General features: G+C 32.9%; 43 protein-coding genes (1 of these 43 only partly in view). 14 read left to right on the top strand and 29 right to left on the bottom strand.

Annotation, left to right across the window (positions count from 1 at the left end; genetic code table 11):
- Nucleotides 1–128: 128 nt before the first annotated feature.
- The 17 genes from QHG34_RS07900 to mfd form a co-directional block, all read right to left on the bottom strand.
- Nucleotides 129–614 (bottom strand): hypothetical protein, encoded by a 486-nt coding sequence (locus QHG34_RS07900; RefSeq protein ID WP_282629662.1) that lies wholly within the window; start codon nt 612–614, stop codon nt 129–131.
- A complete protein-coding gene (locus QHG34_RS15850) occupies nt 580–888 on the bottom strand; it encodes an alpha/beta hydrolase-fold protein (RefSeq protein ID WP_407080905.1) in 309 nt (102 codons plus the stop codon). Before QHG34_RS15850 ends, QHG34_RS07900 begins: the two co-directional genes overlap by 35 nt.
- Before the next feature lie 99 nt (nt 889–987).
- Complete coding sequence (locus QHG34_RS07895) at nt 988–2376, bottom strand: NADH-quinone oxidoreductase subunit N (protein ID WP_282629661.1); 1389 nt, start codon at nt 2374–2376, stop codon at nt 988–990.
- A 20-nt stretch (nt 2377–2396) separates the two neighbouring features.
- A complete protein-coding gene (locus QHG34_RS07890; protein ID WP_282629660.1) occupies nt 2397–3815 on the bottom strand; it encodes a complex I subunit 4 family protein in 1419 nt (472 codons plus the stop codon).
- A gap of 7 nt (nt 3816–3822) precedes the next feature.
- A complete protein-coding gene (nuoL, locus tag QHG34_RS07885; protein WP_282629659.1) occupies nt 3823–5715 on the bottom strand; it encodes an NADH-quinone oxidoreductase subunit L in 1893 nt (630 codons plus the stop codon).
- A gap of 2 nt (nt 5716–5717) precedes the next feature.
- Complete coding sequence (nuoK, locus tag QHG34_RS07880; protein WP_026357457.1) at nt 5718–6044, bottom strand: NADH-quinone oxidoreductase subunit NuoK; 327 nt, start codon at nt 6042–6044, stop codon at nt 5718–5720.
- 16 nt (nt 6045–6060) lie between these two features.
- Nucleotides 6061–6579 carry an NADH-quinone oxidoreductase subunit J family protein gene (locus tag QHG34_RS07875; RefSeq protein WP_282629658.1) on the bottom strand — a complete coding sequence of 173 codons (519 nt, stop codon included), beginning with the start codon at nt 6577–6579 and terminating at the stop codon, nt 6061–6063.
- Complete coding sequence (gene nuoI, locus QHG34_RS07870; RefSeq protein ID WP_038333352.1) at nt 6579–7079, bottom strand: NADH-quinone oxidoreductase subunit NuoI; 501 nt, start codon at nt 7077–7079, stop codon at nt 6579–6581. The genes QHG34_RS07875 and nuoI overlap by 1 nt, the downstream gene beginning before the upstream one ends.
- Before the next feature lie 22 nt (nt 7080–7101).
- Complete coding sequence (nuoH, locus tag QHG34_RS07865; protein ID WP_282629657.1) at nt 7102–8151, bottom strand: NADH-quinone oxidoreductase subunit NuoH; 1050 nt, start codon at nt 8149–8151, stop codon at nt 7102–7104.
- Nucleotides 8152–8175: 24 nt separating this feature from the next.
- Complete coding sequence (locus QHG34_RS07860; protein WP_038333449.1) at nt 8176–9258, bottom strand: 2Fe-2S iron-sulfur cluster-binding protein; 1083 nt, start codon at nt 9256–9258, stop codon at nt 8176–8178.
- A gap of 7 nt (nt 9259–9265) precedes the next feature.
- Nucleotides 9266–10624, bottom strand: a complete 1359-nt coding sequence (gene nuoF, locus QHG34_RS07855) for an NADH-quinone oxidoreductase subunit NuoF (RefSeq protein ID WP_038333361.1) — start codon at nt 10622–10624, stop codon at nt 9266–9268.
- Entirely contained in the window at nt 10624–11115 is a 492-nt protein-coding gene (locus QHG34_RS07850) for an NADH-quinone oxidoreductase subunit NuoE family protein (protein ID WP_038333366.1), read from the bottom strand. The genes nuoF and QHG34_RS07850 overlap by 1 nt, the downstream gene beginning before the upstream one ends.
- A 15-nt stretch (nt 11116–11130) precedes the next feature.
- Nucleotides 11131–12372 (bottom strand): NADH-quinone oxidoreductase subunit D, encoded by a 1242-nt coding sequence (locus QHG34_RS07845; protein WP_282629656.1) that lies wholly within the window; start codon nt 12370–12372, stop codon nt 11131–11133.
- Nucleotides 12373–12374: 2 nt separating this feature from the next.
- The gene (locus tag QHG34_RS07840; RefSeq protein ID WP_282629655.1) at nt 12375–12914 is read right to left on the bottom strand and encodes an NADH-quinone oxidoreductase subunit C; all 540 of its coding nucleotides are present in this window, start codon (nt 12912–12914) and stop codon (nt 12375–12377) included.
- A gap of 9 nt (nt 12915–12923) precedes the next feature.
- Complete coding sequence (locus QHG34_RS07835; protein WP_038333376.1) at nt 12924–13496, bottom strand: NADH-quinone oxidoreductase subunit B; 573 nt, start codon at nt 13494–13496, stop codon at nt 12924–12926.
- 29 nt (nt 13497–13525) lie between these two features.
- Nucleotides 13526–13891, bottom strand: coding sequence for an NADH-quinone oxidoreductase subunit A (locus QHG34_RS07830; RefSeq protein ID WP_282629654.1), 366 nt, complete (start codon nt 13889–13891; stop codon nt 13526–13528).
- Nucleotides 13892–14118: 227 nt separating this feature from the next.
- Complete coding sequence (gene mfd / locus QHG34_RS07825) at nt 14119–17487, bottom strand: transcription-repair coupling factor (RefSeq protein ID WP_282629653.1); 3369 nt, start codon at nt 17485–17487, stop codon at nt 14119–14121.
- A gap of 477 nt (nt 17488–17964) precedes the next feature.
- Here mfd and ilvD point away from each other — a divergent pair, with 477 nt between their 5' ends.
- The 5 genes from ilvD to ilvA are packed head-to-tail and all read left to right on the top strand — an operon-like array spanning nt 17965 to nt 24805.
- Nucleotides 17965–19656 (top strand): dihydroxy-acid dehydratase, encoded by a 1692-nt coding sequence (ilvD, locus tag QHG34_RS07820; protein ID WP_282629652.1) that lies wholly within the window; start codon nt 17965–17967, stop codon nt 19654–19656.
- Nucleotides 19589–21349: a biosynthetic-type acetolactate synthase large subunit gene (gene ilvB / locus QHG34_RS07815; RefSeq protein ID WP_282629651.1), complete on the top strand. Its 1761-nt coding sequence runs from the start codon at nt 19589–19591 to the stop codon at nt 21347–21349. Before ilvD ends, ilvB begins: the two co-directional genes overlap by 68 nt.
- Nucleotides 21350–21355: 6 nt before the next feature.
- On the top strand, nt 21356–21949 hold the full coding sequence (gene ilvN / locus QHG34_RS07810; protein ID WP_038333453.1) for an acetolactate synthase small subunit: 594 nt from the start codon (nt 21356–21358) through the stop codon (nt 21947–21949).
- A 39-nt stretch (nt 21950–21988) separates the two neighbouring features.
- Nucleotides 21989–23470: a ketol-acid reductoisomerase gene (gene ilvC, locus QHG34_RS07805; protein WP_282629650.1), complete on the top strand. Its 1482-nt coding sequence runs from the start codon at nt 21989–21991 to the stop codon at nt 23468–23470.
- A 51-nt stretch (nt 23471–23521) separates the two neighbouring features.
- Nucleotides 23522–24805: a threonine ammonia-lyase IlvA gene (gene ilvA / locus QHG34_RS07800; protein WP_282629649.1), complete on the top strand. Its 1284-nt coding sequence runs from the start codon at nt 23522–23524 to the stop codon at nt 24803–24805.
- Between the two features lie 91 nt (nt 24806–24896).
- Here ilvA and QHG34_RS07795 read toward each other — a convergent pair whose 3' ends face one another.
- Both QHG34_RS07795 and QHG34_RS07790 read right to left on the bottom strand, forming a co-directional pair.
- Nucleotides 24897–25337 (bottom strand): hypothetical protein, encoded by a 441-nt coding sequence (locus QHG34_RS07795; RefSeq protein WP_282629648.1) that lies wholly within the window; start codon nt 25335–25337, stop codon nt 24897–24899.
- A 155-nt stretch (nt 25338–25492) separates the two neighbouring features.
- Nucleotides 25493–26284 (bottom strand): DUF2797 domain-containing protein, encoded by a 792-nt coding sequence (locus QHG34_RS07790; RefSeq protein ID WP_282629647.1) that lies wholly within the window; start codon nt 26282–26284, stop codon nt 25493–25495.
- A gap of 53 nt (nt 26285–26337) precedes the next feature.
- Between QHG34_RS07790 and QHG34_RS07785 the strand changes: the two genes are divergently transcribed.
- On the top strand, nt 26338–27849 hold the full coding sequence (locus QHG34_RS07785; protein ID WP_282629646.1) for a GH3 auxin-responsive promoter family protein: 1512 nt from the start codon (nt 26338–26340) through the stop codon (nt 27847–27849).
- 46 nt (nt 27850–27895) lie between these two features.
- Here the strand turns inward: QHG34_RS07785 and QHG34_RS07780 are convergent, their stop codons facing one another.
- Together QHG34_RS07780 and QHG34_RS07775 are read right to left on the bottom strand one after the other, a co-directional pair.
- A complete protein-coding gene (locus QHG34_RS07780; RefSeq protein WP_282629645.1) occupies nt 27896–31507 on the bottom strand; it encodes a hypothetical protein in 3612 nt (1203 codons plus the stop codon).
- 4 nt (nt 31508–31511) lie between these two features.
- Nucleotides 31512–32222, bottom strand: coding sequence for a hypothetical protein (locus tag QHG34_RS07775; protein ID WP_282629644.1), 711 nt, complete (start codon nt 32220–32222; stop codon nt 31512–31514).
- Between the two features lie 225 nt (nt 32223–32447).
- On the opposite strand from QHG34_RS07775, the gene QHG34_RS07770 reads away from it, so the two are divergent.
- Genes QHG34_RS07770 through QHG34_RS07755 form a run of 4 tightly spaced genes read left to right on the top strand, consistent with a single transcriptional unit; the run spans nt 32448 to nt 37107 of the window.
- The gene (locus tag QHG34_RS07770; RefSeq protein ID WP_282629643.1) at nt 32448–34919 is read left to right on the top strand and encodes a phosphoenolpyruvate carboxylase; all 2472 of its coding nucleotides are present in this window, start codon (nt 32448–32450) and stop codon (nt 34917–34919) included.
- Nucleotides 34920–34949: 30 nt separating this feature from the next.
- Nucleotides 34950–35498, top strand: a complete 549-nt coding sequence (ruvC, locus tag QHG34_RS07765; protein ID WP_282629642.1) for a crossover junction endodeoxyribonuclease RuvC — start codon at nt 34950–34952, stop codon at nt 35496–35498.
- A gap of 55 nt (nt 35499–35553) precedes the next feature.
- Nucleotides 35554–36612 carry a glutaminyl-peptide cyclotransferase gene (locus QHG34_RS07760; protein ID WP_282629641.1) on the top strand — a complete coding sequence of 353 codons (1059 nt, stop codon included), beginning with the start codon at nt 35554–35556 and terminating at the stop codon, nt 36610–36612.
- 3 nt (nt 36613–36615) lie between these two features.
- A complete protein-coding gene (locus QHG34_RS07755) occupies nt 36616–37107 on the top strand; it encodes a hypothetical protein (RefSeq protein WP_282629640.1) in 492 nt (163 codons plus the stop codon).
- 88 nt (nt 37108–37195) lie between these two features.
- On the opposite strand, the gene QHG34_RS07750 is transcribed toward QHG34_RS07755, so the two are convergent.
- From QHG34_RS07750 to QHG34_RS07735, 4 genes are all read right to left on the bottom strand, one after another.
- A complete protein-coding gene (locus QHG34_RS07750; protein WP_282629639.1) occupies nt 37196–37693 on the bottom strand; it encodes a hemerythrin domain-containing protein in 498 nt (165 codons plus the stop codon).
- 60 nt (nt 37694–37753) lie between these two features.
- Entirely contained in the window at nt 37754–38188 is a 435-nt protein-coding gene (locus QHG34_RS07745; RefSeq protein WP_282629638.1) for an RrF2 family transcriptional regulator, read from the bottom strand.
- Nucleotides 38189–38331: 143 nt separating this feature from the next.
- A complete protein-coding gene (locus QHG34_RS07740; protein ID WP_282629637.1) occupies nt 38332–38916 on the bottom strand; it encodes a 50S ribosomal protein L25/general stress protein Ctc in 585 nt (194 codons plus the stop codon).
- A gap of 43 nt (nt 38917–38959) precedes the next feature.
- Nucleotides 38960–39895 (bottom strand): ribose-phosphate pyrophosphokinase, encoded by a 936-nt coding sequence (locus QHG34_RS07735; protein WP_282629636.1) that lies wholly within the window; start codon nt 39893–39895, stop codon nt 38960–38962.
- Between the two features lie 225 nt (nt 39896–40120).
- Here QHG34_RS07735 and QHG34_RS07730 point away from each other — a divergent pair, with 225 nt between their 5' ends.
- From QHG34_RS07730 to QHG34_RS07715, 4 genes are all read left to right on the top strand, one after another.
- Entirely contained in the window at nt 40121–41413 is a 1293-nt protein-coding gene (locus QHG34_RS07730) for an OmpA family protein (protein WP_282629635.1), read from the top strand.
- A 181-nt stretch (nt 41414–41594) separates the two neighbouring features.
- Nucleotides 41595–43451 carry a polysaccharide biosynthesis protein gene (locus QHG34_RS07725; protein WP_282629634.1) on the top strand — a complete coding sequence of 619 codons (1857 nt, stop codon included), beginning with the start codon at nt 41595–41597 and terminating at the stop codon, nt 43449–43451.
- Nucleotides 43441–44202 (top strand): polysaccharide biosynthesis/export family protein, encoded by a 762-nt coding sequence (locus QHG34_RS07720; RefSeq protein ID WP_282629633.1) that lies wholly within the window; start codon nt 43441–43443, stop codon nt 44200–44202. Before QHG34_RS07725 ends, QHG34_RS07720 begins: the two co-directional genes overlap by 11 nt.
- A gap of 2 nt (nt 44203–44204) precedes the next feature.
- Nucleotides 44205–46586: a GumC family protein gene (locus tag QHG34_RS07715; protein ID WP_282629632.1), complete on the top strand. Its 2382-nt coding sequence runs from the start codon at nt 44205–44207 to the stop codon at nt 46584–46586.
- Nucleotides 46587–46649: 63 nt separating this feature from the next.
- Here QHG34_RS07715 and QHG34_RS07710 read toward each other — a convergent pair whose 3' ends face one another.
- The 4 genes from QHG34_RS07710 to QHG34_RS07695 form a co-directional block, all read right to left on the bottom strand.
- Complete coding sequence (locus QHG34_RS07710; protein ID WP_282629631.1) at nt 46650–47348, bottom strand: hypothetical protein; 699 nt, start codon at nt 47346–47348, stop codon at nt 46650–46652.
- A 233-nt stretch (nt 47349–47581) separates the two neighbouring features.
- The gene (locus tag QHG34_RS07705) at nt 47582–50779 is read right to left on the bottom strand and encodes a DEAD/DEAH box helicase family protein (protein ID WP_282629630.1); all 3198 of its coding nucleotides are present in this window, start codon (nt 50777–50779) and stop codon (nt 47582–47584) included.
- Nucleotides 50780–50785: 6 nt separating this feature from the next.
- Nucleotides 50786–53752 (bottom strand): site-specific DNA-methyltransferase, encoded by a 2967-nt coding sequence (locus QHG34_RS07700; RefSeq protein ID WP_282629629.1) that lies wholly within the window; start codon nt 53750–53752, stop codon nt 50786–50788.
- 6 nt (nt 53753–53758) lie between these two features.
- Nucleotides 53759–54719, bottom strand: the 3' end of a protein-coding gene (locus tag QHG34_RS07695; protein ID WP_282629628.1) for an SNF2-related protein. It continues 1877 nt past the right edge of the window; the window shows 961 of its 2838 coding nt (coding positions 1878–2838); its start codon lies beyond the right edge, outside the window — the gene reads right to left on this strand; the stop codon is at nt 53759–53761.

The raw sequence follows: 54719 nt of genomic DNA, 5'->3' as shown, positions 1-54719 counted from the left end.
AATTTTTATGTATAATTATTCTCGAAAATAAACTATTTACGTTTCTATATTGCGAAATAAACGGTTACAAATATTTTGGAAAAAGAAATTTTGGAAAATTATAAAGAGAAATGAGAAATTGAAAAAAATTATTGTAAAAACTCTCTCACATCTTTAATAAACTGTTTTAACCAATCTTCTCTTTTATGAGTGCCTGAATAAGCATGAAAAGAATTACTATAATTATTCTTCTTTAAATATTCTGAGAAAAGAATATTGTTTTCAACTAAAACACTATTTTCTTTGTCTCCATAACGAATAACAAAAAAAGGATAATTACTCTTAGTCCATTTATTGTTTTCTATTTTTTCTCCTGCGATTGAATAAACAAAGAATTTATCAAACAGCTTTGGATAACGTTTTGCCATATTCACTCCAAAACCAGCACCATTAGATACACCATAAAAATACTTATATTTCACTTTTAAAGAGATTCTCTTTGAAATACTATCTTGTAATTCATTCACAAAAAATTGAAGATGATTTTGAAATCTATTTGATAAATCAATATCAACTGCTTCAGAAAAATCCTCAACATACTCAACTAAAATAAGTATTTGGTATATCCTTTTCATTAGAATGAGCTCCAATAATCACAAATGGATTAACTGTCTTTATAGTAAAAAGACTATCTAATTTGTTCTGATAATCACTATTTATAAATTGACCATCAGTGCAAAAAATAACGTTGTATTTCTTTTTTGAATTAAAATTTTCGGGAAGGTAAATCGTAACTTTTCTTGATTCATTCAGATATTTACTTCTAAAATCAATTTCTTCCAAAAAAGATTTCTGAGCAAATAAATTAATGCTTGTAAAAAGTATAAATAGTAAGATTTTAAATTTCATATCAAAAACTTAAATATACAAAAAAGCTCGTGTCAAATTGCTTAACACGAGCTTTTTAATAATAAATAATAAAAAACTATATCAACTCATTATATGCAATTACCACATTGGCGTTTGCAAAAATGAAGATAATATTCCTGGAAAAATTCCCATCACAATTAAGATAACCATTCCAATGATTAAAAGGAAATTTGTTAATCCGTCTTGTGTTGTTAATTTATTTTTTCCTTTTTTGAAATACATATAGTTGATGATTTTGAAGTAATAATACATACTCAAAACTGCCATTACCAATGCAATTACAATCAAAAATAGGTTTTTATCGTTTGTTCCTCCAATACTCAATGCCATAAATTTAGCGAAGAAACCTCCTGTTAATGGAATACCTGCTAACGAAATCAATGAAATTGTCATCGCTGCAGCCAAAACTGGATTTGCTTTTCCTAAACCGATGAAACTATCAAATTTTGGATTTTTGAATTGATCAATCGTATAGAAAATAATGAAATTCGCAACCGAATAAGCAATCGTATAGAACATTAAAGCCTCTTTAGAAGCTGAATTGATGTTGAACAAAACAAATAACATGAAACCTGCTTGCGCGATTGATGAATAAGCCATCAAACGTTTAACAGATTTTTGAGAAACTGCTCCGAAGTTTCCGATAAATAACGTCAAAATGATGATTGACGCAAATAATAAACGGTAATATTCGGCATATTCTACATTTGTTGGGAATGATTTTAAGACTAAAATAAATCCTAAAAATGATCCTCCTTTGATGATTGTCGACATAAACGATGTAAACACAGTTGGTGTTCCGTCGTAAACGTCTGGTGTCCATGCGTGGAAAGGAGCTGCAGAAACTTTGAAACAAAATGCGAAGATGATTAAACACCATCCTGCGTAATAAATTGTTTCGAAATCTTTGTTATAGTTCACCAATTGATCAACCATAAAAGTTCCTGTTGCGCCATACAAAAATGTTACACCTAACATCAAAATTCCTGTTGAGAAAGCTCCCATCAAGAAATATTTTACAGAAGCTTCTGTACTTCTAAGACTTTCTTTGTTTGTTCCTGCAATAATGTACATTGGAATTGACATTAATTCGATTCCTAAGAACATAATTACTAAGTTGTGGAATTGTGCTAAAACGGCGATTCCTGTAAAAGAGAAGAAAATTAGGGCATAATATTCTGCCACATGTTTTCCTACTTTTCCAAACGAATCTTTGTTCAACAATAAGTAAAAAATTGCCAATCCCGCCAATGCGATAAAGAACGAAACGCCGTAAAGCGACTGTCCAATCATGTTATCGAATTTTCCTGCGAACATTGAGCAACCTTTCAAATCGAAAATTCCTCCTACAATCATTCCGAAAAACAGAACAACAGAAAGTATATTTAAGGCACGATTATTTTTGATGTAGAATCCACTAAACATCAAAATAATACCTGAAAGTGCTGATAAAATAATCGTATTCATATCTATTTATTCAAAAATGATTAATGTGCTAATAAATTAAAAATTGGTGTTGGATAAACTCCTAAAATAATCACGATGATTGCGATTACTGATAAAACTGCAATTGGTCCAAAACCTCCTTTTTGAGCATCTTTTTGTTTGATGTTTTTCACTTCTCCAAACAATAATGCGCTTGATAATCTCAACGTATAAACGGCAGATAAAATAACACCTAAACAAGCCACAACACATAAAACTGGATTGTGTGTAAACAATGCTGAAAGCATCATAAACTCTCCGATGAATGAACTTGTCAATGGTAATGCTACGTTTGCTAAACCGAATATCATGAATAAGATAGATAATGTTGGATCAACTTTCGCTAAACCACCAATCGATTTGATATCTGTCAAATCATATTTTCTTTCCATTATATCTACACATAACCATAATCCTAAAACAACTAAACCATGTGAAAACATTTGAAAATAAGCTCCTGTTACACCATTTGCTAATTCTGAAAATATTGAAACAAAGATTAAAGCTAAGTGAGCAATCGAGCTATATGCAATAATTTTCTTTACATTTTTTGCACTCAATGCGATTAACGAAGCGTAAACTAATCCGAAAATTGCGATGTACGTAATGTATTTGAACAATTCTGAAATCGTTGGGAACATTCCTAAATACCAAGTAACCACTGCAAATAATCCCATTTTCGCCATCAAAGCTGAAAGTACAACTGTTAATGGAGTTGGAGATGTTTTGTAGATTGTTGGTTGCCATGTGTGAAATGGAAAGATTGGAATTTTAATCACAAAAGCGATTAAGAATAACAATGCCAACGCAGTATTTGTTGAATATTGCGGTCCTGTAACTTGTACAACATCTGTTAATAAAAACGATGCTGGTTGTAAGAAAAATCCGATGTAAATAATTCCTCCTAACATAAACATCGATCCTAAAATCGTATATAAGAAGAATGTCATATTTGCGCGAATTTTGTCTTTTCCAATTCCGAATAATCCGATTAAGAAATAAACTGGAATTAAGACAACTTCCCAGAAGAAATAGAATAAAATTAAATCTTCTGCTAAGAAAACTCCGTTTAATCCTGCTAAAGTGATTAGCAATAATCCGTAGAATGTATTGCTATATTTTTGTTTTGTTGTTGATAAATAAACAAAAAGAGCTAAGTAAGTAAGGTTAGTTAATAAAATCATTAATCCTCCCAAACCTTGAGCATTTAAGGCGAAATAAGTTTTAACGCTGTTGAAATTGAACCATTGTGTTTGAAACGTTAACTCGTTGTTTCCACCTTTGCAAGTGATAAACAAGTACAACGCCAACAACGCTCCACCAACGAATGCTCCTAACCATCTTTGTGGTTTTTGACCTTGCATTAATAGCATAAAAACTCCTACTATTAATGGTAAAATGATAAATAAAGATAAAAGCATTACTAACCTATTTTGAAATTAAATACCCCATAAAAAAGATTGCGATACCTGCCACGATTCCTACAACCATTAGCATAATATAGAATCCTACATTTCCGTTTTGTAGCTGACGTACATTTTTAGATGCGCGACCAGAAACAGTTCCAACTCCTAAAACAAAAGCTGCAATTCCTGCTTTTTCTACATATTTTTTCAAGACATCACCTAACTCGAACAATGGTTTTACAATTGCATTGTCGAATAATTCGTCGATGTACCATTTATCCTCAAAGAATTTTGCAATTCCAGTTGCTTCACCATCTACATGGTTTGTGTATTTTTTGATCGCATAATAAATTGCGCCAAGCACACAAAGTAATAAAGCTCCCATCATCATCCATTCTGTTGCGTGAGAAACGTGATGAGCTTCTCCGATTGATACAACTCCACTTAAGAAAGTTTGAAGTTTGTGTCCGTCTTGCATAAACAATGCTGGTATTCCTACATAACCTGCGAATACAGAAAGAACTGCTAAGATGATTAATGGAATTGTCATTGCTGCTGGACTTTCGTGCGGATGAGCATCTTTATCTCTTAAATCTCCTAAGAAAGTCATCGCATATAAACGGAACATATAAAATGCTGTCATCACAGAAACAATAAATCCGATTCCGTAAACAACTGGATTAGAAACAAACATTCCTAATAACATTTCGTCTTTCGAGAAGAAACCTGATAATCCTGGAATACCAGCGATTGCCAAACATCCAATCAAGAAAGTGATATGAGTAATTTTCATGTATTTCTTCAATCCTCCCATTTTGCGCATATCTTGCTCGTGGTGCATTCCGTGAATAACAGAACCTGCTCCTAAGAATAATAATGCTTTGAAAAATGCGTGTGTCATTACGTGGAAAACTGCTGCGATATACGCTCCAGATCCAATTGCTGCGAACATTAATCCTAATTGAGAAACTGTAGAATAAGCCAATACTTTTTTGATATCATTTTGGCGCATTGCAATAGTTGCAGTAACAAAAGCTGTTGCAATTCCTACGTACTGAATAACTTGTAATGTGATTGGTGCTGCCGAAAATAATTCGTTGCAACGTGTAATCATAAAAATACCAGCTGTTACCATTGTTGCAGCGTGAATAAGTGCTGAAACTGGTGTTGGTCCTGCCATCGCATCTGGTAACCATGTAAATAATGGTAATTGAGCCGATTTTCCTGTAGCTGCTAAGAATAACAATAATGTGATTCCTGTTAATACAAAACCTGTAAATGCAGATGGATCAATTGCTAATTGGCTGAAAACTTTTACATATTCTAACGTTCCAAATTCTTTGAAAATCCAAAACATCGCCAATAAAAATCCAACATCTCCGATACGGTTCATGATGAAAGCTTTCTTTGCTGCTTTGATATATTCCGGATTTGTAAACCAAAAACCAATTAATAAGAATGAACAAAGTCCAACTCCTTCCCATCCAATAAACATCATTACGAAGTTGTTTCCCATAACAAGAATCAACATGAAGAAGATGAATAAATTTAGATATGAAAAGAATTTTGCAAATCCTTTGTCTTCGCTCATGTAAGCCGAGCTGTACACGTGAATTAAAAATCCAACTCCTGTAATAATTAACAAAAACAAACTCGTTAATGCATCAATTTGAAATGCAAAAGGAACTTGTAAAGTTGGAATATTGATAATATCAAATGCCTTAAAAATTAATGGTTGTGCATCTGCTCCTGATGGAACTGACATAAAAACCATGATTGATAAAATGAAACTTGCCAAAACTGCTCCACTTCCAATGAAAGTCACTAAGCTTTTAGAAAGTACATTTCGTCCTAAACCGTTAATCAAAAATCCGATGAATGGAATCAAAGGAATTAACCATATATACTGCTCCATTCTTAACCTTTTAAACGATTTAACACATTAATATCTACCGAGTATACTTTGCGGAACAATAAAATTATCACTGATAATCCTACAGCAACCTCAGCCGCAGCCACAACCATAATAAAGAATACTAAAAGTTGTGCATCTGTTCCTTTTTCTAATGCTGGATTTGCGTGATAGTGCATTTTTGAAAACGCTACTAACAACAAATTCACAGAATTTAACATCAATTCTATACACATAAAAATGACAATTGCGTTGCGACGAATCATTACGCCAGCCATTCCTATTCCGAATAGGATTAATGATAAAGTAATATAATAACTGATTGGTAACATCTTTTACTTTTTATATTTAATCCAATAATTCTTCGTCCTTTTTCGATAACATCACCGCTCCAATCATTGCAGAAATAAACAAAATACTGCTCAACTCGAATGGTAAAACATATTCTGAATACAACAATGATCCTAAGTTGTGAATCAATCCTAAATCACCTGTTCCCATTTCTACAGCTGTGTTTGCAGAAACTTGATTTTGTGAGAAAATACCAATTGTCAAGGCAACAAATAACAAAGAGATTAAACTCGCTGCTAATATTTTTGCTGGTCGACCAAATGATTTCTTTTCACTATTCAAGTTCATCAACATCACCACGAATAAGAACAATACCATAATTGCTCCGGCATAGACAATGACGTTTACAATTGCCAAAAACTGCGCGTTTAGCAATACATAATGTCCGCTGATGCAGAAGAATGTTACGATTAAATATAAAATGGAATGTACAGGATTTTTACTGAACACCATTAGTAGCGCACTTAACACCGTTAAGCTCGACAAAACATAGAATAAAATGATAGGTAATTCCATTAATTTGTAGCTTTTTTCGGGATTAATAAATCTTCTTTCGAATAGATAAAGTTTTGACGTTTGAAACTTGCTGGAGGAACTGTTTGTGATAAATAAACAGCATCTTTTGGACAAGCTTCTTCACAGAATCCACAGAAAATACAACGTAACATATTAATTTCATATTTCGCTGCATATTTTTCTTCGCGGTAAAGATTTTCTTCACCAGGAAGTCTTTCTGCTGCTTCCATTGTAATCGCTTCTGCTGGACAAGCCAAAGCACAAAGTCCACAAGCCGTACAATTTTCGCGATCTTCTTCGTCTCTATTCAAAACGTGTAATCCTCTAAATACAGGACTAAACGGTCTTTGTTTTTCTGGATAACTAATTGTTGCTTTCTTCGAAAAGAAGTGCTTCAATGTAATCATCAACCCTTTTGCGATAGAAATCAAATAGATACTTTCCCAAAAAGTAAGGGGTTTACGTTCTACTTGTTTTACTCTATTTGTAATTGGTTTCATACTTTTAATGATTTTGATGATTCTACTTGTTTAATAATAAAATCACTAAGCCTGTAATTAACATATTGATTAATGCTAAAGGCAATAATTTTTTCCAACCTAAATCCATTAATTGGTCATATCTGAAACGAGGAATCGTCCAACGTACCCACATATAGAAGAAGATGAAGAAACAAGCTTTACCGAATAATGAAAGGAAATTAAGAATTGCCGTTCCATTTACTCCGATAGAGTTTACTAATGTTGCATCGTCTACAAATGGGATATCGTATCCACCAAAATATAAGGTAGAAATTACCACAGAACTGATAAACATGTTGATGTATTCTGCAAATAAGAAGAATCCCATCTTCATAGAAGAATATTCTGAATGATAACCTCCAATTAATTCGTTTTCTGCTTCTGGTAAATCGAACGGAGTACGGTTAGTTTCTGCGAACGAACACACCAAGAAAATAATAAATCCTAATGGTTGTAATAAGATAAACCACGCATGCTCTTGTTGATAATGTACAATATCACTCAATTTTAAAGAACCTGTCATCATCAAAATGGTGATTAACACGATTCCCATTGGTAATTCGTACGAAATAATCTGCGAAGCTGCACGCAAACCTCCCATTAAAGAGTATTTGTTGTTCGATGCCCAAGCACCAATCATAATTCCATAAACACCTAAACTTAATACACCTAAAATGTATAAAAATCCGATGTTAACATCTGCAATTTGAGGAACAACTACACGATCTCCAATCTCGAAAGCTGTTGACCATGGAATAACTGCACCTGTCATACAAGCTACAATCATTGCCAAAGATGGACCTAAGATGAATAAAAATTTATTCGAATCTTTTGGTGTAATTTCCTCTTTCGAGAATAATTTTAAACCATCGGCAAGCGGTTGTAATAAACCAAAAATACCTGCACGGTTTGGTCCGAGACGATCTTGTAAGAATGCTGCAACTTTACGCTCAGCCCAAGTAGAGTACATGGCAACAACTAATGCAAAACCAATCATTACGCCTACTAAAGCTAACTTTTCTAATGCATCAGCAATAAATTCTTCTGTCATTTTGTTAATTTTATTTACGAATGATTAATCTTTAAAATCTTTACTTGTTGCTGGTCCATCAATTTTTGATAAATCACGATTTGGTTCGTTTACTTCAGAAACCGAGTGAATATCTAATAAAATTTTTGGATCGCGTTTGATCACTTTCGGAAGTGTTTCTTTTGGCTCCACTTTATTCTCAAAGTAATGACCTTGACGAACAACAGAATCTTTAGAAATTTCTGATGGTTTTTCTAACGTCCAATCGTTGATATCTTTTTTATCAAAACGACATGTGTTACAAATCCAATCTTTTACTTCATTAAATTCATCTTTACGAGCTGTCACACGGAAAACTTCATTTCCACGGAACCACACTTGTGCTTTACCAGAACAAGTCGGGCAATCGCGATGCGCATCAACTGGTTTCAAGAACCAAACACGGTTTTTGAAACGGAACGTTTTATCTGTTAATGCACCAACTGGACAAACATCAATAATATTTCCGATAAATTCGTTATCTAAACTTTTGTTGATATGAGTTGAAATTTCAGCGTGATCTCCACGATTCATTACACCATGCTCACGACAACCTGTGATCTGATCTGCAGTTTTTACACAACGATAACACAAAATGCATCGATTCATATTCAACTGAATATTTGGACCTAAATCTTCTTTTGGGAATGTACGACGATCAAATTCGTAACGCGTTGCTTCTGCTCCGTGCTCGTAACTTAAATCTTGTAACTTACATTCTCCTGCCTGATCACATACTGGACAATCTAAAGGGTGATTGATTAATAATAATTCAACAATCCCTTTACGTGCCTCAACTGTACGCTCAGATGTTTTATTGCCTACAACCATTCCGTCCATAACTGTTGTACGACAAGACGGAACCAATTTTGGCATTGGACGAGGATCTGCTTCACTACCTTTTGATACTTCTACCAAACACGTTCTACAATTTCCTCCTGTATTTTCTAATTTACCGTAGTAACACATCGCTGGAGGTGCTACTTCTTTACCAATCATACGAGCGGCTTGAAGGATCGTTGTTCCCGCAGGTACTTCAATCGTTTCGTTATCGATGGTAACTTTAAATAATGGTGTTTCTTCTGCCATCTTCGTATTAATTTGCGGTTTCTTTAATTTCGATTGGATCAGCATAATGTGCTAAACCAAAATTACGCGTCAAACATTCTTCTGGATTATTAATATGCCATTCGAACTCATCACGGAAGTGACGAATTGCCGCTGCAACTGGCCAAGCCGCTGCATCTCCTAATGGACAAATTGTATTTCCTTCGATTTTACGTTGAACATCCCATAACAATTCGATGTCAGACATTTTTCCTTTTCCTTCATCGATTCGTTTCAAGATTTTCTCCATCCAACCTGTTCCTTCGCGACATGGTGAACATTGTCCACACGATTCGTGACGATAGAAACGAGCTAATGTATATGTATGATAAACAACGTCTTGATCTTCGTCTAACACGATAAATCCTCCAGACCCCATCATTGTTCCTGTTTGGAAACCTCCTTCTGATAAACTTTCGTAATTCATATAACGAGGTTTACCTTCGGCAGTTTTTAACAATAAGTTTGCTGGAACAATTGGCACAGAACTTCCGCCGGGAATACATGCTTTAAGGCGTTTTCCGTTTGGAATTCCTCCACAATATTCATCTGAATAAATAAATTCTTCAACCGTAATTGTCATATCAATTTCATAAACGCCTGGTTTATTAATATTACCACAAGCTGAAATTAATTTTGTTCCTGTAGAACGACCAACTCCAATTTTAGAATATGCTTCTCCACCAATTTCAATAATTGGAACAATTGCAGCAATAGTTTCTACATTGTTTACAACCGTTGGTCTTCCCCATAAACCTTTAACAGCTGGGAAAGGTGGTTTTAGACGTGGATTTCCACGTTTACCTTCTAACGATTCTAACAATGCAGTTTCCTCACCACAGATATAAGCTCCACCTCCACGTTGAACATAAATTTCGCAATCGAAACCAGTTCCTTGAATGTTTTTACCTAACCAACCTGCAGCTTTTGCTTCGTCGATTGCTTCTTCTAAAATTTCTGCAACCCACGCATATTCTCCACGGATATAAATAAATGATGTATTAGATCCTAAACAGAATGATGAAATAAGAACTCCTTCAATTAATAAATGAGGAATATATTCCATCAAGAAACGGTCTTTAAACGTTCCTGGTTCAGATTCGTCTGCATTTACCACTAAGTGTCTTGGAACACCTTCTGGCTTTGCCAAAAAGCTCCATTTCATTCCAGTTGGGAAACCTGCACCACCACGACCTCTTAAACCAGAAGTTTTTACTTCTTCTAAGATTTCATCAGTTGTCATTTTAAATGCTTTTTCAGCATTTGCATAACCTCCGTTTTCGCGATAAGCTTGGTAATGACGAATACCTGGAACATCAATATTTTTTAACAGTAATTTTTGTCCCATTATGCTAATTTTTTCAATTCCTCGATTAATTCGTCTACTTTCTCGATCGTTAAATTCTCACGATACGTTTTTCCTAACTGTAACATTGGCGCGTAACCACATGCTCCTAAACATTCGGCTGGTTTTAATGTAAATAAACCATCTGCCGAAGTTCCACCAGCTTCAATATTTAATTTTGTTTTAATGTGTTCGATAATTTTGTCTGAACCTCTTAACATACAAGGTCCTGTTTGACAAACTTCTAACACAAATTTCCCTACAGGATTTAAGTTAAACATCGAATAAAATGAAGCTACTTCGTAAACTTCTACTGGTAAAATATTCAATACTTCTGCAACATAATCTAAATGAGGTGTGTCTAACCAACCACCAAACTCAGCTTGTGCCACATGAAGCAAAGGAATCAATGCACTTTGTTTTTTATCCTCTGGATAACGTGCAATGATTTTATCTACTTTTTGTTGTGTCTCTTCTGAAAATTGAATTGCCATTTTTAATAATTTTTATTAAGCATCTAATTCTCCAGCAATCAAATTCAAACTACTCATTGTAATAATGGCATCTGAAATCATTGATCCTTCGATCAATTCTGGATAAGCTTGATAATAAATGAAACAAGGTCTACGGAAATGTAAACGGTATGGCGAACGTCCACCATCAGAAACGAAATAATAACCCAACTCACCATTTGCAGCTTCTATTGAATTATAAATTTCTCCTTTTGGCATATCTACCTCTCCCATAATAATTTTGAAATGATAGATTAACGCTTCCATTTTTGTGTAAACATCTTTCTTTAGTGGTAAATAGAAGTCTGGAGCATCAGCATGATATTGCGTTGCTTCTTCTCCTTCTAATGCATCAATCTTTGCAATTGCTTGTTTGATGATGCTTAAACTTTGCCACATTTCTTGACCACGAACTAAGAATCTATCGTAACAATCTCCCGTTGTACCAACTGGAATATCGAATTCGAATTCTTCGTAACGAGAATATGGTTTCGCTACACGAACATCATAATCTACACCAGCCGCACGTAAATTTGGTCCTGTGAAACCATAATTTAATGCACGCTCAGCCGAAATTCCTCCAACTCCTTGTGTACGATCCATAAAAATACGGTTACGTAAAAATAAGTTTTCAAACTCTGTTAAGACATCTGGAAACTCTCTCACGAAACGATGGATTTTTGCCCAAGCTGTTTCAGAAAAATCACGTTCGAAACCACCGATACGACCAATATTTGTTGTTAAACGAGAACCACAAATTTCTTCGTAAATCTCATAAATCAACTCGCGGTATTTCATCATATAAAGGAATCCTGTAAATGCTCCAGTATCAACACCCATAATCGAATTACATACGATATGATCTGCTAAACGAGCCAATTCCATAATGATAACACGCAAATATGAAACACGTTTCGGAACTTCAATTCCAACGAATTTCTCAACTGTCATGTGCCAACCTAAGTTATTTAACGGTGCCGAACAATAGTTCAAACGGTCTGTTAAAGGTGTAATTTGATACAAGGGTTTGCGTTCAGCAATTTTCTCAAAAGCACGGTGAATATACCCAACTGTAGGAACCGCAGATTTGATGATTTCACCATCAATCTCTAAAATATTTTGAAATACCCCATGTGTTGCAGGATGCGTAGGTCCTAAGTTTAAGGTAATTGTGCTTTTTTCTAACGAACCATCTGGAAGATCAAGATGCTTTAATTTTTTAGTTTTCTCTTTTCCCATGGTTAATTTGCTTTTACATTAAAACCTCCATAATTGAAATCACCACCGCGACCAAACATATCGTCGTCTTTGTCTTTACGCGTTTGATCCTCTAATGGGAACTCTTTGCGTAATGGATGATAATCCATTTCTGGAACATTCATGACACGAATCAAATTTGGATGTCCTACAAAATCAACTCCATAGAAATCATACGCTTCGCGCTCTAACCAGTTAGCTGTTTCGAATAATTTAGTTGCTGTAAAAATCGAAGGTTTTTCGATTGGTAAAGCAAATTTTAATCGAACTTCAACTCCTTCGTATAGATTATAAACTAAATAGGTTACAACCAATTCTTCTCCAACATTATTAGGATAATGAATGGCTGTTAAATCCTTCAAAAATTTGAAAGACAATTGCTCATCATCATATAAATATTGTAAAATCTTTAGATTGAAATCTTTGTTAGCGTATAAAGTCAATACACCGAAATGCTCTTCGTATCCGTATATATCTTCTTGAAACTTCTGAACCAAACGGTCTTTTATAAATGAATTGTCCATTATTTCAACTTATTTAATTCCATAACTTGCTAAAAGTTGTTGATATTCTTCGCTACTTCTACGACGAACACTTTCGCTCTCTACCAACTCCTGAATACGCATTACACCATCGATAATTGCTTCTGGACGAGGCGGACAACCTGGTACATAAACGTCTACTGGAATTACTTCATCAATTCCTTGTAAAACCGAATATGTATCAAAAATTCCTCCCGAACTTGCACAAGCTCCAACAGCAATTACCCAACGAGGTTCTGCCATTTGAATGTAAACTTGCTTCAGAACTGGCGCCATTTTTTTAGAAATTGTACCCATTACCATCAACAAATCGCACTGACGAGGCGTAAAAGCCAAACGTTCAGATCCAAAACGTGCCAAATCGTATGTCGAACCCATAGTCGCCATAAACTCGATTCCGCAACAACTTGTCGCAAATGGTAAAGGCCAAATTGAATTTTTACGCGCTAATCCAACTACTTTTGATAGTTGCATCGCCATAAAACCTTCACCTTCAAAACCACCTGGAGACTCAACGATCTTCACATTGGTATTGTGTGTTACTGGTCTTTTATTATGAATCATTATACTATTATTTTAGAATTAAAATCGCTCTATTTTTCCCAATTTAGAGCTCCTTTTTTGCGTACATATAAGTACATCACAAAGAATAAACCAACGAATGTTGCAACTGCTGCAAATCCTTCCCAACCTAATTCTTTAAAATTTGCCGCATACGGGTAAAAGAAGATTACCTCAACGTCAAATAACACGAATAAAATGGCTACTAAGAAGTATTTAATTGCAAATGGCTGTCTTGCATTTCCTACTTTCTCAATCCCAGACTCAAAATTTTCTAATTTTTCGTCAGTTTTTCTAGATGGACCAAGCAAATGTGTTGCAACGATAGTACCGGCAACAAATGCAAAAGCCACAATAAAAAGGATAAGAATAGGAATATAACTAGATGCTGTTTCCATAACTACTTTACTATTTTTCCAACTAATATTTTATCGATAAAAATAATAATAAAATATTAGATTATTTATGTAAATTAGTTTTCAACAAGTTATGATTCTTTATATGATAAATAATTGATTATTTATTTATATCAGAAGTTTAGTTTTTATCAAAAAAAAGGAGAACTAACAACTTAGTCAATTCTCCTTGTGTATTTTATTAGATTATTAATTAAACCTTAAAAAAGTTAATGAATTAATAAATTTTGTAGATTTTGTAGTGCTTCGTGTACTGTTTTGATATGCTCAAATCGTACTAACAAAGTTGGATAATCTTCTCCTTTTTTGGGTGATTTTTCCTTAAAACTAATGTTTTTAGGGTTATTTTGAACGTAATTTAAAATTAATCTAAATTCGTCTGACTGATAAAACTCGCTTTGTGGTTTATTGATAAAATAAGCCAAAAGAACACCATTTTTCATTACCAAACGTTCGAAACCTAATTTTTTACTTACCCATTTTAGTTGAATTGATTCCAATAAATTTTCGGCTTCAATTGGTAATTTTCCAAAACGGTCAATCAAATTATTCTTAAACGTTTGTAAATCTGTTTCAGTTTCAATATCAGCTAATTCTTTATACAACAACAAGCGTTCTTCCGAACTTTCAATATATTCGTCTGGAAACATGATTTGTAAGTCCGAATCAATTTGCACATCCGAAACATAGGATTTCACTTCTCCCGATTTTTGATCTTCGAACAAATCTTTGAAATCTGTTTCTTTCAATTCTTCAATCGCTTCATTCAAGATTTTTTGATACGTTTCGAAACCGATATCCATCATAAATCCTGTTTGTTCTGCACCTAAAAGATTTCCTGCTCCACGAATTTCTAAATCTTTCATCGCAATATTGAATCCAGAACCTAAATCAGAAAACTGCTCGATTGCTTGCAAACGTTTACGCGCTTCGTCCGTTAAAACCGAAAGCGGCGGCGCAACCAAATAACAAAACGCTTTGCGGTTACTACGACCAACACGTCCACGCATTTGATGCAAATCTGCCAAACCGAAATTCTGCGCATCATTAATTAAAATCGTATTCGCATTCGGGACATCCAAACCAGATTCGATAATAGTTGTTGACACAAAAACATCATATCGACCATCAATAAAATCGAGCAAAACAGCCTCTAACGCCTTTCCTTCCATCTGTCCATGACCAATCGCTACACGTGCATCAGGAACCAATCGTTGTACCATTCCAGCAATATCTTTCAACGATTGCACACGATTATGAATGATATAAACTTGTCCGCCACGCTGCATTTCGTACATAATCGCATCACGGAAAATATCTTCATTAAAACCAACCAATTGCGTATCGACAGGTTGTCTATTGGGCGGCGGAGTTTTGATGACCGATAAATCTCGCGCAGCCATCAAAGAGAATTGTAGTGTACGCGGAATTGGCGTCGCTGTCAACGTTAATGTATCAATATTTTCGCGAAGTGTTTTCAATTTATCTTTTACACCAACACCAAATTTGTGTTCCTCATCCACAATTAATAGTCCTAAATCTTTGTACTCAATTTTTGGATTGACCAATTGATGTGTCCCAATCACAATATCAACTTGACCAGATTTTAAGCCATCTAAAACCGCTTTTTTCTTTGCTCCCGTTACGAATCGATTGAGATAAGCAACTTTCACAGGCAAATCTCGCAAACGCTCTGAAAATGTTTTGAAATGTTGAAAAGCCAAAATCGTTGTCGGAACCAAAACGGCAACTTGTTTTCCGTCTACCGCAGCTTTCATCGCCGCACGAATCGCAACTTCCGTTTTCCCGAAACCAACATCTCCACAAACCAAACGATCCATTGGTCGTTCAGATTCCATATCCGTTTTTACATCTTGCGTCGCTTTGTACTGATCGGGCGTATCTTCATAAATAAAAGATGCCTCCAACTCATTTTGTAAATACGTATCAGGAGAATACGCAAAACCTTTTCTTGCACGACGTTTCGCATATAATTTAATCAAATCGAAGGCAATTTCTTTTACTTTCGCTTTGGTTTTATTTTTTAAATTTTTCCAAGCTGGTGATCCAAGTTTTGAGATTTTTGGCTCTGCGCCATCTTTTCCTCTAAACTTCGCGATTTTATGCAACGAATGAATATTAACATACAGAATATCATTGTTTTGGTAAATCAATTTAATTGATTCTTGCCTAACGTTATTATTATTCAAGATGACAAGACCAGCAAATTTTCCGATTCCGTAATCAATATGCGTCACAAAATCACCAACTTGCAACGAATTAATTTCTTTTAACGTAATCGCTTCTTTTTTGGAAAATGAATTTCGAAGATTGAATTTATGATAACGTCCAAAAATCTGATGATCAGTATAACACGTTAATTTGATTTCTTCATCAATAAAGCCTTGATAAATAGAACCCAAAACTGGGATATACGAAACTTCTTTTCCAATATCATCAAAAATTTCTTCAAAACGTTTGATTTGATTTTCATTTGAACAAATCAATGCATTTTTGAAACCTTCTGTTTTGTGTTCATTCAAATCATCAATTAATAATTCGAATTGTTTGTTAAAACTTGGTTGAGGTTTGAATGGTGATTCTATTTCTTCAACTGTTTCAAAATAAGACTTCATCGAACACTCAATCACACCAAAAGATGAAATTTGTTGAAGAAAACCATTTTCATTCAAAAATAATTGATTCGGTTCTGCTTGTTTAATTTCTCCTTTCAATTCAGCAAAAGCTGACTCAGCTTGTTCAAAATTCTTGGTAATTTGTTTCGCTAAAACAGAAATATTTTTGGCAATAATTAAACTATCTTTCGAAATATATTCTAAAAAACTCTCTCGTTTTTCATTAATCGATTTACTTTCAAGATTCGGAATAATCGTAATTTCTTTTGTCGTTGCAATAGACAATTGATTCTCGATATCAAACGTTCTAATGGTTTCAACTTCATCTCCAAACAATGATATACGATAAGGATGTTCATTCGAAAACGAAAAAACATCTATAATTCCTCCACGAATCGAGAATTCTCCCGGCTCAGAAACAAAATCAACACGATGAAAATTATAAGAAGATAAAACTTCTGTCAAAAAATCAATTCCCAAATCATTTCCAACCTTTACTTTAAGCGTATTCGTTGAAAGCGCTTTTTTTGTTACCACTTTTTCAGACAACGCTTCTTCGTACGTCACGACAATTTTTGGTCGTTTAGAATGCGATAACACATTTAAAACCTCTGTTCTAATGACAACATTTGCATTGTTCACTTCCTCCACTTCGTAAGGACGCTTATAAGATGACGGAAAAAACAGAATTTGTTCTTTATCAAACAATGTTTCCAAATCATTCAACACATAAGCCGCTTCTTCTTTGTCATCAAAAATTAGAATCGTAGGACGCGCAACACGATCATATAAATGACCCGTTAAAATGCTCAATCCTGAACCTAAAAAACCTTTGATATTGACTTTATGTTGTGGATTATTTTTAAAATTGACAATAAGCTTCTGTACGAAATCTGAAGAATCGTATAAGCTAAAAACGTTATGAATAGTTTTCTGTTCCAAAGTTTTGCAAATATAAAATTTAATGACCTTAAGTATTAAACATTCTTCAAAAAAAGTAGATTTTAACTACCAATTTTTTATAAATAAAAAATTTTCAAAAAAAACAGTAAAAAAAGTTGTTTTATTTAAAAAAAATATTCTTAGCTTTGATTTATCAAAAAAAGAAAATGAAATTAGTTCACAACATTATCAACTTAATTGTTTTAGTCATTCTTATTCCAAGGAGTGGTAATTAGTTGTGTACATACAAGATAACAATTAAAGCCACTTCATAAAGAAGTGGCTTTTTTTATGAAAAATATTAAATAAAACATATCATGCAAAACAATTTCGTCATTATTATCATCATTATTTTAGTCTTAGTCTTACGATTAGGAGAGGTGGTTTTGTGATGAATTTTTTGTACAAATTTTAATGAGCCACCTCTATAAGGGTGGCTTTTTTTATAAATAAAACTCTCGATTATCAATAAAAATTATGGAAAACAACAACCAAACATTAAACAAACACAGCCGAACCGTAACGCAAGATGACACTTTACCTGCGTCACAAGCAATGTTACATGGGATTGGCCTAACTAACGAAGACCTAAAAAAACCACTAATCGGAATTGCAAGTATGGGGTACGATGGAAATACTTGCAATATGCACCTGAACCAATTTGCACAATTGGTTCAGGATGGAATGAGAACCGAAAACCTAATCGGTTTGAAATTCAATACTATCGGAATTAGCGATGGTATCACAAACGGAACTTCTGGAATGCGATACTCTTTAGTAAGTAGAGAAATCATTGCAGATTCTATCGAAACCGTTTGTGCTGGACACTTTTACGATGGCGTAATCACAATACCAGGTTGTGACAAAAATATGCCAGGATCAATTATGGCAATGGGACGTTTGAACCGTCCTTCGATCATGATTTATGGTGGAACCATAGCTCCAGGACACTACAAAGAAGAAGAATTAAACATTGTTTCTGCATTTGAAGCATTAGGTAAAAAATTAAACGGAAATCTTGATGACAAAGATTTTTGTGGAATTATTCAGAATGCTTGCCCTGGCCCTGGTGCTTGTGGTGGAATGTACACAGCAAATACAATGGCAGCGGCGATTGAAGCAATGGGAATGAGTTTACCTTATTCTTCATCTTATCCCGCCCTTAGTCAAGAAAAGAAAAACGAGTGTACAACTGCGGCTCATTATCTAAGAATTTTATTAGAAAAAGATATTAAACCAAGTGATATCATCACGAAAAACTCTTTAGAAAATGCGATTAAAACAATTGTTGTTTTAGGCGGAAGCACAAACGCAGTTTTACATTTATTAGCGATTGCTGCTACAATGAATATCAAATTATCATTAGACGATATACAAGCAATAAACGATAAAACACCAGTCATAGCAGATTTAAAACCAAGTGGTAAATACTTGATGGAACATTTGAGTAAAGTTGGTGGAGTTCCTGCTGTTTTGAAATATATGTTACAAGAAGGATTAATTGATGGAAGCTGTTTAACGGTTACAGGAAAAACATTAGCCGAAAATTTAGCATCAGTTCCTGATTTAGATTTCTCTAAACAAAATATTATTCGTCCATTATCTAATCCTATTAAAGAAACTGGACACTTACAAATGCTTTACGGAAACCTTGCTCCAGGCGGATCAGTATCAAAAATATCTGGAAAAGAAGGTTTTTATTTTAAAGGAAAAGCACAAGTTTTTAATAGCGAAGTTGAAGTACTAAAAGCAATTGAAGATTTACAAATCAAAGCTGGAAGCGTTATTGTCATCCGAAACGAAGGTCCAAAAGGAGGTCCTGGAATGCCAGAAATGTTGAAACCAACATCTGCCATTATCGGAGCTGGATTAGGAGACAAAGTCGCTTTGATCACAGACGGACGTTTTAGTGGAGGAACGCACGGATTTGTCGTCGGTCACATTACACCAGAAGCTTTTGAAGGAGGACCGATCGCATTAGTCGAAAATGATGACCTCATCGAAATTGACATCAACAAAAATGAATTAAACCTTTTAGTTGATGAAAAAACATTAGAAAATCGAAAAAATAACTGGAAACAACCCGCATTAAAAGTAAAAAATGGAGTCTTATACAAATACGCAAAGCAAGTCGGAAACGCCTCAGAAGGATGCCTTACTGACCAATAAACCAACTCAAATTTCAGGTTCACAAGCAATTATTAATGCTTTATTAGCTGAAGGAGTTTCAACAGTTTTTGGCTATCCTGGTGGTGCAATTATGCCTATATACGATGCTTTGTATGATTACAAAGATAAATTAGAGCACATTTTAGTTCGCCATGAGCAAGGTGGTATTCATGCTGCTCAAGGCTATGCAAGAACTTCTGGAAAAGTAGGTGTAGCATTTGCTACAAGTGGTCCTGGTGCAACTAATTTAGTAACTGGAATTGCAGATGCTATGATAGATAGTAATCCTATCGTATGTATCACAGGACAAGTTTATGCTTCTTTATTAGGAACTGATGCATTTCAAGAAACAGATGTAATCAATATCACCAATCCCATCACTAAATGGAATTATCAAATTACTGATGCAGAAGAAATAAATGATGTATTAGCAAAAGCATTTCACATTGCGCGTTCTGGAAGACCAGGACCAGTATTGATTGATATTACAAAAAATGCTCAAATACAACTTATCGAAAAGAAAAAGTATGAGCAATGCACGCACGTTCGTAGTTATCGACCAGAACCAGAGATAAGAACTGAATATATAAAAGCTGCTGCTGAACTTATTAATCAAGCAAAAAAACCTTTTGCAATTATTGGTCAAGGAATTCTACTTGGAAAAGCAGAGCAAGAATTAAAAGATTTCTTAGAAAAATCTGGAATTCCAGTGGCTACAACTTTAATGGGATTAAGTTCTTTAGATACAGATCATCCACAATATGTTGGTTTATTAGGAATGCATGGAAATTATGCGCCGAATGTCAAAACAAATGATTGCGATGTATTAATTGCCATAGGAATGAGGTTTGATGACCGTGTAACTGGACGTTTGGACAAATATGCAAAACAAGCCAAAGTGATTCATCTTGATATTGATCCAGCAGAAATTGGTAAAAATGTAAAAGTTACAGTGCCAGTTTGGGGAGATTGTAAAAAAACACTTCCGTTATTAACAAACTTAATTGATTCTAATGATCACTCTCAATGGTTAAAAGAATTTAGGGATCTCGAAAAAGAAGAACGTACAGAAGTTATTGATAAAGAATTCCACCCTACAACTGATGTCCTTTCTATGGCTGAAGTTATTAACACATTAAATGAGTTAACAAACGGAGAAGCAGTAATTGTGACAGACGTTGGACAACATCAGATGTCGGCTTGCCGTTATGCGAAATTCAAAGATTCTAAACTTTTGGTTACATCGGGCGGATTAGGAACAATGGGATTTGGTTTACCTGCTGCAATTGGAGCATGGTACGGAGCACCAGAAAAAGACATTGTCATGGTTTGTGGAGATGGTGGTTTCCAAATGACGTTACAAGAAATGGGAACGATTATGCAATTCGGAGCTAAAGTAAAAATGTTAATCTTAAACAATAGTTTCTTAGGAATGGTTCGTCAATGGCAAGAATTATTCAACGACAAACGCTATTCTTTCGTAGATATTACAAGTCCAGATTTTGTTGCGCTTGCAAAAGCATATCAAATAGAAGGTCAAAAAATAGAGGCGAGAAATGACTTGAAAAATGCATTAAAAGAAATGTTAGAGCATGATGGTTCTTATCTTTTAGAAGTTATGGTAGGAAAAGAAAACAATGTATTTCCTATGGTAGAACAAGGTACAAGTGTTTCTGAAATTAGATTAAAATAAATTATTATGGACTCAAAACAAGAATATACAATTACGTTATATACAGAAAATTCCATAGGAATTTTAGGAAGAGTTGCAGGAATTTTTACTCGACGAAAAATTAATATTGAAAGTTTAAGCACTTCTCCTTCAGAAATAGAAAATGTACACCGATTTACAATTGTTATTGAAGAATCTGAAGAAGTCGTTCGAAAACTTTGCATGCAAATTGAAAAACAAATCGATGTTCTTAAGGCTTATTTCAATAATAATGATGAATTAATTTGGCAAGAACAAGCTTTATACAAAGTGCCAACCAATATTATTGCAGAGAAGGCATATGTAGAACGATTGTTACGTCAATATGGTGCAAATACAGTCGTAATTCGCAATGATTATACGGTTTTTGAAACAGCTGGTCATCGTGAGGAAATTGATAATTTGACACAAGAATTAACTAAATATGGCTTAATAGAATTTGTTCGAGGAGCAAGAATCGCGATTATAAAAGCAAGTGCTGGTTTCCACGAAAAATTATTACAATTCGAAAAAGACGAACCATCAAAAGAAGTGATCGAAAATGAATTCCTAAACGAAGGAAATTCAGTTTTCACAATGTAATCTCAAATAACCCGATTAATAATATTATAAAAATACAAAATGACTAATTATTTTAATTCTCTATCATTAAGAGATCAATTATATCAACTTGGACAAGCAGAATTTCTAAATAACTCAGAATTCGCAAAAGGTACTGATGCATTAAAAGACAAAAAAATTGTAATTGTAGGCTGCGGTGCACAAGGATTAAACCAAGGATTGAATTTACGAGACAGCGGTTTAGACGTTTCGTACGCATTACGCAAAGAAGCCATTGAACAACAAAGAGATTCTTGGAAAAATGCCACAAGTCATAATTTTACAGTTGGTACTTTCGAAGAATTAATCCCAAACGCTGATGTTGTAGCGAATTTAACGCCAGACAAACAACATACGCAAGTAGTTAACACTATTCAACCTTTTATAAAAGAAGGCGCTACACTTTTATATTCTCATGGATTTAATATCGTTGAAGAAGGTGTACAAATTCGTAAAGATATTACTGTAATAATGGTTGCTCCGAAATGTCCTGGTTCAGAAGTTCGAGCAGAATATTTAAGAGGATTTGGAGTTCCTACGTTAATTGCAGTTCACCCAGAAAATGATCCTGAAGGGAAAGGACTTGACCAAGCAAAAGCATATTGTGCAGGGACTGGTGGTCATAGAGCGGGAGTTTTAAAATCATCATTTGTTGCAGAAGTAAAGTCTGATTTAATGGGAGAACAAACCATTTTATGCGGTCTTTTACAAACAGGTTCTATTCTTTCTTTCGATAAAATGGTTGAAAATGGAATTGACCCAGGTTACGCTTCAAAATTAGTTCAATATGGTGTGGAAGTAATTACTGAGGCCTTAAAACATGGTGGAGTTAGTGGTATGATGGATAGATTAAGCAATCCTGCTAAAGTGAAAGCCTTTGAATTATCAGAAGAATTAAAAGACATTATGCGTCCATTATTCCAAAAACATCAAGATGATATTATTTCGGGTGAATTTAGTAAAACAATGATGGAAGATTGGGCGAATGATGATAAAAACTTATTAAAATGGAGAGCTGAAACTGGTGAAACTGCTTTTGAAAAAACACCTGCAGGCGACGCAAATATTACAGAACAAGAATATTTTGACAACTACACTTTAATGGTAGCTTTTGTTCGTGCTGGAGTTGAATTAGCGTTTGAAACTATGGTTGAAGCAGGTATTAAACCTGAATCTGCTTACTACGAATCATTACACGAAACACCATTGATTGCAAATACTATTGCTCGTAAAAAATTATTCGAAATGAATCGTGTGATTTCTGATACAGCAGAATATGGTTGTTATCTTTTCGATCAGGCTTGTAAACCTTTGTTAAAAGATTTCATGGCAAAAGTAAACGTAGACGTTGTCGGTAAAAATTACACCGAAGGAAAAGACAATGCTGTTGACAATGCAACATTGGTACATATAAATGATGTTTTACGTAATCATCCTGTCGAAACTGTAGGAAAAAAACTTCGTAAAGCAATGACTGCTATGAAAACGATAAAAACTGTGTAGTCAAACATTAAGATTACAAAAAAAGTTAACAGAACTAACAAACAGTGAATTATGGCAAATGGACTTAGAAATGAAAAACCTGAGACCTTAGGCGTTTCGCTTGACGAAGTAAACTTAGCTCAAATGAATTTGAAAGGAGTTGCCAAAAACACTCCTTTCGATTTCAATGAAAATTTAAGTCGTCAATTTGAAGCGAATGTCTATCTAAAACGAGAAGATTTACAAGTCGTCCGTTCGTACAAATTACGTGGTGCTTATAATAAAATCGTTCAGTTATCAGAACAAGAAAAAAATAATGGTGTAATCTGCGCAAGTGCAGGAAATCACGCACAAGGTGTGGCGTATTCGTGTCAACAATTAAACATTAAAGGTAAAATTGTGATGCCAACAACAACGCCTCAACAAAAAATAAAACAAGTAAAATGGTTTGGAAAAGATCAAATCGAAATCATTTTACATGGTGATACATTTGATGATGCATCGGCTTTTGCGCATCAATTATCGCAAGAAGGAAATATTACTTTTATTCATCCTTTTGATGACGAAAAAGTAATTGCAGGACAAGGAACGGTTGCATTAGAAATTTTGAATCAATGCGATCAACCAATCGATTATATTTTCGTGCCAATTGGTGGTGGTGGTTTAGCTTCTGGTGTTATTTCTGTTTTAAAATCATTAAGCCCAAACACTAAAATTATTGGTGTAGAACCAAGTGGTGCTGCAAGTATGGCAGAAGCAATCAAACAAAAACAATCTGTTGCATTAGCGAAGATTGATCCTTTTGTAGATGGTGCAGCTGTAAAAAAAGCAGGTGAAAAAACCTATAAAATCTGTGCAGAAGGTTTAGAAACTACTTGTGCAGTTCCGGAAGGAAAAGTTTGTTCGAGCATTTTGCGTTTGTACAATGAAGATGCAATTGTTGTAGAACCCGCAGGTGCTTTGAGTGTATCGGCTTTAGATTTATTTAAGGAAGAAATCAAAGGAAAAAATGTGGTTTGTGTGCTTAGCGGAAGCAACAACGACATTACGCGAATGGAAGAAATAAAAGAAAGAAGTTTGCAATATGAAGGTTTGAAACATTATTTCATTATCAATTTTCCTCAACGTGCCGGCGCTTTGAAAGAATTAGTGAACGAAGTTTTGGGTGAAAATGATGATATCACCTATTTTCAATACACGCAAAAAAACAACAAAGAAACAGGTCCAGCAGTTGTTGGCATTGAATTAGACAAAAAAGAAGATTTGGAAGGATTGATTTATCGTTTAGAAAATCATCATTTCGACTATCAATATCTTAACACAGATAATACCCTTTTTTCTTTAATGATTGGATAATAAATACCTCTTTTAAACATTCTTTCAATAAAAAAGATGATTCCGAAAATTTCAGAATCATCTTTTTACTTTTATTTATTTTTACTCAAATTTATTTTTTTGCTGCAACAGAATCTTTTTTCACAGCTGTCGTATCTGTAACTGGAGCTACAACTGGTTTTATATCACTTGCGTAACCAACAACAATTCCGTCCAATTTATCAACACGTTTTACTTTGAATGTTTCTGTTCCTTCTGCACCTTTAAAAGATACTTTGTAAACGGCTTCGTAAACGGTTTTATCACCATCTTCTAAAGGCGTCATTTTCTCAAAATTGTACACGTCTACTGGTCCGTATTGCTTAATAGGCGCATTCAAATCTTCCACTTTTACACCTTCTACTTTAGCAAACAACGAATCTGGTTTCTCTGCTCTGTACTTATAAACATCTAAAATTGCCTCTTTTACTTTATAATCTGGTAAATCAGCTTTCTTGTTACAAGCAGTTAAAGCTAAGACTCCCCCTACCATTAAGATTACACTTGTTTTCATAATTCTATATTTTTTTGTGTTAATTGATTATAACTAATATAGTGATTTTTCGAAATAATAAACAAGTATTTTTTTAAAATTCAAGTAGATACAAATAAAAAAGTCAATCTTGTACAAAGATTGACTTTTGAATAAGTTATATTGTTGAAGAAATTTTAGACATCAAATATTACATAAAAACCTTCGTGACCACGAACATTAAACACGGTGTTATCTTCAAAAATTAAGTATTGACCTTTTATTCCTTTCAAAACACCTTCTATCTCGGGTGATTTTTTCAAGTTCAATGATTTTACTTTTTCAGGATATGCTAAAACAGGATAGTCTAGCGTCCAAACTTCTGGCTCACCTACCAAAAATTGTTGAAAATCTGGATTCACTTCATTTCGAATTTCGTGATACTTTTCGAACAAATTAATCTCAGGCACATCATTTTTCAACATACGTTGCCAATTCGTTTTATCTGCAATTACATTTTTCAACGAAACCTCTATCATTCCAGCTTCGTAACGATTATCTGTTCTTGCAATAATAATAGCTTCCGAAGCTCCTTGATCTATCCAACGAGTCGGAACTTGCGTTACACGTGTTACACCAACTTTTATACCTGACGAATTTGCTAAATACACAATATGTGGTTGCAGTTCAAACTTTATTTCAAATTCTAAATCGCGTTGTGCAATTCCTAAATGGGCTGTAGAAAGTTCTGGATTAATGATACTTGGATTAGCTTCTGGAACTGTAAAAAAACAATTTTTACAATATCCCATCTGATAAATCTCTTTATCCTCGTGACAGTTTAAACATTCGTAATGATCGAATTTAATGGAGATTTTTTTACCCAATAATTGATTCATAACGATAAAATCATCTTTGAAATTCCAATAATAATTAATCGGATTTCCATTTTCGGTCGTCATTTTACGAATTTGTCCTTCAAACTGCATCTTACTATCTAAAGTTTTTTAATTTTGTGTAAATCTACAAAAAATTTTAGCGGATGGGAATAGTCAATAAGATAATGGAAATTATGATGCGTAGCCGAATGAATGTCATTGAAGAAAGCATCAAAAATCCTGTTGGTACGCAAGAACGTGTATTATTTGACAATATTAAGAAAGCTAAATCAACAATTTACGGAAAAGAATTTCACTTTGAAGAGATCAAAACAGCACAGAAATTTCAAGAGCAAGTTCCAGCTGTACATTACGAGGATTTTCAGCCTTATATAGAACTAGCAAGAAAAGGTGAAAAGGATGTTTCTTGGCATGGAAAAATCAAATGGTTTGCCAAATCTTCTGGTACTACAAATGCAAAAAGTAAATTTATTCCGATTAGTACCGAATCTTTAGAAGATTGTCATTATGCTGCCGGAAAAACCATGTTTGCTTTGTACTTAAATGCTTATCCAGAAACGGATATTTTTATGCACAAAAACCTACGAATTGGTGGAAGTAGCGAATTATACCAAAAATATGATACCCTTTTCGGTGATTTATCAGCTATTTTGATTGATAATTTGCCTTTTTATGCTGAAATGAAAAACATTCCGAATCGTGAAATTTCGTTAATGTCAGATTGGAAATTAAAGATGGATGCCATTATAAATGCCACAAAGAACGAAGATGTAGGTTCGTTAACAGGTGTGCCGTCTTGGATGATGGTTGTGCTAAATAAATTGATGGCAGAAACTGGAAAAAATTATTTGGATGAAATTTGGCCAAATCTTGAAGTGTTTTTTCATGGAGGAATAAGTTTCAAACCTTATGCCGAAAACTACAATCAAATTACTCATAAAAATTTAAATTACTTCGAATTATACAATGCTTCCGAAGGATTTTTTGGAATTCAAGATCAATTAAATAACAAAGATTTATTGTTATTATTAGACAACGGAATCTTTTATGAGTTTATTCCAATGGAAGATTTTGGAACAGAAAATCAACGCTATTTAACCATTGGAGATGTTGAAATTGGGAAAAACTATGCCATGGTTATCACGACAAATGGTGGTTTGTGGCGTTATATTATTGGTGATACAGTTCGTTTTACGTCTACAAACCCACATCGAATTGTTGTTTCTGGACGAACAAAACATTATATCAATGCGTTTGGAGAAGAGTTAATGATTGAAAATGCAGAAGAAGCTTTGAAAAGAACGTGCGATCAGACCAATTCGATTATTTCAGAATATACTGCGGGACCTGTTTTTATGCAAGGAAGAGAAAAAGGTTCGCACGAATGGATGATTGAATTTGAAAAAGAACCCGAAAACTTCGAAGAGTTTATTGATCATCTAGACAAAAATCTTCAGGATGTAAATTCAGATTACGAAGCGAAACGTTATAATAATATGACACTTAATCGACCAATTGTTCACAAAGCACGCAAGAAACTATTCATCGAATGGATGGCTTCTCGTGGAAAATTAGGTGGACAAAATAAAGTTCCTCGTTTGTCCAATACAAGAGAGTTTATTGAACCTTTGATAGTATTAAACAACAAAATATAAAAAAAGAGAATCATCATGATTCTCTTTTTTTTGGTTTATTAACTTGTTATTGTACACGAATTCGGATACTTGGGTTAACAAGTACTTTTTTCAGAATTCCTTTCAGTAAAATGTTGTCATTTACACTACATGTAATTGTATTTCCATTTGAATAATCAACTTTGACCTCATAAGTTCCATATCCAAATTTTCGGATATCAATTTCTTTTTCTGTACTAATCACTTTGGTTGAACTACTATTTAATCCGTCAATTTTATACCATTTGTACGAAGTATAATTGTTTCCATAAAATTTACTTGCTGATACTATATAAGTAGACGGATCTGAATTATCAATTTTATGATCAATCCAATCGGCACCTAACCCTTCAAAAGCACCTGGATTATAAGGATCATATGTTATGTTGTTATTATTTTGGTTAGCAATAGTACTTTGCTCACCAAAATGTAACGATTGACCAGAAGCATTAATATCTTTAAGATTACCAAAGTTAAAGTTAATTACCGTTCCTGTTACATTTACATTAGCACGAGTGCCAGCAGAACTACTCTGAACAAATGTCACCTCACAAGGCGTACCTCCTAAAGTCCAGTTTTCGATGGTTTGAGTTGTGGCATTTTGTAAGGTGTAAGTTTTGCCAGCTGATAATATTAAATCCTTAAATGTATTATTACCATTTATTAAACCACCAAATTTAAACTCAACTTTGTTGTATTTGGAGCCTCCTCTTATAATGCCATCAGCTTTGTAAAAGGTGAGATTGTAAAAAGTTTGTGTTGATGATGTATAAATACCATTATTAGAAGACCCATTTATGAATTGTATGTGAGAGGTTCCTGCATTTATCGTTGTTTGTGGATTATCAGTTCTAAATAATCCCGAAGGATTGGATAAAATAATGTCGGAACTGCCAAGATTTAATGTACGCTGTTTACTTCCATTTATGGCATAGAAAAAACCTCCAATCGTAACTTTATGATTGTTAGTATTCCATATACCGGCTTGTTGCTCAAGTTGTCGGTCGGTTTGGAAATCGTCTAATAAACTTATTGAATTTTCTTCTTCAAAATATAACATCGAACCACCTGTGATTACACCATTACTTTTAATGGTTTTTGCTTCATTTGTATGTCTATAATAGATGTTGGTAATTGCAATAGTTCCCATTCCGGATTGCCATTCACTTGAGCCATAAATATTAAGCGTTTGGTTTCCACTTTGTGTTAAGATAGGTGAAATACTACTCCCCGAAAATGTAATATTATGAGTGTATGATATATTATCAACTGATATAGTTTTGCTACTTGATGTAAAGCCAGATCCTTCATCAAAAAAAGTATTGTCTGCTGGTCCTGGTACGCAGTAACCACCAGTATCACCTGATTTTTTTGACCAATGTGCCCTATCATTCCAGTTGCCGCTACCACCTACCCAATATAGATTTTGTCCCATATATTCAGGAAATGTCCAACCTGAGTTGTTCCCATTATCAACCGAATTATTTGCAGTGAAAATTGTTCCACCAGATGCTTTAATATCCTTCATGATAACACCTGAAACATCTATTGTTACGCCTGTTGTAGCAATAATATTCGCTTGCGTTCCTAGAGTATTTGATACTATGGTTGACCAACCGCCACATTGCGGCGTACTTGCTAAAAACTGTGTTGAGATTGTTTGTGTCTTACCTGCCTCAAAAGTATAGGTTTTGGTAGGTGTAAAAAGTAAATTCTTGAAGTTATTATTTGCGTTTATAATTCCATTTCCTTTAAAATCTACTTGATTGTAATTGGCTCCACCATGAACAGATCCTAAAGGACCTCCAAAAGTGACATTGTAAAATGTTTGGGTAGGATTGGTGTTTAGACCATTACTTGCACTATTAGACGTAGTAAAGAAAATATGGGAAGTTCCTGCATTTACAGTAGTTTGCGGATTATTTGTTCTGAATGCTGCAACAGAATTTGGTAATATAATTGTAGAGCTCCCTAGATTTATTGTTCTTGGTTTAGATCCAGTTATTGCATAAAAGAAGCCTCCAATTGTTACTTTATAATTGTTAGTATTCCATGTGCCGGCTTGATGCTCAAGTTGTCGGTCGGTTTGGAAATCATCGAGTAAGCTGATAGAACTTTCTTCTTCAAAATACAACATCATACCTCCAGTGATTACACCATTGCTTTTAATGGTTTTTGCTTCATTTGTATGGCGGTAATAGATATTGGTAACAGCAATAATTCCCATTCCTGTTTGCCATTCACTTGAGCCATAAATATTAAACGTTTGATTTCCACTTTGTGTTAAGGTTGGCGCATAGGTACTACCCGAAAACGTGATGTTTTTAGTATATGAAATATTGTCTATTGATACCGTTTTATTACTTGAAGTGAAGCCTGAACCTGCGTCAAAAAAAGTGTTATCCGTCGGACCTGGGACACAATAACCACCTAGTCCACCAGGTGATTGAGACCAATGCGCTTTATCATTCCAGTTTCCGGAGCCGCCTACCCAATATAAGTCTTGACCTGTATAAGGGGGAAATGTCCATCCTGTATTATTTCCATTATTAACAGAATTTATAGCTGAAAAATCTGCTCCACCAGAGCCTGAAATATCTTTCATTATAACCCCAGAAACATTAATATTAACACCTGTTGTAGCAATAAGGTTTGCTTTAGAATTTGGAATACTTGAAATTATAGTAGACCAACCACCACATTGCGGTGTATTCGCCGAAAATAAAGAAAAAATTCTTTGCGTTTTACCAGATTCAAAAGTGTAGGTTTTTGTGGCTGAGAATAACAAATTTTTAAAAATATTGTCACCATTAATTCCTCCATTTCCTTTAAAGTCAACTTGATTATATGTTGCTCCACCATTCAAAAATCCAGTTGCACCTTCAAAAATGACATTGTAAAATGTTTGATTTGGATTTGTATGCATGCCATTATTTGTTCCAGTTGCATTCGTAAAATAAATATGAGATGTTCCAGAGTTAACTGTTGTTTGAGGATTGTTAGTTCTAAAGGAAGCGACTGAATTTGGTAAAATAATCTTTGAGTTTCCTAGGTTTATTGTTCTTGCTTTAGTTCCATTTGTAGCATATAAAAACGCCCCAATAGTTACTGTATGGTTGTTGGTATTCCATGTGCCAGCCAAATGATCAAGTTGACGTTCGACTTGAAAATCGTCTAATAAACTGATGGTGTTTTCTTCTTCAAAATACAGCGTCAAACCTCCTATCATTACACCATTACTTTTTATGGTTTTCGCTTCGCCTGTATGACGATAATAAATATTAGTAACAGCAATAGTTGCCATTCCAGATTGCCATTCACTAGATCCATAAATATTCAACGTTTGATTGCCATTTTGTGTTAACGTTGGTGCTGTGGAACTCCCTGCAAAGGTGATATTATGGCAATTCGCTGTATTATCAATTGTAATTGTTTTACTTGTAGCGGTAAAACCAGATTTTGCATCAAAAAATACATTATCTGTTGGTCCAGGGATTACTGAAGGTAGAGATGTGCCGCCAGGGGCAGTACGCCAATGGTTGATATCTGTCCAATTACCAGAACCACCCACCCAGTAATAATTAGCTGCTGATAAATTAAAACTTAAAAGCAGTACAAAAAAAGTAAAAAGTTTTTTCATGAAATTATTTTACTTTAAATACAATGTTCATAAATGTATTCTCCGTCACCATTGGATTAGATAAAATAGAATATTTTAAAACACCATTATCATCCAATGTAATTTTAGAAGGATCAAAAACTTGATTATCAAAATATGTTACAAAGTATTCTAAATCTGTTTTATTTAAGACTGGAATAGTAGTTGCTGAAGGGCTCTTTAATGCACTTTTATTAGCACCACTTACATTTCCAGATAAATCAAATTGACTTTTATAAATTTCGAACAACTTTACATTAAACATAGAAGTTGCACTATCATACCAAATCGTAGAAGAGGAATCTGTTGAAACACCAGCTATATCTGTTGGTAAAGCAATAGAAGGTGCATAAAAATAAGAAACCACTTTTTTATAGCCTAAATTTAACGGCTCCCACTTTTTCGCTGCATCGCCAGTCCAATACCATAATCCTAATGCGTCAACATCAGGCATTGAGTTCGTCGAAATAGCATTTGCATAAACAAGTGTTCCTGCTTTTAAATTTGTCGTAGACATAGCTTCTATTTGATTTCCACTCATCATTGGAAAAGCCACACCTGCTTTATCTCCACTTTTATAATTTGCATCGATAGACACATCAAGTGTTGCATTTGGATTAGATGTTCCAATTCCTACCTGCGCATATAAAATTGTAGTAAACACCACATTTACAAGAGCTAAAAACTTAATTTTCATATAAATTATTTGGAAATTTTGCGCAAAGGTATTATTTATTTCGCAATTAACTATTGTTGAAATACAATTCACATTCAAACTTAAAATAATTTATAAATTACTCATTATTAAACTTTAAATTTACTATTAGGAGAAAAAATACAATTAATGCGAAGTACAAATTTAACTGAACTTAAATTCCACCAAATTGTAGAAAATAAGTTTCAAATTTACAACAGTCTCTTTATGAGTCTGCCCTACGAAAAAATGCAAAACATCGGATCTTTAATTCCGTTTTTGTACGATGAAAGCCAAAAAGGTTTACCAGAAGGAAAATCGCCAAATGAAATCATCAACAATTTTTTTGAGAAATACACCGATTTAAAAACCGAACAAGAACAAATCGATTTGATGTTTCGAATGATTCAATACATCGAGCGCCAAGTGGTTTTGTTTGATAGTATTGAAGATGCAGCATTTCCATCGTTGCATTCCGAAAACGAAAAAGGAAGTTTGGAAAGCATTTACCATATTGCGCAAGCGCAAGGTAAAATGGAGCAAGTAAAAACCAGAATCGAAGATTTTGTAACAAGAGTTGTATTTACAGCGCATCCAACGCAATTTTATCCGACAAACGTTCAACAAATTATTCAAGACTTACGTGATGCAATTCAACAAGATTCGGTAAGTAAAATTGATTTATTGTTGCAACAATTAGGAAAAACACCTTTCATCAACGAAGAAAAACCGACACCTTACGATGAAGCAGTTTCGATTATTTATTATTTACGAAATGTGTATTATCAGACGATTGGACGATTGTACAACGAAATCAATCAATTGTTTTTTACAGAAAGTCAGCCGCTCAAATCTCCTGTCATTCAATTAGGTTTTTGGCCTGGAGGTGATCGCGATGGAAATCCTTTCGTTACAGCAGAAATTACGTGGAAAGTAGCAAGTTTGTTACGAACAAGTATTCTGAAAAATTATTACAATCATCTAAAAATTGTTCAAAGACGATTAACGTTCAAACATGTTACAGAGCCTTTAAAAGCGTTGAGTAATTTAATTTACGAAAATATGTTCAATGAAAATGGAACGATTACAATTGATGAAATCAAGACGCGTTTACAAACGATTCGTACAATTTTGATTGAACAACACAATGGTGTTTTCTTAGATATTCTGGACGATTTTATCACACGTGTTGATATTTTCGGATTACATTTTGCTTCTTTGGATATTCGTCAAGATTCGCGTGTTCATCAAAAAGTAATTAACCAAATTGTTGAAAAATATACTGGAATTAATCTGAAAGACTTAAGCGAACCAGAACAAATCGAATTGTTAACAAATCCGTCTTTTACAGCTAAACCAGAAGATTTTGAAGATGATATTGTGATTGATACGATCAAAAATGTTTATCAATTAAAAACGATTCAACAACGAAATGGTGAATTAGGTGTTAACCGATACATTATTTCAAATTCTGAAACCATTTTCGATGTTTTAAATGTTTATGCTTTATTCAAATTTTGCGGCTATAAAGACGATGAAATTAAGTTTGATATTATGCCACTTTTCGAGACGATTAGAGGTTTAGATGGTGCTGAAAATACGATGAATAAATTGTATAATTTACCTATTTATGCGCAACATTTAGAACGTAGAAAACAACGTCAATCGATTATGTTAGGTTTTTCGGATGGGACAAAAGATGGCGGTTACATCAAAGCGAATTGGGAAATTTATCGTACCAAAGAAATCCTTTCGAATGTTTCGGATAAAAATCAAATCGAAGTTATTTTCTTTGATGGTCGCGGTGGACCTCCTGCGCGTGGTGGTGGAAAAACGCACGAATTTTACGCTTCTCAAGGGAAAACAATTGCGAATCACGAAATTCAAATTACGATTCAAGGACAAACAATTACGTCGAATTATGGAACAATGCCGCAGGCAAAATATAATTTTGAACAATTGTATACGGCTGGTATTATTTCGGATGTTTTTTCGACAAGCACAAGTCAGATTTCGCCTGATGAACGCACATTGATTGATAAATTAGCTACAATTAGTTATCAGAAATACGAAGATTTGAAAGCGCATCCTTCATTTTTACCTTATTTAGAAAATATGAGTACGCTTAACTATTATGGGAAAACAAATATCGGAAGTCGACCAAGTAAGCGAGGTGGCGACAAAAAATTAGAGTTTGATGATTTGCGTGCCATTCCATTTGTGGGTTCTTGGAGTCAATTAAAACAAAATGTTCCAGGATATTTTGGTGTTGGAACGGCTATAAATGAATTGAAAAAACAAGGTCATTTAGAGGATGTAAAAGATTTATTCAAAAATTCGAGCTTCTTCAAAACGTTGATTCAAAATAGTATGATGTCGATGGAAAAAACTTATTTTCCGTTAACTTCTTATATGAAAGATGATCCTGAATATGGTGAATTTTGGAATATTTTGCACGATGAATTTGAATTATCAAAAGCATTATGTTTAGAAATTTCGGGCTACACAGAATTGATGCAAGATGAACCATTGAACAAATCTTCGGTACAAATGCGCGAAAAAATTGTGTTGCCATTATTAACGATTCAACAATTTGCGTTGAACAAAATTCATCACGAAAGTGAGTTCAAATCAATCTATGAGCAAATTGTGATGCGTTCGTTATTCGGAAATATTAATGCGAGTCGAAATTCGGCTTAATTTTCAGAATATCTTAATACCTTCGCAACGATGGAAAAGATTATTTTAGGGATTGATCCTGGAACAATGGTGATGGGTTTTGGTTTGATTGAAGTCAAAAACAACAAAATAAAGTTGATTACTTTAGACGAATTGTTGTTGCATAAACTTCCAAATCAGCAAACGAAATTGAAAAAGATTTTCGAAAAAACTTTAGCCATTATCGACCAATATCATCCTGATGAATTAGCCATTGAAGCGCAGTTTTTTGGTGTTAATGTACAATCTATGCTAAAACTTGGTCGTGCGCAAGGCGTTTGTATTGCGGCTTGTCTACATCGCGATATGCCTGTAGTAGAATATGCGCCAAAAAAAGTAAAGATGGCAATTACAGGAAATGGAAATGCATCAAAAGAACAAGTTGCAGGAATGTTGCAACATTTACTTGGCTTGAAAGAAATTCCGAAGCGTTTGGACGCTACAGACGGTCTTGCAGTTGCTGTTTGTCATTATTTAAACTCAAAAAATATCTCAGGTGAATCAAAATCATATTCAGGTTGGGATGCTTTTGTAAAAAATAATCCGAATCGAACAAAATAGATATATTTGTAATAGAATTGACCTTGTTAATTCGATTTTAAATCTAAAATACCAAATGAAAAAATATTTTATCGTTGCCTCTGTTTGTGCAACTATTTGTGGATCGTTGTTTGTTTCTTGTAAAGACAATAACGCAAAAAATAATACAGCAATTACTGAAATTGTTTCTAAAATTGAGCAAAATAAGTACAAAATTGGAGACAAAATAAGTATTCCTACAACAAACTTAGAAGGAATTACGAAGGTTGTTGTTTCTGTAGACGAACAAGTAGTTCCGGCTGATTTTACAATTGATGGAAAGAAAATTGGTTTAGGAAATCATATCGTTAATGTAAAATTCTTTAAAGGAGAAGAAGAAACTAACTCACGCGATTTTACTTTTGTCGTTTATGCAAATGAGCCTGCTGCACAATGGAACTATGAAATTGTAGGAACGTTTCCACATAATCCGGATTATTTTACGCAAGGTTTTTACTTCAAAAATGGAGATATTTATGAAGGAACTGGACTTCGCGAAGGAAAAACTCGCTTAATCAAATATAAATTAGGTGCTACAGAACCTACAAAATTATATCAAATAAAAGACGATGTTTTTGGAGAAGGAATTACAGAATTAGCTGGTTCTATTTATCAATTAACATGGCAAGATCGTGCAATTTATAAATATGATTTAGAATTTAACCAAACGGCTAAATTGGATATGCCAAATCAGATTATCGAAGGTTGGGGAATTACAACAATCGGTAACGAATTAGCTATAACAGAAGGTTCACAACGTATTCATTTCTTCGACGATAAATTTAATTACCTTAGAACTGTTCAAGCTTTTGATAGCACGCAACCATATAGTTATTTGAATGAAATTGAGTATCACGATGGTTTAATTTATGCAAATGTTTACCTAAAATCTGGACATGCAGATAACAGTAATATTGTGGTAATTGATCCGCAAACTGGCGCTGTAAAAGCTGAGTTTAATTTCGCTGAATTGAAAGGAAAACAAGGAAATCCACAAGCACAAGAATTGAACGGAATCGCTTTCAAAGACAACGGAAATATGTTATTAACAGGTAAAAACTGGGACAAAATCTTTGAAATTAAGATTAAGAAGTAGAATATGGCTATTTGGCAATATAACGTCTTCTTAGTTCCGTTGATTAATTTCGATAAAAAGTATCTAGAATTCATCAAACAAGAGGATTCTGATTACTTAAAAAGTACCGAATGTTTTTGGGAAAAAACCTTTATCAATAAAAATGAAATTGAATTAAAGATTGATAAATTCATTACAGATTATAAAAGTATAAGTGAGAATTTCCTTTATTGGAAAGGAGATCATTCAAACTATTATGATAATGATTGCTCTATAGTTTTTGATGAAAATGATAATATTAATTTTTTCAATTTCAGATTTGATTTAAGAAACGAAATTAATGTTATACGATCAATTGATGTATTGATCGAAATTGCGAAAGAGTATCATCTAAAATTTATGAATGTTAAGTATGATTTTTTTGAAGCTGAAAAAGAATTACTTATAGAAAACATTCATCAATCTAATGGATTTAAATTTCTTGAAGATCCTGAAAAATTTTTAGAAAATCTATAAAAGCAAAAAGCTCGACCTGCAAAATCGAGCTTTTCTTTTTCAAAAATCATCTAAAAAATTATAAGTAAAAATTTTTAGCTATAAAGATCTATAACCAAAATTGATCTTTCCAATCTGTGTTAGTTAAAAGTGAATTAAATTGTTCTTTAATCGCTTTTAACTTTTTTTGTGTTGCATTTTTCTCAAATTCTGGGAACATTTGTTTCTCTTCAAATCTGATATGTAAATCCAATTCTTCTTCGATATAAATCAAACTTTTCATCGGATTTTTTGCGTCTATTTTGAACAAACGCTTTATTCTTCTGTGCTCTTTCAACGCTCTTTTTACCAAATAATGATCTTCGTCTAAAAGTGAAAAAAGGCTTTTTTCTTCTATCTCAAATTTTTTAAACAAGATCTCTTCACCATACCAATTTACATAATCAATAATACGTTGTATATCTACTCCATTATCAATTCCGGCACGAATATTCCAACAAAAAAACAATGTTTTGTGATGTCTAGAACAAGCTTCATTTAAGTTTAAACTAACGTTGTATGCAACATTTGTTAAATTATTCTGTGGAATTTCTATTGTCAGTTTCATAGAGACATATTTTTAAATCGGATATTCGGATATTTTTATCTTATTTTGTAAGAATTTTTTTTAATGCTTTAAGAAAGCTAAGCCTTTTTCTATATCATCAATTAAATTAAACATTGACGTATCTTCAAGCATTTTACGTAAATCATTTCTGATTGCAAAAACGCGGCTATGTAAAGCGCATGGTTTATTGGCATCACACTCAACCAAACCAAGAATACAACTATGATACAAACCATCTCCGTCAATAGCTTTGATGATATGAACTAATTTAATTTCTTGTAAATGCTCAGGATTCATTTCAAATCCTCCCATTTTACCTTTAACAGAAGTAATTACATTAGCTTTTACTAATTGTTGCAAAATTTTGGCTGTATAGGCTTCGGGTGAATTAATAGAATTAGAAATTTGTTTCAGATTAACACGTTTTCCTGCAACAGACTCTTGTGCAATAAATACACAAGCTTTAATACCATATTCACACGCTTTTGAAAACATCTAATTTCTTTACTCTTTAATTATAAGGCAAATATAAGACAATATTTAATTCGGACAAATTTATCTATATTAAATTTATTAAAAATAAAAAAAAACCACTCAAAAATTTTGAGTGGTTTAACTTATTTGAAAAGAAATAATTCTTATTCTTCGTCTTCGTCTTGATCAGCATCCTTAACTGCATTACGAGAAGTACGGATTGCTACTACTACTGCGTTATCTGGATGAGCGAATGTATAGTTATCATTTTTCAATGATTCAACATACATTTTGTGACCAATTCTCATTGGTGTGATATCGATTTCGATTTCGTCTGGTAAGTTTGCTGGAATAGCACGAACTTTTAATTTACGCATGTTAAATCGTAAAACCCCTCCTGAAACCAAACCACGAGCGCGTCCTACTAAACGTACAGGAACTTCCATAGTAACAACTTTGTCTGCACTTAATTGATAAAAATCAATATGTAAGATTCTATCTGTTACTGGGTGAAATTGAATATCTTGTAAAATAGCTTCAATTTTAGTACCATCTGCTAACTCAATAGATGCTGTGTGAGCTTCTGGAGTATAAACTAATGATTTGAATGCTTTTTCTTCAGCAGAAAAGTGGATAGGCTCTCCTGAACCATAAACCACGCAAGGTACTTGTTCAGCATTACGAAGGTTACGTGTTGCCACTTTACCTAAGTCTTCTCTTTTTACACCTTGAATTGTAATTGACTTCATAATATATATTTAATAAAAATTGTTCTTTTTTTTTGCTAATCTATTAAATTACAAATCGTTGACTAATTGATTTGTTGCTATGTACTAAATGCATAACATCTGCGAAAAGCGGAGCGCAAGATAATACTTTTATTTTAGATACGGAAGTATTTTTTAATGGAATACTATCAGTTACAGCAATTTCGTCTAACATAGAGTTTTCTAAACGCTCATATGCAGGTCCAGAAAGTACACCATGAGTTGCAATTGCACGTACAGATAATGCTCCTTTCGACATAATTAATTCTGCAGCTTTAGCCAAAGTACCAGCAGTGTCAATCATATCATCAACTAAAATTACATTTTTACCTGTAACGTCTCCAATTAACATCATACTATCTACTTGATTTGCAACTTTACGTTCTTTGTGACAAATTACAATATCAGCATTTAAGTATTTAGCGTAAGTATTTGCACGTTTTGCTCCACCCATATCAGGAGATGCAATACAAATATTATCTAAACCTAATCCTTTTATATATTCAACAAAAATTGTTGAAGCAAATAAATGATCCACAGGAACTTCAAAAAATCCTTGAATCTGATCAGCATGTAAATCCATTGTCATAACACGAGTTGCTCCTGCTGTCATTAACATTTTAGCTACTAATTTAGCTCCGATTGGCACACGAGGTGCGTCTTTACGATCTTGACGAGCAAAACCAAAATAAGGAATTACAGCAGTAATACTTTTTGCAGATGCTCTTTTCGCAGCATCACACATTAAAAGTAATTCCATTAAATTATCATTTGGTTGCATTGTAGAACCAATTAAGAAAACGCGTGCTCCACGAATTGGTTGTTCGAAAGCAGGTACGAATTCGCCATCACTAAACTCGACGATTTTAGATTTACCAAGTTCTTGACCATATTGTTCAGCAATTTTTGTTGCTAAATCAACCGATCCTCTAGTTGAAAAAAGAAATGCAGATTGTTCCATTGTTTTGTTTGGGAAATATTTGTGCAAAAATAATTTAAATGTATTGAATAAAGTATAAAAAAAATATAAAATAATTTTCGGCACAATAATTGAAAAGAGTTCTGCACAAATTTGATATTGATGTTTTTAATAAAACATGACTTTTATTACATTTAAACGTTTTTTAACAGTTTAATATCAAAGTATTAGTTAATTATAATTTAATTTTGCAAAAAATATATCCTTATGAAAAAGATTTCATACTTATTAAGTGTTATTGGTTTAGGAATTTTCGCTCAAGCGCAAGATTCAATTCAAGCAACTAGCATTGAAAGTGTTGGTACTGAAACAAGCAGTAATTCATTTAACAAATGGTCTATTGAAGCGAATGGAGGTGCTGTAAAAGCTAGAAAAGCTTTTGCTCCTGGTTATTATTCAGAAACACCAAGTTTCTTCCACGCTGATTTTGGAGTACGTTACATGTTTAACAACAAATTTGGTTTAAAATTAGACGGTGCTTACGATAGAATCAAAGAAGGTGAAGGAGTAGCTCGTTTTCGTTCAAACTACTACCGTGTAGATTTACAAGGTGTTGTTAATGTTGGACGTGTTTTAAACTTTGAAACTTGGACTAACAGAATTGGATTATTAGCTCATGGTGGTGCTGGTATTTCTATCATGAATAATGACAAAACTGACGGTGTTAGCGGTAAAATCATTGATGACAATGATAACATGGCAAACGTAATGGTTGGTTTAACTCCACAATTAAGATTAACTGATCGTGTTGTTTTAACAGGAGATGTATCTTACGTTAGAAATATTCGTCAAAATGTAACTTTTGATGGAACATCTAATACTTCAGGTTCAGGATTTGGAGGTGAAATTTGGAATGCTACTTTAGGTTTAACATTTTACTTAGGTAAAAATGAAAAACATGCTGACTGGGTTTACGAACCAACTCGTTCTGACTTAGAAGATCGTATCTCTAATATCGAACAAATGTTAAAAGATACTGATGCTGATGGTGTTGCTGATTACTTAGATCAAGAGCCAGATTCAGCTCCAGGAGCAGTTGTTGATACTAAAGGTGTTACAATTGACCACAACGGAAACGGAATTCCTGATAACATCGAAGAGTACATCAAACAAAATGCAGGAGGAAATACAACAATCGTTAACGATGCTGATTTCTTAGAGCAAATGATCAACTCTGGTATTATCAATGTATACTTTGATTACAATTCTGACAAACCATACCAACAATCAGTAGGTGGTATCAAATTTGTATCTGAGTACTTAAAAGCTAAACCAAATGCTCAAATCGATATCTTAGGATTTGCTGATCCAGTTGGAGGTGATGCTTTCAACAAAGATTTATCTCGTAGAAGAGCAGAAAATGTAAAAGCTATCTTAGTTAGCCAAGGAGCAAACGCTTCTCAATTAACTACAGTTGCTGAAGGTGAAGATAAAGAATTCAAAAATTCTCAAGTTTCTTCTCATCAATTAGCAAGAAGAGTTGTTTTCCGTGTAAAATAACCTTTAAATATTGAAAATTTAAACAGGAATGTTATCTTTTATGATAAACATTCCTGTTTTTTTTTTATATTTACTTCCACTTAAAATACTATAGAATTTGAACCCCTTTAACCAACATTTTAATGCTCCTAGATGGGTAGTATTAATTATAGATATACTTATCGTTTTTGTTAGTTATATTGTGAGTAATTTTATTTTGAATAGTTTTTTAAATACGTTTAGTATTGAAAAATTAGTATTCAAACTACCTATTATTACAGCAATATACCTTGCGTGTTTCTTGTACTTCAAGACTTACAAAGGTATTGTTAAAAAAACTGGATTAAAAGATGCTGAAAACGTCTTTATTTCGAATACAACAGCCTTCTTAGTACTATTTTTTGTCTCTTTTATATTCCGACAATTCATTGAAAAAGACACTACTGAAACAAACAGTATTTCGATGATTTTCAGAATGTCTTATTCTGTCATATTTGTTCATTTACTTATCACTACAATCACTATGGTTGTTGCTCGATTATATTACAAGTGGATTTACGAATATTACTTTTCGAGAAGTAGTGTGATCAAAAAAGTATTGATTTATGGAGCTGGTGATTCTGGCTATATTACACGAAATATTCTACAAAATGACACTCAATCAAATTATAAAGTTTTAGGTTTTATTGATGATAACAATAACAAAGTTGGTAAAATAGTTGATGGAATAAAAATCTATCCAATTAGTGATATTACAGAACATTTTATTGATAAAAGTGGTGTTACTGAAATTATTATTTCAATTCAAAGTGTTAGTACAAATCGATTATTAAACATTTCGAAAACACTCGAAGAACTTCCTGTTAGCATAAAAATTATTCCTCCTATATCTAAATATATTGATGGAACATACAAATCAAATCAAATTACTCAATTAAAAATTGAGGATTTATTAGGAAGAGAATCTATTAAATTGAACAATCCCATAATTAATCAAAGCATTTCTGGTAAAAAAGTTTTAGTTACAGGGGCTGCAGGTTCTATTGGTAGTGAAATTTCTAGACAGATTGCAATGATGGATTTTGAGCAATTAACTCTTATTGATCAAGCAGAATCTGCTCTTTATGATTTGCAACAAGTACTTAAAAATCAATTATCAGAAGATAAACTAAATCGAATTCAATACATCGTTTCTAGTGTAAAAGACTACAAACGTATGAATAGTTTATTCGCAAAATATCTTCCTCAAATTATTTTCCATGCAGCCGCATACAAGCATGTGCCCTTAATGGAAAAATTTCCTTACGAAGCAATTAACACCAACATTTATGGAACAAAAATTATTGCAGATTTAGCAGATAAGTATAATGCTGAAAAATTTGTAATGGTTTCTACAGATAAAGCCGTAAATCCAACAAATGTCATGGGTGCTACAAAACGAGTTGCCGAGATTTATGTAAACTGTCTACATGAGAATTCGAAAACCAATTTTATCGTTACCAGATTCGGTAATGTATTAGGTTCAAATGGCTCAGTGATTCCTCTATTTAAACGCCAATTAGAAGGTGGAGGACCTTTAACAGTAACTCATCCTGATATTACACGCTATTTTATGACAATTCCAGAAGCTTGTCAGTTAGTTTTAGAAGCTGCAATTATGGGAAAAGGTGGCGAGATTTTTGTATTTGACATGGGCGAATCTATGAAAATAATTGATTTAGCAAAACGTATGATTCGATTAAGTGGATTTAAATACCCTGAAGAAATTGATATAAAAATCGTAGGTTTGCGTCCGGGAGAGAAAATCTTTGAAGAATTGTTAGCAAATGATGAGAATACAATGAAAACTCATCATGAAAAAATTATGATTGCAAAAGTTAGTACAAGCAAATGTCAAAATAATAAGATTCTTATTGAAGAACTTTGTTACGAATCTGCTAATATTGAAAAGCATGAACAAATTATGAATTTAGTCGCTAAAATTAAAGAAATCGTCCCTGAATTTAAATCTCAGAACTCAGAATTTGAAAAACTTGATAGCTTAATTTATGAAAAATAAAATTTCAAAATTTTTATTGATCTTTACATTACTGATCATTACCTCATGTGCATCTAGAAAAGAATTAGTTTATTTTCAAGGTGAACAAAATTCTTTTACAAAATACGAAGAATATATCCCAAAAATACAATCATCAGATATGTTGGCGATAAGCATAAGTGCAGCAGATATGAAAGCAACGGAACCTTTTAATCAACAAAGTGTGTATCAATTAAACTCAAGTGTACCAAATAGTCCTTATGCAAAAGTGTATACTGTTGATGAAAATGGATTTATCAATTATCCTATTTTAGGTCAAGTAAAAGTAGGTGGACTTACACGTACTGAAGCTGAAAATGAGCTAAAGATAAAACTTTCAAAATATATTGTAAACCCTGGTGTAAACATTAATTATACTAATTTTAGAATTAGTGTTTTAGGTGAAGTCGCAAAACCTGGAAACTTTACTATTCCAAATGAAAGAATTTCAATATTAGATGCATTAGGGATGGCAGGTGATTTAACTATAAATGGTGTAAGAAGTAATGTAATGGTAATTCGTGAACAAAATGGACAGAAACAAACTTATAATGTCGATTTAACTTCAAAAGAAATATTAAACTCTCCTGTATATTATTTAGCTCAAAATGACGTTGTATATGTTGAGCCAAATAATGCAAAAATATCAGCTTCTAAATTCACACCAAACTATTCATTGTGGATTTCTGTAGCTGGTGTTATTATTTCTGTTATTTCTGTTATAGCTAAATAAAAATGAGTAAGAATAAGTTTGACAACAATCAGTTTGACGAAACTGAAGAAACGATTAATATCAGAGCAATACTTGAACAATATTTATATTATTGGAAATGGTTTGTTTTGGGAATTTTTGTATCCTTAATTATCGCATTTGTTTACGTAAAATATGCACAAAAGCAATATCAAGTATCTGCAAAAATTTTATTAAATGAAAAAGAATCTGCAACAGGTGAACTAGCTGGACTAATGGACCAAGCAATGCTTGGGGGTGGCTCTGGTGGAAATGCAGAAGTAGGCGATCAAATTGATGTGTTAAAATCAAAACGTCTACTTACCAAAGTTGTAGAAGAGAATAATCTAAACATTCAATACTTTAGTAAAGGACGTGTTGCTGAAATTGAATTAACGCACGAAAAATCTCCTATTAAAATTATTTTTCTTAACGAATCAGATAAAGTTAAGGAGGACTTAAAAGCTCAATTTATTGTACAAATAAAATCAGCGACAAAGTTTATTTTAACAAATAAAACAACTTCTTCAGAAAAAGAATATTCATTTGGTCAAAAAATTAATGACAAAATAGGAAGTTTTGTTATTAGTCCTAACAATAATCTAACAAAATCAATTGGTAATGAATATGTAATTAATTTAAGTTCTATTGACAAAGTAGTTGGTAACTATCAAAAGAAACTTTCAATTTCTCCTAATAGTGAAAAAAGTTCAAAAATCATTAATTTTTCGTTAGTTGGTCCAGTTCCTGAAATTTCAAAAAAAGTAATTAATGATTTAATTATTAATTACAACAAAGATATTGTTGGTGATAATAAGAAATTAACTGAAGCAACATCAAAATTTATTGATTCTCGATTAGCTATTGTTAGTGGAGATTTACATGGCGTTGATAAGCAATTAGAACAATTTAAACAAAGTAATAATATTACAGATGTTACTTCTGAAGCTAATATTTTCTTAGAAAGTGCAGCTGATAATGAAAAGAAATTATTAGATGCTTCTACACAATTACAGCTTGTCGATTACATGAATGGAGCGCTTAATACATCTCGTACAGATTTATTACCTTCTAATATTGGTTTAGAAGATAAATCTATTTCTTCTGAAATTGCTTCATATAATGAATTAGTTCTTGCTAAAGAAGATATGTTAAAGTCTGTAACAAATGAACATCCAAACGTAATCAAATTACAGGAACAGATTAGTGATGTAAAAAGAAATTTAAAAAATAGTTTAAGACTATATAGAAACAATACGCAAACTATTTTAAGTACAATTCAGGGAAAACAAAATCAAATTGCTGGAAAAATTCAAAAAGTACCAAGTCAAGAGCGTGGTTTCAGAGACATTTCTCGTCAACAACAAATTGTAGAAGCGTTATACCTTTTCTTATTACAAAAACGTGAAGAAAATGAAATAAAATCTGCTGCAACACCTGAGAATATTAAGGTAATTGATTATGCTTATGATGAAAAAGTACCCGTATCCCCTAAAAAGAGTATTATTTTCTTAGGAGCCTTGGTTTTAGGTTTCGTTATTCCTTTTGTTTGTATTTATATTTATAAGTTATTAAATAATACGGTTAATTCTAAAGAAGAAGTAGAAGATATTGTTGGTGCTCCTATTGCTGGTCAAGTTCCTAAAAGTAATATTACGATTTTAGAAAACAATGATAACTCTAGTGCTGCTGAGGCATTCCGTATTTTAAGAACAAATGTCAATTTCTTATTAAAAAATTCAACTGATCCTCAATGTATTTATATTACATCTACAACAAGTGGTGAAGGAAAGTCATTTATTTCAACAAATCTTGCGCAGATTCTTACAATGTCAGGTAAATCAGTTTTATTAATTGGTGCTGATATTCGTAGTCCAAAGGTTTTAGATTATTTAGGAATTACAGATCAGTATATTAATAAATATGGTGTAACAGAGTATTTAATCTCTCAGGATGTATCAATAGATAATATTATCATCAAGAAACCTGCTCATTATAAATTTGATGTAATTTATTCTGGACAAATAGCCCCTAATCCATCAGAATTATTGATGAATGGTCGTTTCGAAGATATTATTGCTTATGGTAAAGAACATTATGATTATGTCATTGTTGATACAGCTCCTGTTAGTTTAGTTACAGATACTTTATTAATAGCTAATGAAGCAGATATTACAATGTACGTTGTACGCGCTAATTATTTAGATAAACGTATGTTAGCTATTCCAAAAGATTTATATCGTGAAGATCGTCTTAAAAACATGGCTATGGTTATCAATGATGTTGATTTCTCTAAAGGTTATGGATACGGATATGGATACGGATATGGATATGGTGACAACCTTAATTCTGGAGGATTCTTCAAGAACTTATTCAAAAGAAAATAATTATTATATAAAAAAACCTGAAGTTAACTTCAGGTTTTTTTATAATATGAAAATGTATAAATTTTATTTTGTATTCTCGTTAGCTAAACGTTCCAGGGCTTTTTCATGAGCAGACTTTACATCATTCTTAATCTTTTTATCTTGGGTAGATTTTCTTATTTTCTCTGCGTGATAGGCTAAATCATCAAGTGACATTTTATAACTAACATAAAAACCTCTGTTATATCGTGAATATGAAGCTAAACCCCAATTTGCAATTAACTGATTTTTGATTTTCTTTGTTTGATATTCATTCAAATAACGCTGTAATTTTGGAGAAAGTTCATCTTTTAAAATTGATTTAGCAGATCCATTCATTCTACTAAACCAGTATTTATTATCTAATTTAATATATGATTTAGCCCCTAAAATACTTTTGAAAGCAAGATCTCCAAGTAGTAAAACTTTCTCAAACTCAGATTTCTCATTCGTCATATAGTCCCAATACATTTCAGAAGTCATACCAACCATTGGACTCTTATCTATAGTCGCTTCATACAAGTCTTTTCCATTTTGATAAGCTGCAGCAACATTCTTAAATTCAATTCCAAAATCATCACAAGCTTTTTGATATCCCGTAAAAGAACCCGAATATTTCTCGAAATTATCAATAAAAACCCTATAAATACAATAATGTGAAATATCAATTAATGTTTTTTTAGAATCATCTAAAAATCCATTTACTAACTGAATAGGAAAGTTATAATATTCGTACGAGCTCATAAATTTAATTGTCTTAAAAGTAAAGTGTTAATTCTTCTACTAAGATAAGGTAGTTTTTATTATTCTTAAAATGATAAGTGTCAAAGATGATTAAGTTTCAATTAAAAATAAAAATTCCTTTAAATTTCACTTTAAAGGAATTTAGTGGAGCTGGCGGGACTTACAATAACTCTCTATTTTAAAGGAATTTTCTACAATCACATATAAAAACGGATGAAATCACGGATGAAAATCTAATTAATTAAAATATTTTTAATATACTCACCAACATTCTCTTTCTGAAAGTACACATGGTTATTATTGAATTCTTCAATACTTAAATTATCCTTCCAATTTACTTCTAAGTAGGATGTATTGGATACAATATAAGAATCTAATTCTATTCCAGCATTTTCAACTTGTGGTTGAATCTTATCCTTTAAGACTTTGAAAAATTGAATCTTTGGATCATTAATACCTTTCGAATTTCGAATACCTTTCGGATCAATGAACTTAATAGTTTGTTTATCACCTTGTACAATCCATAAAATAAAATCAGGATAAAAATTATTACCATCTGTAAAGAAACCTAATCCCTTTTTACTTTGATTTCTCAGTACATGAACTTCTTTACCTTCTAAATGTTCAGGTTTAGTTCCTATATAAGTAATTAAATCATCTAAGAACTGTTTTTCAGAAGCATCTAAAGGAATAGGACTTACTTGTAATTTTTCTTTATATCCTTTACCTACATAAACTAAAGGTTTATATAAATGTAATAAATTATCAAAAGCAGATACTTCAGTTCCTATTTGAATATTATCAAAAGCTGGATCCATTACCTCAGTCTTCAGCTGTTCAATTTTATTTTGATAGTATTCTATTTCTTCTTCCGTATTTAATCTGAAGTCATATTCTAGAAGGAAATTATCATCCGTACCACTTAATTGAATCGCTTCTACGTGGTCTGAATTGAATTCATTCTTATAGAATAAATAAAACTGCTCAATGTATTTCTTTAGTAAGGTAATGGCTAATTCTTGCCAAATCTGTACATTACTAAATTGCTTAAATTCTAATTTGTGCGCAGGTATTAATAAATTATACCAAGACACTTCATTTAAGATGGCTTGTAATTGATCTAATTCAATTTTAAGGTTGTGATAACCTTTATCCGCTTTAAAATTCTGAAGGGCTAAGTAAATAGCATTCCAATTTAAAAATGATATATGCTTTGAGCTTAAAAAGCTACTGTTTTTGTTTACTGCATTACCAGAGCTTTTCTTCTCTAATACATCAATTTTTGGATACCAATCTAACTCTACTATTTTCCCATCAAAAATGGATGCATTGTACACTAAGGATACAAGAACCTTCTGTTTAAAGTTTTCAGAATCTTTAACAGCAATTAGTTTTAGTCTATTTTGTTGTACAATGTCATTCTGAATCGTTGGAACTTTTATCGTTATCCAAGCCGAATCGTTCGTTGGCAAACCTTCTTCTTCTAAGAATTCTTTGAATTTCTCCATATAGTCGGCTTTTACACCGAAAATCTGAAGTGTTTCTAAATGTCTTAGGTATTTTTTCAACGCTTTGATATTATCAGGTTTTTGATAATCATCTAAACCTGTTGAACGCTTTAATGAGAAGTTATACCCTTTTAAACGAACACCTCGACCAAATAACTGAATAATTTGCGAACCTTCGCTTTTTCCTACGTTCATTAATCCCATCGACGATACACGCCAAGATGACCAACCTTCTGAGAACTTTTTAGAGCCAATTAATAAATTAATGGATGAAGTATCTTCGTTAATCTTTTTAAATAAAGAATCAGAGAAATCACGTTCTGTACCCAACACATTATTGGCAACCGCTAACTCATATAGTTTTTTCTCATCACCTACATTGATAACACCAAAATATTTATCTGTATCTCCTACTCGTAAACCTAACTCACCATCTGCACCTTTCAGATTATCTACATACAGATTAGCACCAATTGTGGTGTTATTGAATACCAATTCATTAATCAAATTGAAAATGGTTGTAGCATCTAGATTTTGTTCTTTGATGTAGGAAAATGATGTTTCAAAAATAGAATACCCATTTTTGTCTACCAATCCTGCTTTATCAGTGATGACAGCTTCTATATTCTGAATAGAAACCGTTGGATTCTTTAAGAATTCGGTCAGGAAATAAATAATTTCCAAAACATCCGAAACATCTTTTCCTCCTTCTTTACGAACTGCATTTACTTTGCCACCTACAAAAATCCATAAAGGCTTATGCAATAAAAAATCCCTCAACGAAGTTTTCTGTTCCTTAAAAATCAATTGTTGTTGAAAGAAGGAAACTAAATTCGCTGTTAAATATAATTGCTGATAAGCGGTATTATCTTCTTTTAAATTTAGAATTCGGTAATCTTTACCATATCCATCTTCATAAAAATATTTGTACGAATAATCAAACAAAATACTTTTAGCATATTCTTGTGTAAACTCGGTTTTCTTCGCTCCCGAAGCTGCATTAATTGCTTGTCCAAATGTTGCCGAATATTCAAAAGCAAAACCTGTTAAGCTCAATTGATCTCTAAATTTTTTCCATGAGTCACCAGACATTCCTCCGTGACCTTCATCAATCAAAACTAAGTTGTCGGTTTCGAAACTTTCCACTGCAACTGTTTTATCACCACTGTTTTCAGCTAATTTAGTGATCTCTAAGATTTCTACTTGTTTACCCGAAAACATACCAGAATCGTTCTTAGAGAAGTTATTCGCTCTAATATCAGAAAGCTTAAATTCCGCTAAATGTTGCTTGGTTAATCCTTCATTTGGCGTAATTAACAATACTTTGTTTTGGTGCCCTTGGTTGTATTGATTAGCATAATGCAAATATTGCTTGATGTTGATGTGCATCAATAAGGTTTTACCCGAACCTGTTGCATTCCAAAAAGCTAATTTGTTTAGGTTTTCTAAAGTAAATGGCTGTGCAATAAAAGTATCTTTATCTTTTTTCTTTCCTGCATTGGCTTCAGCTTGTTTCAGATTGAATTCTTTCACATATTCATTAACATCTGCCAACAACTTTACTTTGTTACTAAAATACTTATCCAAGTACACTTCTGTGAACAATAAAGAAAGGTATTGGAAATACTTCCAAGTAATCTGTTCCTCACGTTTTTCAGAAATTTGTTTGGTATAACGAACAATATTTTCGTCATAGGTTTGCAGCATCGTAGCCGTCATATGTTTGTTATTGTACATATGCGCAATTAAAGCTTGCAAATATTTGGTATTCCCTTCTTCGGTATATCCTTCGTTAGAAGAAAGCTTTAAATCGGTAAAAATTTCTACACCTTTTTTACCGATGATTTTTTTACCAATGCTATCAATTCCGAAAAGAGATAGCATATACTTATTGAGTACGAGCTTGTCGTGAAAGTTTGCCATATCTTATTACAATTCCGAAATATTAAACATTTGCTTGAAGAAGGTTTCTTCGATTAGTTTTACTTTGAAATTATCTTCACCAGTGCGCATATTGTCGAAATGATGATCGCCGTTGATGTAGATTTGGTCAAACTCCGAAGAACGTACGCTGTCGTAAATTTTACGGAAACGTTGTGCGGTTTCTTCATTGCTGGTGGTTTCCAGATTGCGCCAAATCACTAAAGTTTTGATGCCCTCTCTGGTTTTACCTTCTACAAACTTGATATCGCCTACACGTTGTACACGTTCTACATACAAGCCAATTAAATAATTGAAGGTTTCTACTAAATCTACTTTCGTAGGTACCAACTCGTTATTCTCTGTCACCTTTAATTGGTAATTGAATGGATTGCGGAACATTTGAACATTGAACAAATGATCTTGTGTTTCTACATCCAACATATAGTTTAAGAGGTACTCTTCTTGCGCTTGCTCCTCAAAGTTTAATAAAGCGGCATTGGTTTTATTCGGTAACTGCAAATTGTTTAAGGCATCTTCGTACGATTCTAAGACTTGGTATTTGAATAGTTGCGAAATACCCGCTTTATCTTGTGGTTTACCGTTTTTCCAGTTGTCGGTGTAGATGACTTTTTGAATACGTGGTTTGGTTACTGTATTAAAATATGTACCCATTTCTACCAAGATGTATTTACGATTACCACCATCTTCACGATTTAGTTTTATAGTTGCGTGACCTGTAGTTCCTGATCCAGCGAAGTAGTCTAAAATTAAACTATTTAGATTTGTAGAGTAATAAATACAATCATACAAATTGTAAATTGACTTGGGATAGCTAAATAGTGGTTTACCAATTATATTAGTTAACACATTAGTTCCATGAACACCAGCATTATATTTCGTGTCAGTCCAGTTACTAAAAATAGGTTTTGAAGATTCTTCATTATCAGAGATTAAACTTAGACTTAAATTTGGAGAACAAATAATATTATTGTTTTCAATCTCTTTCAAACAAGATTCATATGATCTTCTCCAAACTCTTTCTGTTCCATCCTTACTTTTAGGATAAATTCTTATTAAACCATCAACTGTGTTTTCTTCAGGGTAAGATTCATTGATTTTGGGTGGAACTTCTATACCTACAACATTATAATTACTATCAACCAAGACAGCATAAAAACTATTAGGTCTTCCAATTCTTAAGTTACTTTCAGCAGTTCCGGTTCTAATAAATCCAATTTTCCCAATACCAGCTTCTTTCTTTTCACCAAATAATACCTTTTTATTTTTGGGCGTCAAAAATATCGCATATTCATGAGTAGTTGAAATATTTGTCCCTGTTAATCCAGCCCCTGCAGGATGATGATTTACAATGACATTATTAATATCTTTATCAGAATGAACTTCACGAAGGATAAAAGAAATATTATTAAATTCTGTATCATCTATAGCTACAATTTTAACAGCTGAATTCGATAATAATTTTTTTGATAATAACTCTCTATTTTCTATTAATGACATCCATGAAGCACTTTTAAATCCATTTAAATATAATATCTCTGAAGCAGAAGTATTATAAGGTGGATCTATATAATTTAATGAAATACGCTCCTGATATTTTTCTTGCAATACATTCAATGCTTGGAAATTCTCAGAATTGATTAATAGCCCATTAGTTTCTTCGTCTAAATTGTCGAATTCGGCTAATAATTTATCTTTGAATTCTTCGGAGAAATGTTTGGTATCCAGAACCAAATAAGGTTCGTTGCGTAGAGATTCCTCACTACCGTTCGGAATGACAATGTCAAACAATTCTTTCCATTCGTCTAATTGTGCTTGGTTGGCCACAATTTCGGCATAATATTTTTCAGGAATACGGTCTAAGGTGATGCAGTAATGGGTACTGATCACAAACTTTTTCTTTAACCATAATTTCTTTTGGAAATCCTCTATCTGCGCTAAGAAGGTAATAATCTTAGAAGCAACGGTTTTCAACGCTTTTATCTTGGATAACTGCGCTGTAAAATAGGCTGGATTTTCGGTATTGATATCGTCGATGTATAAAACTTCATTTTTGATGTAGAAATCTAACTCACGACGTAAGAATCCACCTAAATCTTTATGGATGAAATAATCGAAACTGTTACGAGAAATGAAATCGTTCAGATGTTTCTCTACAATGGTACGATTCTTATTTTTCTCTGTTGGCGCTTTGTCAAATGCTAAAGCAAATTCAGCAGGAATATTGTTTTGAATCACTTCAATTGCCTTCGCTTCTAGGTCAGCTTGTTTTACCGTTTTCTTGTGCGGTTCATACGTAAAGTTGATGTATAATTGTCCATCGATTACTTCCACAGGTTGCTCCTCATAAATAGCAAAACGACGCTCTTGATCACCTTGTGCTTTATTGTTGTTTTGTTCCGTAGAAGCTTCCTTTAATTGGAAATGAACCGATTTTCCATCTTTTAATTTAAAGCTGTAATTCTTTAAATATTCCGATGTTTTGATATAATATTGGTCATGGTTTGCCCAATGTAGTTTTACTTCTTCCCCTTCATAAGGAATGGCATACACGTCTTTCTTGTAACGACGTAACGAAATAAAATCGCCGTCTTTGTAATAACGCTTAAAGAAATTCGCCAAATGTGAGAATACTTCCTGCTCTAAAGCATTGGTATCAATCGCATTATTCAGTTGCGCTTTTAACTCGATTACTTTAGGTAAAGTATCTGGCTCCACACCTAAATCTTGCGCAGATTTAATCGCTTTATCTAATTCTGCTTGAATAGAAGTAGAATCTTTTGATTGTGTTTGCGCTAATATGTCTTTAATATCTTTCGGTAATTTACGATCTATAAAATCCATTACCTGATCACGTTTTTGATTCATAATGCGGTAGATTCCAAAATCTAAATCCGCCTTATCCATCTCAAATATTTCTTTTAAAACGTCTTGAAGTTTATTATAGTTACTCATGTTTTATTATATCAATTCAAAAGAAATGGTGAACACTTCTTCTTCTGTTATTGTTCTGTTTAATTTATTCTTCGCTTCAGCAATCATTTGATCGCGTTCAGCTTCAATTTCCTCTTCACGATCAAACATTTCTCTTTTCAGGCGTGATACTTTTTTCTTTGCCTTTGCTAATTTTTCCTGCATCGCTAAAGCTTCCGCACCTGATAATCCTTCTTGCATCGCAGCTTTATCAATTTCTTTTTCTTCTTTCTTAGCCTCTTTTAATTCGGATTCTAATTCAAAAATCTTATCATCAGCCCAATTGTGGAATTTTTTAAATTCGCGTTGCATTAAAGCGGCATCTGTATCTTCGAGATACTTTAGCCTTTCTGCTTTAACTTTAGCATGAAATTTTTCAATTGCATCTAAATCACCTTTAAAAGTATCATTTATTGTAGAATTAAGCCCTAAAATAAAGCGGCAAATATCGTCATTTAAAACCTCGTTTTCGGTAGTAATACCAGAAAAAAGTAATACGGAATGTGATTCAATTTCAGAAGAAACCTCTAAATTACTAACTCTTAATACGCCTGACTTAGATTTTAGATTACTAACATCTGTATGAGTAACATTTACTTTACTCCAATCAAAAGAAAGATGAGCAGAAGGTGTTTTTTCCTTTTTACCCTGGATGATAATTTTTTGAGCAATTGATCCATTTATTAAAAATCGTTTAGCATCTTCACGTTTTTTATTTAATGTATATTTTTCACCATTATCTAAAATGAAGGTATAATCATCAAATATAAATTGTGCTCTGTTTTGAAGGTAAAACTGGGTTAACTCCCATAACCATTTTTCAAATTTCTCTATAAACACAATCGTGTCCGAATAAGTTGTACGTAGTTTATCAATTACACTTGCTTCAAAATGATCAAACAATTTAGATTGTACGTCTTTAACTTTTTGATTGATTTGGTCTTCGAAT

The organism is Empedobacter sedimenti, from assembly GCF_030005555.1.
Taxonomy (GTDB): Bacteria; Bacteroidota; Bacteroidia; order Flavobacteriales; family Weeksellaceae; genus Empedobacter; species Empedobacter sedimenti.
The sequence above is the reverse complement of the archived record's forward strand: the minus strand, read 5'-3'. Positions and strand labels throughout refer to the sequence as shown.

Bases quoted from the DNA above. Each gene is read 5' to 3' on its own strand.
- QHG34_RS07900 (WP_282629662.1), bottom strand. From the start codon at position 614: ATGAAAAGGATATACCAAATACTTATTTTAGTTGAGTATGTTGAGGAT.
- QHG34_RS15850 (WP_407080905.1), bottom strand. From the start codon at position 888: ATGAAATTTAAAATCTTACTATTTATACTTTTTACAAGCATTAATTTA.
- QHG34_RS07895 (WP_282629661.1), bottom strand. From the start codon at position 2,376: ATGAATACGATTATTTTATCAGCACTTTCAGGTATTATTTTGATGTTT.
- QHG34_RS07890 (WP_282629660.1), bottom strand. From the start codon at position 3,815: ATGCTTTTATCTTTATTTATCATTTTACCATTAATAGTAGGAGTTTTT.
- nuoL (WP_282629659.1), bottom strand. From the start codon at position 5,715: ATGGAGCAGTATATATGGTTAATTCCTTTGATTCCATTCATCGGATTT.
- nuoK (WP_026357457.1), bottom strand. From the start codon at position 6,044: ATGTTACCAATCAGTTATTATATTACTTTATCATTAATCCTATTCGGA.
- QHG34_RS07875 (WP_282629658.1), bottom strand. From the start codon at position 6,579: ATGGAATTACCTATCATTTTATTCTATGTTTTGTCGAGCTTAACGGTG.
- nuoI (WP_038333352.1), bottom strand. From the start codon at position 7,079: ATGAAACCAATTACAAATAGAGTAAAACAAGTAGAACGTAAACCCCTT.
- nuoH (WP_282629657.1), bottom strand. From the start codon at position 8,151: ATGACAGAAGAATTTATTGCTGATGCATTAGAAAAGTTAGCTTTAGTA.
- QHG34_RS07860 (WP_038333449.1), bottom strand. From the start codon at position 9,258: ATGGCAGAAGAAACACCATTATTTAAAGTTACCATCGATAACGAAACG.
- nuoF (WP_038333361.1), bottom strand. From the start codon at position 10,624: ATGGGACAAAAATTACTGTTAAAAAATATTGATGTTCCAGGTATTCGT.
- QHG34_RS07850 (WP_038333366.1), bottom strand. From the start codon at position 11,115: ATGGCAATTCAATTTTCAGAAGAGACACAACAAAAAGTAGATAAAATC.
- QHG34_RS07845 (WP_282629656.1), bottom strand. From the start codon at position 12,372: ATGGGAAAAGAGAAAACTAAAAAATTAAAGCATCTTGATCTTCCAGAT.
- QHG34_RS07840 (WP_282629655.1), bottom strand. From the start codon at position 12,914: ATGGACAATTCATTTATAAAAGACCGTTTGGTTCAGAAGTTTCAAGAA.
- QHG34_RS07835 (WP_038333376.1), bottom strand. From the start codon at position 13,496: ATGATTCATAATAAAAGACCAGTAACACACAATACCAATGTGAAGATC.
- QHG34_RS07830 (WP_282629654.1), bottom strand. From the start codon at position 13,891: ATGGAAACAGCATCTAGTTATATTCCTATTCTTATCCTTTTTATTGTG.
- ilvD (WP_282629652.1), top strand. From the start codon at position 17,965: ATGGAAAACAACAACCAAACATTAAACAAACACAGCCGAACCGTAACG.
- ilvB (WP_282629651.1), top strand. From the start codon at position 19,589: ATGGAGTCTTATACAAATACGCAAAGCAAGTCGGAAACGCCTCAGAAG.
- ilvN (WP_038333453.1), top strand. From the start codon at position 21,356: ATGGACTCAAAACAAGAATATACAATTACGTTATATACAGAAAATTCC.
- ilvC (WP_282629650.1), top strand. From the start codon at position 21,989: ATGACTAATTATTTTAATTCTCTATCATTAAGAGATCAATTATATCAA.
- ilvA (WP_282629649.1), top strand. From the start codon at position 23,522: ATGGCAAATGGACTTAGAAATGAAAAACCTGAGACCTTAGGCGTTTCG.
- QHG34_RS07795 (WP_282629648.1), bottom strand. From the start codon at position 25,337: ATGAAAACAAGTGTAATCTTAATGGTAGGGGGAGTCTTAGCTTTAACT.
- QHG34_RS07790 (WP_282629647.1), bottom strand. From the start codon at position 26,284: ATGCAGTTTGAAGGACAAATTCGTAAAATGACGACCGAAAATGGAAAT.
- QHG34_RS07785 (WP_282629646.1), top strand. From the start codon at position 26,338: ATGGGAATAGTCAATAAGATAATGGAAATTATGATGCGTAGCCGAATG.
- QHG34_RS07780 (WP_282629645.1), bottom strand. From the start codon at position 31,507: ATGAAAAAACTTTTTACTTTTTTTGTACTGCTTTTAAGTTTTAATTTA.
- QHG34_RS07775 (WP_282629644.1), bottom strand. From the start codon at position 32,222: ATGAAAATTAAGTTTTTAGCTCTTGTAAATGTGGTGTTTACTACAATT.
- QHG34_RS07770 (WP_282629643.1), top strand. From the start codon at position 32,448: ATGAGTCTGCCCTACGAAAAAATGCAAAACATCGGATCTTTAATTCCG.
- ruvC (WP_282629642.1), top strand. From the start codon at position 34,950: ATGGAAAAGATTATTTTAGGGATTGATCCTGGAACAATGGTGATGGGT.
- QHG34_RS07760 (WP_282629641.1), top strand. From the start codon at position 35,554: ATGAAAAAATATTTTATCGTTGCCTCTGTTTGTGCAACTATTTGTGGA.
- QHG34_RS07755 (WP_282629640.1), top strand. From the start codon at position 36,616: ATGGCTATTTGGCAATATAACGTCTTCTTAGTTCCGTTGATTAATTTC.
- QHG34_RS07750 (WP_282629639.1), bottom strand. From the start codon at position 37,693: ATGAAACTGACAATAGAAATTCCACAGAATAATTTAACAAATGTTGCA.
- QHG34_RS07745 (WP_282629638.1), bottom strand. From the start codon at position 38,188: ATGTTTTCAAAAGCGTGTGAATATGGTATTAAAGCTTGTGTATTTATT.
- QHG34_RS07740 (WP_282629637.1), bottom strand. From the start codon at position 38,916: ATGAAGTCAATTACAATTCAAGGTGTAAAAAGAGAAGACTTAGGTAAA.
- QHG34_RS07735 (WP_282629636.1), bottom strand. From the start codon at position 39,895: ATGGAACAATCTGCATTTCTTTTTTCAACTAGAGGATCGGTTGATTTA.
- QHG34_RS07730 (WP_282629635.1), top strand. From the start codon at position 40,121: ATGAAAAAGATTTCATACTTATTAAGTGTTATTGGTTTAGGAATTTTC.
- QHG34_RS07720 (WP_282629633.1), top strand. From the start codon at position 43,441: ATGAAAAATAAAATTTCAAAATTTTTATTGATCTTTACATTACTGATC.
- QHG34_RS07715 (WP_282629632.1), top strand. From the start codon at position 44,205: ATGAGTAAGAATAAGTTTGACAACAATCAGTTTGACGAAACTGAAGAA.
- QHG34_RS07710 (WP_282629631.1), bottom strand. From the start codon at position 47,348: ATGAGCTCGTACGAATATTATAACTTTCCTATTCAGTTAGTAAATGGA.
- QHG34_RS07705 (WP_282629630.1), bottom strand. From the start codon at position 50,779: ATGGCAAACTTTCACGACAAGCTCGTACTCAATAAGTATATGCTATCT.
- QHG34_RS07700 (WP_282629629.1), bottom strand. From the start codon at position 53,752: ATGAGTAACTATAATAAACTTCAAGACGTTTTAAAAGAAATATTTGAG.